At 39.5% G+C, this 57671-nt stretch carries 55 protein-coding genes (1 of these 55 running past the window's edge); 23 read left to right on the top strand and 32 right to left on the bottom strand.

From position 1 onward, the window contains the following. Window positions 1-713 carry the 5' portion of an adenylate/guanylate cyclase domain-containing protein gene (locus tag PL8927_RS08845; RefSeq protein ID WP_083619908.1) on the bottom strand. 1309 nt of this gene lie to the left of the window's left edge, so only the first 713 of its 2022 coding nucleotides appear in the window; it begins with the start codon at window positions 711-713; the stop codon falls past the left edge of the window. A 241-nt stretch (window positions 714-954) separates the two neighbouring features. On the opposite strand from PL8927_RS08845, the gene PL8927_RS08840 reads away from it, so the two are divergent. Continuing rightward, complete coding sequence (locus PL8927_RS08840; RefSeq protein WP_083619905.1) at window positions 955-2181, top strand: peptidoglycan-binding protein; 1227 nt, start codon at window positions 955-957, stop codon at window positions 2179-2181. A gap of 14 nt (window positions 2182-2195) precedes the next feature. After that, window positions 2196-3506: a dicarboxylate/amino acid:cation symporter gene (locus PL8927_RS08835; protein ID WP_083619902.1), complete on the top strand. Its 1311-nt coding sequence runs from the start codon at window positions 2196-2198 to the stop codon at window positions 3504-3506. 54 nt (window positions 3507-3560) lie between these two features. Here PL8927_RS08835 and PL8927_RS08830 read toward each other — a convergent pair whose 3' ends face one another. Continuing rightward, window positions 3561-4334, bottom strand: a complete 774-nt coding sequence (locus PL8927_RS08830; protein WP_083619899.1) for an aspartate/glutamate racemase family protein — start codon at window positions 4332-4334, stop codon at window positions 3561-3563. 165 nt (window positions 4335-4499) lie between these two features. After that, complete coding sequence (gene pckA, locus PL8927_RS08825) at window positions 4500-6227, bottom strand: phosphoenolpyruvate carboxykinase (ATP) (RefSeq protein ID WP_083619896.1); 1728 nt, start codon at window positions 6225-6227, stop codon at window positions 4500-4502. A 592-nt stretch (window positions 6228-6819) separates the two neighbouring features. On the opposite strand from pckA, the gene PL8927_RS08820 reads away from it, so the two are divergent. After that, entirely contained in the window at window positions 6820-8244 is a 1425-nt protein-coding gene (locus tag PL8927_RS08820) for an NADP-dependent isocitrate dehydrogenase (RefSeq protein ID WP_083619893.1), read from the top strand. Between the two features lie 113 nt (window positions 8245-8357). Here PL8927_RS08820 and PL8927_RS08815 read toward each other — a convergent pair whose 3' ends face one another. The 5 genes from PL8927_RS08815 to PL8927_RS08795 form a co-directional block, all read right to left on the bottom strand. After that, window positions 8358-8942: a hypothetical protein gene (locus PL8927_RS08815; RefSeq protein WP_197047359.1), complete on the bottom strand. Its 585-nt coding sequence runs from the start codon at window positions 8940-8942 to the stop codon at window positions 8358-8360. Next, entirely contained in the window at window positions 8911-9780 is an 870-nt protein-coding gene (locus PL8927_RS08810) for a hypothetical protein (RefSeq protein WP_083619888.1), read from the bottom strand. Before PL8927_RS08810 ends, PL8927_RS08815 begins: the two co-directional genes overlap by 32 nt. 7 nt (window positions 9781-9787) lie before the next feature. After that, complete coding sequence (locus PL8927_RS08805; RefSeq protein WP_083619885.1) at window positions 9788-10408, bottom strand: nucleotide-binding protein; 621 nt, start codon at window positions 10406-10408, stop codon at window positions 9788-9790. Window positions 10409-10501: 93 nt separating this feature from the next. Next, window positions 10502-11044: a Uma2 family endonuclease gene (locus tag PL8927_RS08800; RefSeq protein WP_083620066.1), complete on the bottom strand. Its 543-nt coding sequence runs from the start codon at window positions 11042-11044 to the stop codon at window positions 10502-10504. A 77-nt stretch (window positions 11045-11121) separates the two neighbouring features. Continuing rightward, window positions 11122-12789, bottom strand: a complete 1668-nt coding sequence (locus PL8927_RS08795) for an efflux RND transporter periplasmic adaptor subunit (RefSeq protein WP_083619882.1) — start codon at window positions 12787-12789, stop codon at window positions 11122-11124. A gap of 334 nt (window positions 12790-13123) precedes the next feature. Here PL8927_RS08795 and ppc point away from each other — a divergent pair, with 334 nt between their 5' ends. Continuing rightward, window positions 13124-16228 carry a phosphoenolpyruvate carboxylase gene (gene ppc / locus PL8927_RS08790; protein WP_083619876.1) on the top strand — a complete coding sequence of 1035 codons (3105 nt, stop codon included), beginning with the start codon at window positions 13124-13126 and terminating at the stop codon, window positions 16226-16228. A gap of 101 nt (window positions 16229-16329) precedes the next feature. Next, window positions 16330-16692 (top strand): four helix bundle protein, encoded by a 363-nt coding sequence (locus PL8927_RS08785; protein WP_083619873.1) that lies wholly within the window; start codon window positions 16330-16332, stop codon window positions 16690-16692. 91 nt (window positions 16693-16783) lie between these two features. Here the strand turns inward: PL8927_RS08785 and PL8927_RS08780 are convergent, their stop codons facing one another. Continuing rightward, window positions 16784-17233: a hypothetical protein gene (locus PL8927_RS08780; protein WP_083619871.1), complete on the bottom strand. Its 450-nt coding sequence runs from the start codon at window positions 17231-17233 to the stop codon at window positions 16784-16786. 199 nt (window positions 17234-17432) lie between these two features. Here PL8927_RS08780 and PL8927_RS08775 point away from each other — a divergent pair, with 199 nt between their 5' ends. From PL8927_RS08775 to PL8927_RS08765, 3 genes are all read left to right on the top strand, one after another. Beyond that, window positions 17433-18035, top strand: a complete 603-nt coding sequence (locus tag PL8927_RS08775) for a hypothetical protein (protein WP_083619869.1) — start codon at window positions 17433-17435, stop codon at window positions 18033-18035. Between the two features lie 52 nt (window positions 18036-18087). Beyond that, on the top strand, window positions 18088-18594 hold the full coding sequence (locus tag PL8927_RS08770) for a type III secretion system chaperone family protein (RefSeq protein ID WP_083619867.1): 507 nt from the start codon (window positions 18088-18090) through the stop codon (window positions 18592-18594). 291 nt (window positions 18595-18885) lie between these two features. Next, window positions 18886-19572 carry a Uma2 family endonuclease gene (locus tag PL8927_RS08765; RefSeq protein ID WP_083619865.1) on the top strand — a complete coding sequence of 229 codons (687 nt, stop codon included), beginning with the start codon at window positions 18886-18888 and terminating at the stop codon, window positions 19570-19572. Between the two features lie 13 nt (window positions 19573-19585). Here the strand turns inward: PL8927_RS08765 and PL8927_RS08760 are convergent, their stop codons facing one another. Continuing rightward, complete coding sequence (locus PL8927_RS08760) at window positions 19586-21949, bottom strand: putative PEP-binding protein (protein WP_083619863.1); 2364 nt, start codon at window positions 21947-21949, stop codon at window positions 19586-19588. A gap of 22 nt (window positions 21950-21971) precedes the next feature. Here PL8927_RS08760 and PL8927_RS08755 point away from each other — a divergent pair, with 22 nt between their 5' ends. Both PL8927_RS08755 and PL8927_RS08750 read left to right on the top strand, forming a co-directional pair. Beyond that, a complete protein-coding gene (locus tag PL8927_RS08755) occupies window positions 21972-22640 on the top strand; it encodes a ComF family protein (RefSeq protein ID WP_083619860.1) in 669 nt (222 codons plus the stop codon). Between the two features lie 148 nt (window positions 22641-22788). Beyond that, on the top strand, window positions 22789-23496 hold the full coding sequence (locus PL8927_RS08750; RefSeq protein WP_083619858.1) for a calcium-binding protein: 708 nt from the start codon (window positions 22789-22791) through the stop codon (window positions 23494-23496). A gap of 94 nt (window positions 23497-23590) precedes the next feature. Here the strand turns inward: PL8927_RS08750 and PL8927_RS08745 are convergent, their stop codons facing one another. The 7 genes from PL8927_RS08745 to lpdA all read right to left on the bottom strand — a co-directional run bounded on the left by PL8927_RS08745 (window position 23591) and on the right by lpdA (window position 29877). After that, window positions 23591-24097, bottom strand: a complete 507-nt coding sequence (locus tag PL8927_RS08745; RefSeq protein WP_083619855.1) for an ISAs1 family transposase — start codon at window positions 24095-24097, stop codon at window positions 23591-23593. 999 nt (window positions 24098-25096) lie between these two features. Then, the gene (locus PL8927_RS08740) at window positions 25097-25525 is read right to left on the bottom strand and encodes a type II toxin-antitoxin system VapC family toxin (RefSeq protein ID WP_083619852.1); all 429 of its coding nucleotides are present in this window, start codon (window positions 25523-25525) and stop codon (window positions 25097-25099) included. Next, window positions 25518-25766: a hypothetical protein gene (locus PL8927_RS08735; RefSeq protein WP_083619849.1), complete on the bottom strand. Its 249-nt coding sequence runs from the start codon at window positions 25764-25766 to the stop codon at window positions 25518-25520. Before PL8927_RS08735 ends, PL8927_RS08740 begins: the two co-directional genes overlap by 8 nt. 97 nt (window positions 25767-25863) lie before the next feature. Beyond that, window positions 25864-26007, bottom strand: a complete 144-nt coding sequence (locus PL8927_RS28420; protein WP_231505964.1) for a CRISPR-associated endonuclease Cas1 — start codon at window positions 26005-26007, stop codon at window positions 25864-25866. 532 nt (window positions 26008-26539) lie between these two features. Then, on the bottom strand, window positions 26540-27220 hold the full coding sequence (locus PL8927_RS08725) for a Uma2 family endonuclease (protein WP_083619846.1): 681 nt from the start codon (window positions 27218-27220) through the stop codon (window positions 26540-26542). Window positions 27221-27319: 99 nt separating this feature from the next. Continuing rightward, window positions 27320-28300: an FkbM family methyltransferase gene (locus PL8927_RS08720; RefSeq protein WP_083619843.1), complete on the bottom strand. Its 981-nt coding sequence runs from the start codon at window positions 28298-28300 to the stop codon at window positions 27320-27322. 146 nt (window positions 28301-28446) lie between these two features. After that, window positions 28447-29877, bottom strand: a complete 1431-nt coding sequence (lpdA, locus tag PL8927_RS08715; protein ID WP_083619840.1) for a dihydrolipoyl dehydrogenase — start codon at window positions 29875-29877, stop codon at window positions 28447-28449. A gap of 157 nt (window positions 29878-30034) precedes the next feature. Between lpdA and PL8927_RS08710 the strand changes: the two genes are divergently transcribed. The 3 genes from PL8927_RS08710 (at window position 30035) to PL8927_RS08700 (ending at window position 33908) form a co-directional block, all read left to right on the top strand. Then, window positions 30035-30892 (top strand): amino acid ABC transporter substrate-binding protein, encoded by an 858-nt coding sequence (locus PL8927_RS08710; RefSeq protein ID WP_083619837.1) that lies wholly within the window; start codon window positions 30035-30037, stop codon window positions 30890-30892. A gap of 165 nt (window positions 30893-31057) precedes the next feature. Beyond that, complete coding sequence (locus PL8927_RS08705) at window positions 31058-33328, top strand: nSTAND1 domain-containing NTPase (protein ID WP_083619834.1); 2271 nt, start codon at window positions 31058-31060, stop codon at window positions 33326-33328. A 1-nt stretch (window position 33329) separates the two neighbouring features. Further along, entirely contained in the window at window positions 33330-33908 is a 579-nt protein-coding gene (locus PL8927_RS08700; RefSeq protein WP_083620063.1) for a sugar O-acetyltransferase, read from the top strand. Between the two features lie 147 nt (window positions 33909-34055). On the opposite strand, the gene PL8927_RS08695 is transcribed toward PL8927_RS08700, so the two are convergent. The 6 genes from PL8927_RS08695 to PL8927_RS08670 form a co-directional block, all read right to left on the bottom strand. Beyond that, the gene (locus tag PL8927_RS08695) at window positions 34056-35306 is read right to left on the bottom strand and encodes a hypothetical protein (RefSeq protein ID WP_083619831.1); all 1251 of its coding nucleotides are present in this window, start codon (window positions 35304-35306) and stop codon (window positions 34056-34058) included. A 24-nt stretch (window positions 35307-35330) separates the two neighbouring features. Beyond that, window positions 35331-36214, bottom strand: a protein-coding gene (locus tag PL8927_RS08690) for an IS630 family transposase (protein WP_197047317.1) whose coding sequence is annotated in 2 segments (ribosomal slippage) — window positions 35331-35885 and window positions 35888-36214 — 882 coding nt in all. Because the reading frame shifts where the segments join, the coding sequence is not laid out codon by codon here. A gap of 115 nt (window positions 36215-36329) precedes the next feature. Further along, window positions 36330-36758: a hypothetical protein gene (locus PL8927_RS08685; RefSeq protein ID WP_083619828.1), complete on the bottom strand. Its 429-nt coding sequence runs from the start codon at window positions 36756-36758 to the stop codon at window positions 36330-36332. 24 nt (window positions 36759-36782) lie between these two features. Beyond that, on the bottom strand, window positions 36783-38759 hold the full coding sequence (locus PL8927_RS08680) for a hypothetical protein (protein WP_156093141.1): 1977 nt from the start codon (window positions 38757-38759) through the stop codon (window positions 36783-36785). Window position 38760: 1 nt separating this feature from the next. Continuing rightward, a complete protein-coding gene (locus tag PL8927_RS08675; protein WP_083619822.1) occupies window positions 38761-39717 on the bottom strand; it encodes a hypothetical protein in 957 nt (318 codons plus the stop codon). Between the two features lie 6 nt (window positions 39718-39723). Then, complete coding sequence (locus PL8927_RS08670) at window positions 39724-40686, bottom strand: hypothetical protein (protein WP_083619820.1); 963 nt, start codon at window positions 40684-40686, stop codon at window positions 39724-39726. A 131-nt stretch (window positions 40687-40817) separates the two neighbouring features. Between PL8927_RS08670 and PL8927_RS08665 the strand changes: the two genes are divergently transcribed. The 4 genes from PL8927_RS08665 to PL8927_RS08650 all read left to right on the top strand — a co-directional run bounded on the left by PL8927_RS08665 (window position 40818) and on the right by PL8927_RS08650 (window position 43260). Beyond that, complete coding sequence (locus tag PL8927_RS08665; RefSeq protein WP_083619817.1) at window positions 40818-41063, top strand: hypothetical protein; 246 nt, start codon at window positions 40818-40820, stop codon at window positions 41061-41063. Between the two features lie 42 nt (window positions 41064-41105). Further along, window positions 41106-41741, top strand: coding sequence for a hypothetical protein (locus tag PL8927_RS08660; RefSeq protein ID WP_083619814.1), 636 nt, complete (start codon window positions 41106-41108; stop codon window positions 41739-41741). Between the two features lie 625 nt (window positions 41742-42366). Further along, window positions 42367-42729, top strand: a complete 363-nt coding sequence (locus PL8927_RS08655; RefSeq protein WP_083619805.1) for a hypothetical protein — start codon at window positions 42367-42369, stop codon at window positions 42727-42729. Between the two features lie 6 nt (window positions 42730-42735). Beyond that, window positions 42736-43260 carry a hypothetical protein gene (locus PL8927_RS08650; RefSeq protein WP_083619802.1) on the top strand — a complete coding sequence of 175 codons (525 nt, stop codon included), beginning with the start codon at window positions 42736-42738 and terminating at the stop codon, window positions 43258-43260. Window positions 43261-43489: 229 nt separating this feature from the next. Here the strand turns inward: PL8927_RS08650 and PL8927_RS08645 are convergent, their stop codons facing one another. The 8 genes from PL8927_RS08645 to PL8927_RS08610 are packed head-to-tail and all read right to left on the bottom strand — an operon-like array spanning window position 43490 to window position 50671. Beyond that, entirely contained in the window at window positions 43490-44824 is a 1335-nt protein-coding gene (locus PL8927_RS08645; protein ID WP_083619799.1) for a ParB N-terminal domain-containing protein, read from the bottom strand. After that, window positions 44808-46466 carry a hypothetical protein gene (locus PL8927_RS08640; RefSeq protein WP_083619796.1) on the bottom strand — a complete coding sequence of 553 codons (1659 nt, stop codon included), beginning with the start codon at window positions 46464-46466 and terminating at the stop codon, window positions 44808-44810. The genes PL8927_RS08645 and PL8927_RS08640 overlap by 17 nt, the downstream gene beginning before the upstream one ends. After that, window positions 46466-47185, bottom strand: coding sequence for a hypothetical protein (locus tag PL8927_RS08635; protein WP_083619793.1), 720 nt, complete (start codon window positions 47183-47185; stop codon window positions 46466-46468). Before PL8927_RS08635 ends, PL8927_RS08640 begins: the two co-directional genes overlap by 1 nt. A 1-nt stretch (window position 47186) precedes the next feature. After that, the gene (locus PL8927_RS08630) at window positions 47187-47852 is read right to left on the bottom strand and encodes a hypothetical protein (RefSeq protein WP_083619790.1); all 666 of its coding nucleotides are present in this window, start codon (window positions 47850-47852) and stop codon (window positions 47187-47189) included. Continuing rightward, window positions 47840-48106, bottom strand: coding sequence for a hypothetical protein (locus PL8927_RS08625; protein WP_083619787.1), 267 nt, complete (start codon window positions 48104-48106; stop codon window positions 47840-47842). Before PL8927_RS08625 ends, PL8927_RS08630 begins: the two co-directional genes overlap by 13 nt. A 9-nt stretch (window positions 48107-48115) precedes the next feature. Continuing rightward, on the bottom strand, window positions 48116-48604 hold the full coding sequence (locus tag PL8927_RS08620; protein ID WP_083619784.1) for a hypothetical protein: 489 nt from the start codon (window positions 48602-48604) through the stop codon (window positions 48116-48118). A gap of 14 nt (window positions 48605-48618) precedes the next feature. Beyond that, window positions 48619-48834: a hypothetical protein gene (locus PL8927_RS08615; RefSeq protein WP_083619780.1), complete on the bottom strand. Its 216-nt coding sequence runs from the start codon at window positions 48832-48834 to the stop codon at window positions 48619-48621. 19 nt (window positions 48835-48853) lie between these two features. After that, window positions 48854-50671 (bottom strand): DnaJ-like cysteine-rich domain-containing protein, encoded by a 1818-nt coding sequence (locus PL8927_RS08610; RefSeq protein WP_083619776.1) that lies wholly within the window; start codon window positions 50669-50671, stop codon window positions 48854-48856. Window positions 50672-51499: 828 nt separating this feature from the next. Between PL8927_RS08610 and PL8927_RS08605 the strand changes: the two genes are divergently transcribed. From PL8927_RS08605 to PL8927_RS08585, 5 genes are all read left to right on the top strand, one after another. After that, entirely contained in the window at window positions 51500-51754 is a 255-nt protein-coding gene (locus tag PL8927_RS08605) for a helix-turn-helix domain-containing protein (protein WP_083619768.1), read from the top strand. A 65-nt stretch (window positions 51755-51819) separates the two neighbouring features. Continuing rightward, entirely contained in the window at window positions 51820-52395 is a 576-nt protein-coding gene (locus tag PL8927_RS08600) for a hypothetical protein (protein ID WP_083619764.1), read from the top strand. Continuing rightward, on the top strand, window positions 52396-52848 hold the full coding sequence (locus PL8927_RS08595; protein ID WP_083619761.1) for a hypothetical protein: 453 nt from the start codon (window positions 52396-52398) through the stop codon (window positions 52846-52848). A gap of 43 nt (window positions 52849-52891) precedes the next feature. Next, complete coding sequence (locus PL8927_RS08590; RefSeq protein ID WP_083619758.1) at window positions 52892-53164, top strand: hypothetical protein; 273 nt, start codon at window positions 52892-52894, stop codon at window positions 53162-53164. A 241-nt stretch (window positions 53165-53405) separates the two neighbouring features. Beyond that, a complete protein-coding gene (locus PL8927_RS08585) occupies window positions 53406-54467 on the top strand; it encodes a tyrosine-type recombinase/integrase (protein WP_083619755.1) in 1062 nt (353 codons plus the stop codon). A 114-nt stretch (window positions 54468-54581) separates the two neighbouring features. Here PL8927_RS08585 and PL8927_RS08580 read toward each other — a convergent pair whose 3' ends face one another. Beyond that, on the bottom strand, window positions 54582-55697 hold the full coding sequence (locus PL8927_RS08580; RefSeq protein WP_083619752.1) for an ABC transporter ATP-binding protein: 1116 nt from the start codon (window positions 55695-55697) through the stop codon (window positions 54582-54584). Window positions 55698-55943: 246 nt separating this feature from the next. Here PL8927_RS08580 and PL8927_RS08575 point away from each other — a divergent pair, with 246 nt between their 5' ends. Then, the gene (locus PL8927_RS08575) at window positions 55944-57542 is read left to right on the top strand and encodes an ABC transporter permease (RefSeq protein ID WP_083619749.1); all 1599 of its coding nucleotides are present in this window, start codon (window positions 55944-55946) and stop codon (window positions 57540-57542) included. Window positions 57543-57671 lie beyond the last annotated feature (129 nt).

Genomic DNA, 57671 nt, shown 5'->3' with positions numbered 1-57671 from the left:
GAAATTTGTTTCAATTCAAAACCCACACCAATAACTCCTAATAGTTCATCCCCTTGATAGAGGGTAATATTAGAATCAATACCGGGGGTATTGGTAGACCGATAAACATAGACTGTCCAAGCGGCTTTACCCGGTGTTTTCATAGCATCTCGATACCAAGGACGAGCCGGGGTATACCAGTTGGGTTCTTCAATTTGGGTGGTTTTGATCAATTGCAGTTCTTGTCCCAGTAATTGATAAAAATCCGTTGTTTTAAGGGTTAATTTTTGTTCTTCATTCCATTGACGAAAATGCAGATTAAATAGATTGGGGTTGTCAATTGTATTTGTCACCCGTTGGGCTCCAATATAATCCCCATTCGGATAGGCAAACTGAACAAAACTAAAGCTAGGATTAGATTGTAGAAGACTGAGAAAAAAACGATCCCGTTGTTGAGGATCATTAATATCAACTAAATTTCGAGTGACCGCACTACTAATAAAACTTTGGGTAGAGTAAACATCCTGGAATAAATCAAAGAATTCTTTTGAAGTTGATAGGACAATTTCTTCATTAATTTGAGTGACAATTTTGTCAACATTATTTTTAGCCGTAAAAAACCATGAAAGATAAACAATTGCTGTTGTAAAACTGATCGTAAAAACAATAAAACCCGTTAACATTGTTCGTAACGTTATACTGGTCTTAATTCCCTGGTTTTTTATGACTTTCATATTGATCTAGTTATAAAACGCAGTCAGTTTAAAGGTTTTCTTTTTGACCCTGTTTGCACTAAGTTAGTGACAGAGCGAGAGAGATTAGGATATAAGAGTTTTAAAGTAGATGCTTCAGTTGTAGTCGGATTCTCTAAAATAGAGAACCTGATTGATTAATATATATTACCCTGAAAAACTATAAATTTCATGAAGAATAGTACAATCAGAGCAAAATCAAATGTAAAGTGTGGACACTAATATGTCAAATCCTCAAATTAGGAAACGGACAGTCCTCAATTTCATCGGGATTGTTTTTTGTTTAGCAGCTATTGTAGCGACCCTGATAGCAACGGGAGATTCTGCAATTTCAACCCGCAACATTTTATCGAATAAAACCCTAGAAAAAACTGCTGAAATCAAGGCAATACCTGTCACTTTGCAATCGAAACCGGAGCAAGCTGTACTTACTTTTAACAGTCAGGGAAAGGACATTATCGACTTACAAACTCAATTAAAAAAACGAGGATATTATCTCGGTGCATTGGATGGAATTTATGGAGAAGGGACACAAGAGGCTGTTTATAATTTTCAACTCAGTATGGGCTTAGAGACAACGGGGACAGTTGATCCTCAAACCAGAGAATTCCTCCAACTCAATAATAGCACCAGTAGCAATGATCCTATACCCGTTATGGGATTAACAACTGCTGCTGTTGGTTTGTCGCCCGACCTGCAAACCATTGTAGATCGAGGGGAGTTAATTGTTGCGGTTCTCGGAATTGATGTTGCGCCATTTTTTGCTAAAAATCAACAGGGTGATTTAATCGGGTTAGATATTAAAATAGCTCAAGATTTAGCAACGGCTTTAGGCGTTTCTCTTAAATTCAATCGCACTGCTAAAACCTTTAATGATGTAGTAGATATTGTGGATTTGCGAGAAGCCGATTTAGCAATTTCTAAATTAAGTCAAACCTTAGCTAGAGCTAAAAAAGTTTTATTTTCTAGTCCCTATTTAACCTTAAGGCATGGTCTATTAATCAATCGTTTACAATTGGCAAAAGCTTCTAAAGGAAAAGATACTGTTGATTTTTTAAAGAACTTTGAAGGAAAAATTGGGGTAATTAAAGGATCATCCTATGTAGGATTTACCCAAGAAAAATTTCCCCAGGCTCAAATTGTTGAATTCACTACTTGGGAGGATGTGATTTCAGCCGCGATGCGTGGGGATGTTTTAGCCGCTTATCGGGATGAGTTAGAAGTGAAAAAAATTATTTTCAATCAACCTAATGTCGCCTTGAATTTTAAAACTGTTGCTCTAACCGATACTCAAGATCCGATTTCTATTGCCTTTCCTTGGTCAAGTAGACATCTTTTTGAATTTGTTAATCTCTATTTAGGCTTAAACAAAGTTAACTATACTGTGGATAGTCTGATTGAAGAATATTCTGATACTTTTGGAAAACCCCAAAAAACAAAACACCAATAAAGGTCACTCTAAAAATGTTCAAAAAATATTTTAATTGTCGTCACTTATTTAAAATATTGGGTCATCCATTAGCCCTTGTTCCTGCAATTATATTAGGGCTTTACTTTGGGATATTTCAAAAACAAATTTCTGTTTTTTTTACACCCTTTGGGAATTTGTATTTAGCTTTATTAAAAATGTGTGTTTTGCCGATTTTATTTTCAGCAACGACCATGAGTGTTGGTCAGTTAATTAAAAGTCAAGACACGGAGAAATATATTAAACGGATTCTACTGGTTTTTTCGGTTGGCTTGTTAGCCTGTGGCATTATCGGCGTGATTATGGCTGTAATCACCAATCCCGGCGGAAATTTAGATGAATCAACATTGACGGCTTTAGGAGTAATTGTTAATTCATCAGAACTAGATTTAGAAGTTTCCTTGAGTAGTGATACTCCTAAACCGAAAGAAGAGTCTATGCTGATCACATTTTTATTTAACTTGATTCCTGATAATATATTTTCGGCTTTGAGCGAAGGTAATACCTTAAAGGTTTTATTTTTCTCAATTATTTTTGGGGTGGCTTTAGGGTCAGTCAAAGAATCTTCAGCGAGCTTTTTTGTTTTACTGGATACTCTTTATAAAGGTTCAAAAAAATTAATTGATTGGCTGATTATTATCTTACCTTTTGGCTTATTTTGCCTTCTTTCTAGTCAAATCGCTAAAACGGGATTCGGAATTGTTTTGGCTATGGGTAATTTTGTCGCTGTGACAATTTTCACCTATATCTTAATTTATTGCCTGAGTACCCTTGTAATTTCTAAACAAGCGCATACCTCTTTCCAAAATGTTTGTGTAGGCTTACAAGAACCGACCTTATTAGCCTTAGCAACTCGCAGCAGTTTTTCCTGTTTGCCTTCTTGTATTTCCTCCTTAACAACAATCCTAAAGTTTGATATTCATACGGTTGATTTAGTCATTCCCTTAGCAATTACAGTTTGTCGGTTTGGTTCTGTAACCTATTTTGCTATATGTTCTGTTTTTATTGCCCAATTGTACCATACATCGTTAAATTTATCTAGCTTTTTTATTATTATTATAGCCTCTATTTTTGCAGGAATGGCAACAGCAGGAACAACCGGAGTTTTAACCCTAACGTTATTAGATTTAGTCTTAAAACCATTAGGATTACCCTTAGAAGCTGTGTTAGTTCTGTTAATTGCCATTGATCCAATTATTGATCCCTTCCGCACGTTGGGTATTGTTCATACCGCGATCGCCTCAACCGCAGCAATTGCTGATCATCAATCTTCAGTTCCTCAAATGCAGGAATTAGCAGAATTTTAGGGGTGTAATTTGTCTCATTTACAGCATCAAAATAATTGAAATTTGGGCAAAAACTCAAGTATAAATAATTGGAATTTGGCAATATCCCCAGGCTAAATCTAACGTAATTTGAGCAATAATAGTCATCGGGTCAACCCAGATTAAAGGTAAGGATTTTAAATAATTAAAACCTACAGAAAGTTCTGTACATCCAGCAATCACTAATTCTGCACCCTGATCTGCTAACCAATTAGTCGCATCAACTAAAATTTCTAAAGCTTGTGCTGAGACTTCAATTCCTGTGGCTTTAATCCCCCAAATCGGGTGATAAATAGCATTCATGATCTGGTTTTGCAATTCTGAGTCTAAGGAGGGTTCAATTGTCGTTAGTCCTAATCCCATTAAACTTTTACGATAAAGTTGGGATTTGAGTGTTCCTGTAGTTGCTAAAACTCCAATGTTTTGATATTGAGGATAATGGAGTTGAATAAATTGTGTTGTAGACTCCATCAAATGAATCCAAGGAATCTCTAATTGCGATTGAACTTGTTCATAAAACCCATGGGACGTATTACAAGGAATTACTAAAAAATCAGCCCCGGCGGTTTGTAAAATTTTGCCATATTTAACTAACCAGGGAGTACAATTTTCCGCCTCTCCGATAATACTTTGGGTACGATTCGGAATATCAGTAGCATTAATTAAAAACCATACGGGATGATCTTGATCGCAACAAGCACCTCTGGCTTGGTTTAAGTCAATCAGGCGGCGTTCCAATTCAATATGAGCAAGAGGGCCTAACCCGCCAATAATCCCTGGAATTGCTCGTTGTTTGCTCGGTTCTTTCATAAACTGAAATCTTGTCATTTTATTGCTTAAACAGAACCTTAAGGTCACTAAACCGGACAAACTTAATTAGATTTCATATTAATAAAACCCCTAAGACATAAAAACCCCCTATGCGTTAATTGCACGGGGGTAAAATCGGATTAATTTATAAGAATGGAATTTAACTTAATCCAGATTTGGTTGAGCCTCCAGAACACTTTCAGGAACCCCTTCAAATTTCTTGAAGTTGTCTACAAATAACTGGGCTAATTGTTTGGCTTGTTTTTCATAAGCTTGAGGATTTTTCCAGGTTTTCACGGGATCTAAAATTTCCGAGGGAACCCCTGGAATAGTTTCGGGAACTAAGACTTTAAAAATCGGATGGGGATGGAAAATCACGTCATCTAAGGTTCCATTCACCGCCGCCGACACCATTGCACGAGTATAGGCGATCGGAACTCGTTGTCCGACTCCGTAGGCTCCCCCCGACCATCCTGTATTAACTAAATAGACGTTGGTTTCGGGGTGTTCTTCTAAACGTTTACCCAATAATTTCCCATACACCGACGCGGCTAAGGGTAAGAAACATTTGCCAAATCCAGCCGAAAACGTGGCTTCTGGGTCTTTAATTCCTCGTTCTGTTCCGGCGACTTTGCTGGTATAACCCGACATGAAGTGATACATCGCCTGTTCTTTCGTCAGTTTGGCAATCGGAGGTAACACACCAAAGGCATCTGCTGTTAAGAAAATTATCGTCTTCGGATGACGACCAATACCCGGAATCACCGCATTAGGAATATAGTCTACCGGATAGGCAACACGGGTATTTTCCGTTAAACTGCCATCATCATAATCAGGAAAACGGGTGTCATGATCTAAAACCACATTTTCCATTAACGCACCAAAGCGAATCGCATCCCAAATTTGGGGCTCTTGTTCCCGACGCAGTTTAATCGTTTTGGCATAACAACCGCCTTCAAAATTAAACACCCCATGGTCTGACCAGCCATGTTCATCATCTCCAATTAAATAGCGTTGGGGGTCAGCCGAGAGGGTGGTTTTTCCGGTTCCTGATAAGCCAAAAAATAGGGCGGTGTGTCCGTCTGCATCCATATTTGCAGCACAGTGCATCGGTAAAACATCCGCTTTGGTCATGAAGTAATTCATCAGGGAAAATACGGATTTTTTGATTTCTCCGGCGTATTTAGAACCCCCAATAATTACCATTTTTTTGGATAAATTTAGAACGATAAAGGCTTCACTATTAATCCCATCATCTTCAGGATCTGCGTGTAACCCTGGAACCGCAATTACGGTAAAATCAGCGTGATGGGTTTTGAGTTGTTCAGCACTAGGACGAATAAATAGTTGTTGAGCAAATAAACTTTGAGAAGCTCGTTCTGTAATCACTCGAACGCCATATTGATATTGAGGATCAGCACCCACATAACCATCAAAAATATATAAATCCCGTCCTTGAACATAAGACCGCACCCGCCGAAATAATCGATCAAAATTAAATTCCGGGATAGGAACATTCATTTTGCTCCAGTGAATTTCATCCCGGCTTTCGGGTTCATCCACAATATATTTATCATGGGGTGAACGTCCAGTATATTTTCCGGTTTTCACACATAATGCTCCATTGGCGGCGAGAATTCCTTCTGCACGGGCAATGGAATGTTCAACTAAAGTCGGAATCGGTAAGTTACGATAAACGTGACCGAGGTTTCTGAGTCCTAATTCTTCTAATCCATAATGAGGTAATTCTAATAGAAGCGGTCGTTCTGGATATTTTGGGGGCGTATTATTGGTGGGAAAAGCACCTTGCTGATCAGCTAATCGACTATGAATTAAAGTGGAGGAAGACACATCTTGATAGACATTACGATTCACGGCGTCGGTAGTTTCCATAGTTTGAGTCTCCAGTAGATAAGCAGTAGATGTAAAATTTTATGAGATTGACCTTAAGGAAAAAGGGTAAAAAATTGAGACAATATTGAATTGACAAACTCGGTTTGAGTGGAGTTACTATTCTCCAACTGATTCGTCTCATCTCCGGGTTTAGGTTGCTAGTCTAACAATTGAAATACAGCAGAATGGATTGCTGTTATCTGAATATTCAGAAAGAAATAACGAGTTTGATATTTGATCTCTAGTTTAACCCTTTATCGATCTCTAATTCAGATCCGATTGAAAGTTAATTGATTTATATGAACTTTCGCTACTAATCATCATACACAGTTTTGATTTTTTGAATATTAATTTTCTTTAAAGGTTGTTTGTATTTTCTTGTCAGTTGTTTAAGAAATGATGCTAACGTGCAGCTTTTGCATCAAAATCTTATATTTGCTCAAAAATGTCAGGATTTCTTGATATATAGGGGCAAAAAATAACCTGCTTCTCTTGATTTTACCAAAAAAACTAAAATTTTTCAGGAAACAGTGAGGATGAGTGTAAACAATCATGACAGAATAGGGAGCATTGTTATCCGCATCTTAGGAATATGTACCAGAAAATTACTCCACCCACCACAGGCGAGAAAGTTACCTTCAAAAACGGCGAACCCATTGTCCCTAACAATCCGATTATTCCTTTTATCAGGGGAGATGGTACAGGGATTGACCTGTGGCCAGCAACGGAGAAAGTGTTGGACGCGGCTATTGCAGCATCCTACGGAGGTCAGCGTCAAATTAGTTGGTTTAAAGTCTACGCCGGAGACGAAGCCTGCGAACTCTACGGCACTTATCAATATTTACCCGAAGACACCACCACCGCCATCAGGGAATATGGGGTTGCGATTAAAGGGCCGTTAACCACGCCTATTGGGGGCGGAATTCGGTCTTTGAATGTGGCTTTACGACAAATTCATGATCTGTATGCCTGTGTTCGTCCCTGTAAATATTATACCGGAACTCCTTCCCCCCACAAAACTCCTGAAAAATTAGACGTGATTATCTATCGGGAAAATACCGAAGATATTTATTTAGGAATTGAATGGCGTCAGGGAACAGAAATCGCTGAAAAATTAATTCATTTTCTGAATACTGAGTTAATTCCGGCGACTCCTGAACATGGGAAAAAACAAATTCGCCTCGATTCTGGAATTGGGATTAAACCGATTAGTAAAACAGGTTCTCAACGGTTAGTTCGTCGTGCCATTTTTCAAGCTTTGCGTCTGCCTAAAAATAAACAAATGGTGACGCTGGTGCATAAAGGCAATATTATGAAATACACCGAGGGAGCTTTCCGAGATTGGGGTTATGAACTGACAACAACGGAATTCCGCAACGAATGTGTTACCGAACGGGAATCTTGGATTTTAGGGAATAAAGAAAAGAATCCCGATCTTTCTTTAGAAGATAATGCCAAGATGATTGAACCGGGTTATGATTCCCTAACGCCTGAGAAAAAAGCCGAAATTTGTCAAGAAGTGGAAGGGGTTCTCAACGCTATTTGGGAAACTCATGGTGAGGGGAAATGGAAGGAAAAAATTATGGTCAATGACCGGATTGCTGATAGTATTTTCCAACAAATTCAAACTCGTCCTGATGAATATTCTATCCTGGCTACCATGAATTTAAACGGGGATTATTTATCGGATGCTGCTGCTGCTATGGTCGGAGGTTTAGGCATGGGGCCAGGAGCAAATATTGGGGATGAATGTGCGATTTTTGAAGCCACTCATGGGACTGCACCTAAACACGCGGGATTAGACCGAGTTAACCCTGGTTCTCTGATTTTATCGGGGGTGATGATGTTAGAATATATGGGTTGGCAAGAAGCGGCAGACTTAATTAAAAAAGGGTTAAGTGGTGCGATCGCCAATCAAGAAGTCACTTATGATTTAGCCCGATTAATGGAGCCTCCCGTTGCACCGTTGAAATGTTCAGAATTTGCCGATGCTATTATTAAGCATTTTGATGATTAATGAAGGATTAAATCCTTAAGATATCCAATATTGATGGGTGTTGTAAAACTTTTACGCACAGTGTTTTTACAACACCCATTTATGGGTAAAAAAGTATTGCGTTATCAAGTAATTTAGATCTCAGAAGTAATATATTCTCGCAGGCTAACTCGAAGTTTTTCTGCAAGATCACCAACTACAAATTCGATCTCCTGACAGGATATATTTCCACTTAATAAATCTTCTAATAAAATATGGCATAAATCCATATTATTATTATTGTGTCGTTGCAACTCAGATTCAGCATCTGGACAAAGCCCACTTGCAGTAACAATCACACCCGCAAACATTCCTTCACGCCTTAAGTTTTCTACAAAAGCGTTAATGGTATCCCTTTTAAAGCAGTTTCGTTCAATCTTAATATTAAAACCTGCTTGAGCTTCAACCGACTCAAATTCGCTGTTGGCAATGCTGACGGGGAATTGTGAGCCATCAGGTTTCCGTTTCAACTTTTCTGTAATCACACGTTGTCTGATGAGAATTGGAATCCTTCCATCTATGCCTCCGTCAGCAGTACCACGCCGACGAGGTAATCCTGTAGCTTGTGGAGTTGGGTCGCCTCCTAAAGCACGAACAATTCGGTTTCCAATCTCCGTTTTTTGGACTGGCTTACGAGAAATTAAATTTTCAACTAGCTCTCTTTGTAGTTTTCCCATCATTATTACCTAGTGTTTTTTTTAATAAATTAATACACAAACGAAATACTGTGTTAATAGCATCTTCTACAGTAGCCAGAGGCCCTAGAGCATTTTCAGGGTAGATTTTGGAGTATAAAATTTTCACCATCCATTGAGGAATATCAGTCTGTTGCAAATTGTTTTCAGTCTGACTTTGAGATGATTGAGATACTATGTTTAGTAGTTGGCTAATAGGTGTTTGATCGAAGTGATCAATAATGCTTGGCTCAATATTTATGTAATGCCCTGAAGTCATAGCAAATGCAGTTTCAATTAACTTTACTGAGGATTCCGTACATAGATAGCTCCTTAATTGATTTAATAAGTCTTGATCTAATCGTTCAACATAAAATCTTATAGTTACATGAGTTACATTCCCTGAAGATTCTCGAATTTTGTTGTTAAGAGTCTCAGTTATATTTTTGAATATGACGTTAATAGCATCTTCTACAGTCACAAAATTTTGATGATTCGTAGAGTAGATTTCGGTGCTGCCTACAATTAGCACTATCCATCGAGGAACATCAACTTTTTGTAATTTTTTTTCAGTTTCACCTTGAAGTCTCTGAGATATGATATTTTCGAGTTTTTTAGCAGGCTTATATTTGATTTGGCTAATAATGGCTTTATCAATATCCATGTAATACCCACAAGTTAAAGCCAATGCAGTTTCAATTAACTTTTCTGATGCTTTCGTGCATAAATAGATACCTAATTGGTTTAATAAGTCTTGATCTAACTGTTGAGTAGAAAATCGTATAGTTATATTGTCTAAGTGATTTTTTACATTGTTGCTTAGAGTTTCAGTTAGCTTTGACATGATTTTTTTAAATCCCAAGTTCAGAGAGAACAGAATGCAAAGTTTTTGAGAAAACTTCATCAGATGTAAAATCGAACGGAGATAAATTTACAAATGGCAACCATTGATTTGACAAAAATTCATCAATAGCAGCAGCCTCAACTTGTTTATATACTTGCTGGTAAAGTTGTTCATAATTATCATTATGATGGCGATTATTTACTACAATTCTTGCTCTTGGAACCAAGTTAGCTACAAGACCAAAATTTAAAAGGGATGCAGTTTCCTCTACTATATCTTCTACCCCAACCTGATCATCAGGTACAATTGGAATGATCAATCGCCAACTTCGTTGTGTTACAACAGTAGCAGGAACTTCGTAGTAGTCATCAGTATCAGCAACTAGAAAATCGTAATCTGATGCTCCTGAAAAAGAATCGGGTAAAGGCTCTGTTTCTCGAATATCGATTTTATTGGTACTGTTATTGAAGTAACTGGTAGATTGCAAAAACCTTGCCATGCGGCTTCTCCCTGCAAGATCTAAAGCCCAAACACGTTTGTTTTGCTGGGCAAGCAGTAGAGCAATATTCGTTGCTACTGTTGTTTTTCCTACTCCGCCCTTAGTTGCATTGACGACTATCTTGATCACTGTACTTTATTCCTCTGGTAATGTAATCCATTTCTGGATTAGGCTAGTAATAAACGTACCTTAAGTTTGTAAACAATAAATATTATAGCTCAATTAACCGAATAATTGATTAATTTCAAGACTAAATCCTAATAAAATAATTTGTGTATTAATAATATCGCCGGATTTAAACGCTAAGGTTTGATTTTCTGTAATAATTAAAACGCGATGATTCTCTGGAAACACTAACCAAACTTCCTGACAACCGGACTCTAAATATTCACTGGCTTTAGCAAATAAATTCTCCGCCGCATCACTGGGAGACACAATTTCAGCTAGGAGTGGGGGACTTTGGGGTAAGGTGGGAAACGCGCCAAATTCTGTTAATAATTCGGCTGTGAGATAGGACACATCAGGACGTCGCCCTTGTTTTAAGGTGCGACAGGGAAGAGAAGTTAAAATTTCGCCTCCTTGTTGCGATTGATCGATATAATTTCCCCAATAGAAAGATAACCTGGATTGAATTCGACTATGTTTGATTGTGATTCCGGTTGACTCCAGGAGTTGTCCATCCACCCACTCTTGATGATCGGGAGGATTCGCCATAAAATCTTCTAGGGAAAAGGTTTCTGTTTCTGTGACAGTTGCGATCGCCATATTCATTCATTCGCCTTTGCAGGACTGACCAATATAATTATATCAAAATCTGGGTTAAAAACCCAGTTTTTTAACTCCTACTTATTGATTTTACCTTTGAAAATATCCTCTAATTTTTGTCCCTTGGGTAACTCAATAAAAACCCGATCTCCGGTTTGTAATCCTTTTAAAACTTGAATTTGATTCCCGATTTGGGAACCCACAGTAACGGGGTGAAATTCCGGTTTATTGTTTTCATCGGGAAGTAAAACCCCCGCTTGACCTTTATTGGTAACAATAGCAACGGTGGGAACCACTAACGCTTGTTTAAGTTTCTCCCCAATAAAGCGTAAATCCACATTCATTCCCGACTGAAGTTGATCTTTTCCGGTTTCGATGATAATTCGAGCTTGAAATAAGGTGACATCCCGTTCTTTTACTGCTTCTGGTGCAATAATATTAACTCGACCTTTAAATACTTGATCGGGATAAGAATCGGCAATAATTTCAACAGGTTGATTCGGTTTAATTTGTGCAATATCCGCCTCTGGAATTTTAGCTAAAACTTCTAAATCCTTTGCTAAGGCTACAATAGAAGTCGAGGTGGCAGAAGTAGCATCGGAAGCCGAAGTTGCTGGAGTTACAAACGCCCCTTCAACGGCATAACGTTGGGTAATAATTCCTGAAAACGGAGCGCGAACTTTCGTATCTTCCAATTGCACTTGATAAAATTTGACTTGACCTTTGGCTTCATCAACTTCAGCTTTAGCGGCGGCAATTTCCTCAGAACGAGTGCCATTTAATAACTGATTTAATTTACTTTCAGATTCAGCGAGTTCTGCTTCTGAGCGATCAATTTCTTCAGAACGAGGGCCATTTTCTAATTGATTTAAAGCTTGGCGTTCTTGTTCTACATTAGCTCGTAGTTGTTGAATTTGCGATCGCCGACTTTGTTGTAATTGTTCTAAGCGTTTTTCCGTTTCATTTTGTACCGCTTGTAACCGTCGTTCATCGCGTAAATATTCATCTAATTTATCCTGAGAAATTGCCCCTTCTCCTTTTAAATCTTGATAGCGTTGTACTCGTTCTGATGCTAATATTAATTCGGCTTTATTCGCATCAATTCGAGCTTGAGCCTGGGCAATTTCATCATTCAAACTCCCTGACTCAGCATCTTTTAAACGAGCTTGAGCTTCCCTTAAACGAGCTTGACCTTGAGCAATTTCTTCGGGACGAGTTCCGGCTCTCAGTTGAGCTAAATTGGCTTTAACTTGATTTAACCGAGCTTGAGCTTGATCAATTTCTTCCGGTCGAGTTCCGGTTTGCAGTTTCTCTAAATTAGCCTGAGATCGATCTAAACGAGCTTCAGCTTGGATGAGTTGGGCTTCAATTTCAGCACTTTCCATCCGCGCCACAATATCTCCGGCTTGGACAATATCCCCCTGTTCCACATATAATTGCGCTAACCGTCCTTGGGTTTTGGGACTGAGGTTGACCCGACGGACAGGTTGAACTAAGCCACTGGCGGTGATTTTAACCGTTAAATCCTTGGCTTCCACAGGAACCGTGAGGGCGGTGATGGTATCTGGATTGACTTGAGTGCGACTCTTGGCGAAATAAAACGTGGCTGGAAGGGTCAACAATCCTGTAGCCAAGAGTGCGATAATCCAGGGTTTCCATCGCCGTTGGGGCACTTCAGCAAACTGAACGGGATGTTTAACCTCACCATTACGTTGTGCAGTTTCCTCTTTTGGGCTAGTTAACATGACAAATGCGGGTGCGGGTTGATTAACAACAGAATCAGCCGTTAAGTCTCGGACATCGATTCTGTCAGTATATCAATTCTAACTATTCTCGTTAATATTTCTTGACACTTCTCTAACTTTCATCGAATGTAGGGAAAAAATCGGGGGGAGCGTCCTCGCTTCCTTGGCCTTAACCGCCAACCACCAACGGCCAACCACCAACCCCCCTCTATTTATCAATAAATGATTAAATTTACTTAAAACGGTTGTGGATTTGACTGCAAGGTTCCGTGTTTTGGGAGAAATTAAGCCATACAATAAATTCCATATTATCGCAACACAGGAACAGACCATCATGAGTTCACTGCTCCAATCCTCCGAACAGGTTCCAAACACGGTCGTTTCATCAAACCCACCGACTACCACCTCGGATTTGTTTTTGCGGAATCGTCTCAAAATTATCGAGGACGTTTGGGAGTCCGTCCTCCGCCAAGAGTGCGGCCAACAGCTTGTGGACTTACTCCATCAATTAGGAGCCATGACTTCACCCGAAGGACAAGCCGCCGAGTTCCAAGGCTCCGATGCTCTCAAATTAATCGAACAGCTTGATATTAACCAAGCCATTCGTGCGGCGCGGGGGTTTGCGTTATATTTTCAACTGATCAATATCGTTGAGCAGCATTATGAACAACGGGAGCAACAACTGGCTTATACCCACTCTAAAGGTAAAGGTAAGTTATCGACCTCCCCGATTAAGTCAATGTCTACCTTTGAATCTCGGAATCAGCGTTTTTCCGATGAGCAAGAAAGCCCAATTCCTGGCGCGAATGTCACCAATTACACCGAACAGGAGCGGGAGTTAGCCACATTCCATTCCCTGTTTCCGATGTTACGACAGTTGAATGTTCCCGCCCAAAAAATCCAACGGTTATTAAATCAGCTTGATGTTCGCATGGTGTTTACGGCGCACCCGACGGAAATTGTTCGCCACACAATTCGGACAAAACAGCGTCGGATTGCCACTATCCTAGAACAACTCGATCAAGTTGATGAAAGTTTTGGCGGATTGAGAACCGAAGAATTAGGGGAATCTTCGATCATGTCCGAATGGACAGAAGAACTTCATGAAAACTTAACCGAAGAAATTCGTCTCTGGTGGCGTACCGATGAACTGCATCAATTTAAACCCACAGTTCTCGATGAGGTGGATTATTCCCTACACTATTTCCAGGAAGTTATATTTGATACCATTCCTCAACTCTATAAGCGCTTAAAACACGCTCTGCACGTTTCTTTCCCTTACCTAAAATTACCTAAATATGATTTTTGTAAATTTGGATCATGGGTGGGTGCAGACCGAGATGGAAATCCATCGGTGACACCGGATGTAACCTGGAAAACTGCTTGTTATCAGCGTCATGTTGTCATGGAAAAATATATTGAAGCGGTTAAACGCCTCAATCGGTTATTAAGTTTATCCTTACATTGGAGTGATGTTCTTCCCGAATTATTAGAATCTTTAGATCGAGATCAAGGACAATTACCAGAAATCTATGATCAAACGGCAATTCGCTATCGTCAAGAACCCTATCGTTTAAAACTATCTTATGTTCAAAAACGCTTAGAAAATACCCGCGATCGCAATTGGCAAATGTACAATAATGCTGAGTTGTCTCGCATCCGAGAGCGTCTAGTTCCTGACCATGAAGCGAGTAAACTCTACCGATCTGATGAGGATTTCTTAGGGGAGTTAAAACTGATTCAACGCAACCTAGAAGAAACGGGAATGACCTGTCAAGAACTGGAAAATCTCATCTGTCAGGTGGAAGTATTTGGATTTAGTTTGGCTCGGCTGGATATGCGTCAGGAGTCTTCAATTCACTCCAACGCCCTGAACGAAATTGTTAACTATCTGCAACTGTTACCTAAATCTTACAATGATCTTTCTGAAGCAGAAAGATGTGTTTGGTTAGCAACTGAATTACAAACCCGCCGTCCTTTAATTCCCACAGAATTACCCTTTTCTGAAAAAACCTGCGAAACTATCAACACTTTTAGAGTGATGCGGGAGTTACAGCAGGAGTTTGGGCCCCATATTTGCCAAACCTATATTATTAGTATGAGCAATGAAGCCAGTGATGTTCTGGAAGTATTGCTCTTGGCAAAAGAAGCGGGACTCTATGACCCGGCTACAGGGGCAGGTAACGTCATGGTAGTGCCTCTGTTTGAGACGGTTGAAGACCTCAAACGCGCTCCCCGTGTGATGACGACTTTGTTTGAATTACCGCTTTATCGGGCGATGTTAGGGGGGGGTTATGAACAATATCAACTCGTTTGTGATGATCCTGACCAATCTTTACAAGAGATTATGTTAGGGTATTCTGATAGTAATAAAGATTCGGGTTTCTTGAGTAGTAATTGGGAAATTCATAAAGCTCAAAAAGCCTTACAAAAGGTTTCTGAATCTTATAAAATTGGTCTTCGTATCTTTCACGGACGGGGGGGGTCTGTCGGTCGAGGAGGGGGCCCTGCTTACAAGGCGGTTTTAGCTCAACCGGGTAGAAGTATTAACGGGAGGATTAAAATTACTGAACAGGGGGAAGTTCTGGCTTCTAAATATTCTCTCCCACAGTTGGCTTTATTCAATTTAGAAAGTGTGACAACCGCCGCAATTCAAGCCAGTTTACTCCATAATGGTTTTGATGAGATTGACCCCTGGAATCAAATTATGGAAGAATTGGCAATGCGATCGCGCAGCCACTATCGGGAGTTAATATATGAACAATCCGATTTAGCTGAATTTTTCCATCAAGTCACCCCCATTCAAGAAATTAGTCAACTGCAAATTAGTTCTCGTCCCGCCCGTCGCAGTGGGGATAAAAAGAAAGATATTTCGGGTTTAAGGGCAATTCCTTGGGTCTTTAGTTGGACACAAAGCCGCTTTTTACTACCTTCTTGGTATGGGGTGGGAACAGCTTTACAGGAGTTTATTAATGACGAACCCCAGGAGCAGCTAAAACTATTGCGCTATTTCTATTTGAAATGGCCGTTCTTTAAAGTGGTGATTTCTAAGGCGGAAATGACCTTAGCTAAGGTGGATATGGAAATCGCCCATCACTATGTTCGGGAGTTAAGTCATCCCGACGATAAAGAACGGTTTGAGGTTTTATTCCAACAAATTGCTCAGGAATATTATCTCACCGTGCAGTTAGTCCAACAAATTACCGGACATCAACGATTATTAGAAGATGATCCGGTTTTACAGCGTTCGGTGCAGTTACGCAATGCCACAATTATTCCTTTAGGTTTATTACAAGTTGCCTTGTTAAAACGGTTACGTCAACACGGAAAATCCGTTGCTTCTGGTGTTGTTCATTCCCGTTATAGCAAAGGAGAATTACTCCGAGGGGCGCTATTAACCATTAATGGAATTGCCGCTGGAATGCGAAATACGGGTTGATTTTTGTTAACGGTTGACGGTTAATTGTTAACCGTTGACCGTTGACCGTTGACCGTTGACCGTTGACTGTTTAAAAATAACAGTTTTTTTTTAGATTATAAATGGAGAGTTTTCAGAAGTTACAGGTGTATCAGTTATCTGAAAAAATTGCTAATGAGGTTTGGTTTATTGTTCAGAATTGGGATCTGTTTTCTAAAGATACAGTGGGGAAGCAATTAGTGAGATCTGCTGATAGTATTGGAGCGAATATTGCTGAAGGTCATGGTCGTTATAATTCTCAAGATAATCAACGTTTTGTTAAAATAGCGAGAGGGTCATTAAATGAAACAAGGCATTGGTTAAGGTTAGCTTGCGCTCGTCATCTATTAACAGCAGAACAAGTTGATAAATTACAACCCTTACTTGATGAATTATCCCCCAAACTCAATGCTTATCTCAATTCACTAAAAAAACTTAAGGGTTGATTGTTTGCGGTTTTTAACAGTCAACAGTCAACAGTCAACAGTCAACCGTCAACCGTCAACAGTCAACCGTCAACCGTCAACCGTCAACAAATTAGAATGAATAAACTCTCCCCCGTTCATCAATATAAATAGTGCGTTCTTGGTGGGGGTTATCCGCACGGGTAGAAGTGATTTCAATAGTTAATATGTTTTTGGGGATGACGCGGAAATTGTAAATTAACGGGTAAGTATATTCCGGTGTGTTAATTAAAATTGTGCTGGTTTCTCCGGGTTGACGTCCCACTCTAACTAAAAATTCCCCTGTTTTACCCGGTGCTAACCGTTGAGAATTATCATTGGCTAGGGCATAAACCAGGGTTTGGTCAGTTTTGTTCCGCAGTCTCACCGTGATCAATTGATTGGGATCAACCGTTGCTTCTACATCCCAGTCCGAAGGTGACACGGTATAGTCAGAAAACCATTCAGCTTGACCGGAAGAGGTTAACCCTAAACTTAGGATAGTTACTAGGGTCGCCAAGGTTAAAATACGATATTTAAACATAAAGTTACTGCAACGCAATCACACTTCCATTGATCCGCGTCTCAACCTTCGATCCGGAAAAGCGGCGCTGGCTTTGAGGCTGCAATTCAGGGAAAAACATGATATTGATCAGAAGTTGCATTATAATTCCACCAGAAGTAAGCTAAAAGCAACAGCAACTGCTGCTGACGTTGATTCTTGATCCAGTCAATCCTAATTTATGCACTCAAAACTTGTTCCTCTGAATATTCCCGGTGGTTGGGCTATTACTCATAATGCTTTTGGTGATGAAGATCCTTTTATTCGAGATGGTCGAATTGTCAACGAGCAGTTCTATAATGAAAACTTGCTGATGATTGAACCGATTGAGTTTAATGGAACAGACTGGATTATTAATCAGAATCGTTATAAATTGAAACTAGGCTGGTATCCCCACGCCAACCCCGATGGCTGTTATCGGTTACAATTATTAGCCGGAAATTCTGAGCAAGAGGAGCTAGAATTTAAAGCGAAAGAACGGGGAAAAATTCGTCAAATGATTGAACGATGTTTTTATTTAATCGGTCAAGGGGTGGAGGTCAAAGAAATTAAATGGGAGATTGAACGCAGCGATAAAACCTTTGAAAAAAATCCTCACTTATCATCAGGAATTAGGAAAAAAATTCAAGCGGTCAATCGATATCGAAATCGATTTTATCAGGGTCAACTTTACTCTCTTTATCCCCCGATTTATTATGAATTAACTAATATTGTTTACCGGAGCGCAAAAGAGAATAAAATTGCGTATAATACGCCAAACCAAGACAACTCCCATCGAGGGTAATTGTTGAAGCCACTATTGTTATGTAATTTTTGTAAATATAGGACAATAAAGGATGTTTACTGTGTCAGAACAAAACCCCGAATTAATGCCTCAAGAATACCCCTCGGATCGGGCTGTATTTGATGTTTTAATTGATTTTATGAACCTTGATGGTTGGGTTTATAAAGAAATTGAACATCGTCGTGTCTTGGCTTTGGGAGTAGAAGGCAAAAATGGCCGATTTGATTGTTATACAGTAGTTCGGGAAGCAGAGCGACAAATTGCGGTTTATTCTGTTTGTCCGGTCAAGGTTCCTGACTATAAACGCTATAATATGGCTACGTTTATTACCTTGATCAATTATGGAACAGTGGTTGGCAATTTTGAATTGAATTTCCAAGATGGTGAAGTTCGATATAAAACCAGTTTAGATGCGGAAGAAGCGGCTTTAACCCCGGCATTTATTAAACATTTAATCTATACCAGTGTGACGACAATGGATGACTATTTACCGGGAATTTTATCGGTGATTTACGGTAATATTTCACCGGAAGAAGCTTTCCAACGGACTCAGTATTAATGTTTGTTGGCTGTTGACTGTTGACGTGTAGGGGCGGGGTAACCCAAAGCGTGTCAACTTAACCCACGTTAGCCCTGAACTAAAGTTCGGGCTAAGAGCTAAAGTTATCTAAAGATGACTAAGATCATTCTTCATTAACCCGTTTTAACGGGTTTTAGCTTTGAGCCTGAAATTGATTTCAAGGCTTTTGGCGTTAAGTTGACACGGATGGGGGTTACCCCGCCCCTACGACTGCTGATGAGTAAATTAAACTACTATTCCCTTTTCCCCCTATAACTAAAAATAAAAATTATGATATCTAGTAATACAATTTCTCCGGTTTTAAACCTTCCTCCTTTAGAAAATGGAGATCAACTAACCCTTGCTGAATTTGAGCGTCGCTATCAAGCAATTCCTAATCTAAAAAAAGCCGAATTAATTGAAGGAATCGTTTATATGGCATCTCCGGTACGAATCACACAACATGGCGAACCCCACGCTAATATGATGTTGTGGTTAGGTCTTTACAAAGCCTTTACTCCTAACCTACAATTAGGGGATAATTGCACAGTTAGATTAGACCTCGATAACGAACCGCAACCGGATGCTTTATTAAGAATGGAAGTAGGAGGACAATCTACAATTAGTCAAGATGGCTATGTCGAAGGTGCACCAGAATTAATTGCTGAAATTGCAGCGAGTACCGTTTCCATTGATTTACATCAGAAATTAAAAGTTTATCTCCGCCATCAAGTCCAAGAATACCTAGTTTGGCGAGTTTATGATCAAGAATTGGATTGGTTTAGATTCAATAACGGAGAATATATTCAACTTGAAGCGAATAGCGAGGGTCTATTTTATTCGCAAGTATTTCCGGGTTTATGGTTAGATAAAACAGCGTTATTAACGGGAAATTTAGCCCAAGTTTTAGGAATTTTACAACAGGGTTTAAACAGTCAAGAACATCAAGACTTTGTGCAAGGAAAGAGGGAATATTAGATATCCCTTTTTTTTAAAGCTGTTGACGAGCGACTTCTAGGAGGATGCGTTTTTCCGATCTAGCGATCGCTTTGTATGTGGATTCAACGGCATCCAAACTAACAGAAATAGATGTAATTCCCCACCGAACTAAATCTTCAATCAGTTCAGGATATAAAGCCGGAGCATCCCCACAAATTGAACAAGGAATATTAGCTTGTTTTGCCATTATAATTAACTGTTGGATGGCTTTTTTCAATGCGGGATGACGTTCATATTCCCCAGGAAATATCTGCATTTGATTTCGATCAATTCCAAATAATAATTGAGTCAGATCATTGGTTCCAATCGAAATTCCTTGAACCCCGGCTTTAACATAATCGGGTAATAAAAATAAAATCGAGGGGACTTCCGCCATAATCCAAACTTGAAACTGGGGATAACGCATTAATCCTGATGCTTCAATCCGATCACGATACATTAAAAAGTCTTCAACGGAACGAATAAAAGGCAAAATCAGATAAATATTTTGATCACCTGACTCATACAATTGTAATAAAATTTTGAGTTCTAAATCCAATAAAGCCAGACGTTCCAAAGATCGGGAATCTGAAACCGGGAAACGACCTTCCTCCCTTCCCACCTCTCGTAAATCTAAGGCTCGATAATAGATAGGTCGAGGAGATAAAAGACCAGCGAGTTGATGTAGCGGTTCCGCCATCCGTTGAATAAACTGCGGTTGTTGTTCCGGTTCAATCCAATAACTAAAATTATAGTGATTGCGATCAACTCCCTGAGAAACCCAAGAATTTAGAGTCGGATTTTGAGGATTTTCTAAGACTTCAATTGCCATTAATTCTGAACGCAGTAAACCTACTCCATCAATGGGTAAAAAAGGAAGTCGCTGCATAGAAATGGATTGACTAATATTAACCATTAGGGGTGTAGCGTTCGGTATGAAGTCGGTTTCAAGGAGATGTTGTTGTTGAAAACTCCGTTTTGCCAACCGTTCATTGACTGGGTGCTCTTGTTCCATGAAATAAACTTCTCCGCGATTGCCATCCACAAAAACGGATTCACCCATTTTGATTTGTGCTGTTGCATTCACAATACCACAGACGGCAGGAATTCCCAGTTCTCGCGCCACAATTGCACCATGACTGGTCATTCCCCCCCGTTCAGCCACAATAGCGACAGTTTGCTTCAATAGGGGTAAATAATCCAAAGTAATCGCAGGAACAACTAACACCGTATTATCAGGTAATTGTGACGGTATGGGTGCGGTTGCATTCAGGATATATGCTGTTCCTCCCCCTTGTCCAGAAGCTACGGCTAATCCTTGAAAATGCTGTTGACGAGGGGTAGAGCTTGAATTAACGGGATTAGAGGAAACAGGGGATTCGGTCGATCCGGCTCCGATCAGATAAAATTGAGGTTCTTCCTCCGGTCTGGGTTGACACAGACGCCAATCGAATCGTGTCGTTTGAGGACTAGAGGATACAACCTGTTGAATAATCTGAATTAACGGTTGTAATTGTTCCGGTGTTAGGGAAAATCCCTGTTGGGGTTCAGGAATTAAACTGGCATAAATTGGAAGTTGGGAAAGAGTTGTTCCAAATTGCTTTTGGGGAATGGGATATTTTGTGGGTTGATCAACAGAAGATTTTAAATCATAGATAATGGTTTTAGCGCCTAAATGCTGTTGTTTAACCCTTCCGGTTTGGGGTTGAATGGAATAGATATCAGGATGGTTTTCTCCCCAGAGTAGCGAGAATTCTAAACCCCAAGTAGAGTGAATTTCCCAACAGTTTCGCTGAATTTTTACAAAACCCGAAGCACTGGCAGACTGAAGCGGTTGAACTAACACCGCAGGCTGTAAATCTTGTAATCGCACACCAGATCGTTGCCAATATAATAAACCCCTAGCCCGAAAAAATTCAGCATAAGCTTGTTTTAATCCGTCGGACGCGGTTTGATGATCCCCCCAACAGATCACCGCGTCTAAAAGTCCTGATGTTTGTAGATGATGGGGAAGACTTAGACTCGGATAAAATATCAATGCTGGGGTATTTAATTCGTCAATGTTGGCTTGAATTTGATCACTCCAGAATTCGGATAACTGGGTATCGATGAGTTGCTGACAAAGGCGTTGAGCGATCGCTTGTAATTGACGGGGTTGATTGACATCGAAGTAAAGGGACGATTGGGGGAAATCAACAAATAAGGGTTCTAACCAGTCAATCGTTTGTAAAAATTCCCAGAATAATTTAGCCGTAACAACGAAACCCGGTAACACGGGACAACCTTGACGGAGTAAATGACTTAAATAGAACGCTCGCTCCCCTACAACTTCTCGATCAGAAAGTTGAATTTGGTGGAGCCAATAAAAATTATTCACACCTTAAACTGAGTTCATTATCATGATCAAAACACTTTTAAACTTATTTCTCAAACCAAACTGTCCATTGTGTAACCGACCTGCTCATACAGAACTTTGTGATTATTGTGAACGACAGTTACTTCGCTGTCGGTTTCCTCAAAACGTTAAATTTGCCACCGAGGTGCCGCTTTGTGTCTGGGGACAGTACAAAGATGTTCTCAAACGGGCGATCGCAGCCTTGAAGTATGATCATCATACCGAACTTGCTAAACCTTTGGGCTATGGATTAGCAGAAACTTGGTTATCTACACCTCAGTCCCAGATCTCATCTCTAACCGTTGTACCCATTCCCCTACACGCGGCTAAATTAAAACAACGGGGATTTAATCAAGCCGAACTCTTAGCTAAAAGTTTTTGTGAACTCACGGGTTTATCCCTATCGGCTCAGGGTTTAGAACGAATTAAAGAGACAGAAGCACTGCATCAACTTTCCGCCGAACAACGGTTAAAAGAAATGCAAAATGTGTTTAATTTAGGTCAAGATTTCCGTCGTCGCCGTCCTCAAGGTTCAGTCTTAATTTTAGATGATATTTATACAACAGGTGCAACGGTAAAAGCAGCAATTTCTCAATTACAACAGGCGGGAATTCCTGTGGCGGGTGTTGTTGCGATCGCCACAACTCAAAAATCAGTAATCAGTAATCAGTGAATCAAACAAATCCAGTGAATGAAGCAAAAAAAGATTTCCGGTAGTTGACAACAAACAACAACTGCTTTATAACTAATGACTGATTACTTATAGAGACGCGCCCTGGCACGTCTCTATACTGATAACTGATAACTGATAACTGATTAAAATGACTTTAATTTTAGGAACTGCATTGGCAGATAATCTGTCTGGACTGATCGAAAATGATGAAATCTATGGTTTAGAAGGAGATGATACAGTCCAAGGTCTTGAGGGGGATGATACGATTAATGGGAATCAAGGATTAGATCTTGTTTATGGCAACCCCGGAAATGATTTTCTATTTGGAGGTCAAGGGGATGATAAAGTGTTTGGCGGATCAGGTAATAATCAACTATTTGGTAATTTAGGCTCAGATGCCTTATTTGGAGGGGTCAATAGTGATTCTTTATTTGGCGGTCAAGATCTCGATCTCCTAGCAGGTGGAGGAGGAAATGATTATGTTTCCGGTGATTTAGGGGATGATTTTGTAGCGGGAGTTGATGTTAATTCAGCGAATCCCGGATCGGGTGAAATTGATACCTTAGTCGGTGGAGCCGGATTAGATGCGTTTTACTTAGGTAGTTCTGATTCTACTAGCTATTATTCTACAGGTGGTGCAGCAGATTTTGCTTTTATTAGTGATTTTACAGTAGGTGAAGATTACTTTGTTTATAAAACAAATGATGTAATTACATTCAACGATTTAACATTACCCGGTTATGGAACAGGAGCGGGGATTTTTGTTAACAAATCTGGGTTAGAAGAATTGATTGCATTTTTACCCGGAGTTCAAGCTAGTCAACTTAATATTACCAATGATTTTACACCGATATAATGTTGGCTACACATTCGCCCCTGTAGAGACGTTGCATGCAACGTCTCTACAGGGCGGGTTCCGAGACGAGCTTTAATAATCAGTAATTATCTCCCTAAACCCGCCCTTTCTTCTGAGCAGCGATCGCATTGAAGAGGNCTGATCCTTTTTTGTTCTCCAACTTTTTCAGGTTTAATACACATCCTGTTCTTTGACTAAATAGTGAAACAATCATCACAAAATTTTGGGAGTTATCTCCAAAATCTTTCAAAGTGCTTCTGAGGCTTTTTCCATCTACTGCTAACCAATCTAGTTCTTCTTGATGCGGATAATTCAAAGCCGCCCATTGATTAAATATCTCGATTAAATTTGACCATTCTACCCCTTGTATTACTCTTCTTATTGTTGAGTATGATGGCAGTTTTTCTAGCTTGATTTTTAAAACTTGGCTGAGTTCTTTTCGATTAATTTTAGCAAAATTTTCCAGTTCTCTGTACCCTAAATTTCTCGACATTAGCCCCAAGATGACTATTAATAATACTAGCCATATGGGATGCCTTGTCCCCTGGGCTTTCCGGTAATCCTTGACTTTTTTCAGTTTTTCTATTAGAGTTGTTAGCATCTTTATTTTTGTAAAAAATAAGCGACCGCTCTTGATTTTATCAGGTAGCGATCGCTCTTTCTTTACTCTTTTCCCCCCGACTTTGAAACAGCCCTGCCTTGTTAAGGGGGGTTAGGGGGGATCTAGGACGCTTAAAAAAAATCAAAGAACTTTCGGTAACAAGCCTACTTTTAGCGCGATTGTTGACGGACTTTGGGCGTGCCTTGCCCCTACAAAGACACGGGGTATTTTTTAGGATTAATAATCTTGATTATTATGAGTGTACAATCTATTTGGGACTGCTATAGTGGTTTTCAAGTGAGGATTAAAAACCCAGTTTCTTTGAGAAACTTAATTTTTGAGTAGAAATTTTGCCCTAACTAATCGCAATCTTGCCATACTACATTAGTTAAACTGTTTGGAACCAAAATTTCAACCTGGGGCGTTATTAAAATGGTTTTCTAAGAATAAAAAATATCAAGATGATTATTTGAGAGATCAAGTGATGCACAATCTTTAAGGGATGGAAAAATAGGAGGTAATTGAATATATTTTAGGGGAGCAATATACTTTTGTTTTTGATTGAGTCAACTGATTTTTATATAAATTATTAAACAGGATGGGATGATTTTTCCTATCCTGTTTTTTGTTAATTTTACTTCCAAGAAGTATTTTTACAATTAATAGTGCTACAAGAATATAGCAATATTAATTAGTTTGGTTTCCATTAATTCCACTTCTAAGAATAGAAGCGACGCAGTTTGCGAGGCAGGGAAAAACCGTTGGCTGAAACAACATTTTGCTCCTGCCTCAGAACCCTAGAACCCATACCCAGAGGGATAGTGACGCTCCCGACAACAGAATCAGCATTATAGCGATTTTGCCTAAGCCTCGCAAAAACCATCAAATCATCAGTTAAAGTGTTTTGAGCTATTAGCGATCGCCCTAATTTAAAGCTACTTAAAATAACATTAGATCAGGATTTGCTTTAACCTTACACCTGGATTAAGCACGAAAACGCTATAATCCCAACTGATGAACATAAGCAGGACAGGGTGAAAGTTGTCTTAATAGGGCTTCATCTGCTGTCCAATATTCGGCTGATTTATGTTCAGCACAGGCTAAAAAAACAGCATCATACAGGGTTGACATACTGTATTGTTGGGCTAAATTCCATGCCCGTAGTTGGATATTTTTTGAATCTAAATAATTAATAGGAAGATTGCTATAAGCTAAGTAGAGTTGTTCGGATTGAGTAGATGTAAGTAAGTTAAGACGCACTTTTTTTCGTAATACAGAACCAATTTCTGCCCAGCCAAAACCAGGAGCAATCAATGTTATATTCCGTGTTAGGGCATCAGTCACCAAATCAGTAGCAGCTTGTGATTGTTCATCAGGACAGAGATATTTAATCCAAACGCTAGTATCTAAACAAATGCTTTCAGTCACGTCTACCTTCTCCTTCTCGCAATTGGTGAATCAAAGGTATTGAACTAGGGTGAACTCCTGTTTTCTGTTTTACTTCTTCACGGATTTTAATAATAGTTTGGTGAGCCTCCCAAGCCCGTCTCAACTTAATTTCCTTAGATAAAGCTTCCGTAACTAGAGCGTCAAGAGATTCTTTTTCAATTTCTCTAGCTTGCTGAAGTAAATCACTGGGAATCTGGATAGTGATTGTTGTAAAATCCATACAAAAGCCTCTTGATACAAGTTTTTATGTTATCGCATATTAGCAAAGATTTTCTGTATTCGTAGGCTTCTAATTTGCCTGAGCCTCGCAAAAAACATCAAACAATCAGTGAACTGGGATACTCCGTAATCTTTGGCCCCTGACCCCAAGTTTCCACACTTCCCCAGGTATGGTGAGAAAGGGGATAACCAAAGCTCAATATCGCATTGACCGGATTTCCTGGGGGACGACGCGATCGCACGGTAAACACAAACTTAGCAAAGACACAAAGAAGTTGTAAATTAACCTACTCATTGCTATAACTCTTTTAATTTCTGAAAGTGTCAATCAGGAGCGATCGCCCAATTTCAAGAAACCGGGTTTCTAATTAACATGGGTCGCATCAAATCAAGCTCTGTTGAGAAACCCGGTTTCTGACCCATTAATCTCTTGCTCAATTAAAGATAATAGCGATCGCAAATTTATATAAATTGAAATCCGTTATAAAAATGTATTAAAATCCAATTACATTGTAGGGTTGAGGTATGCCTTATTGGTGTCAATTTAAGCTGAAAAGCCTTGAAATAAATTTCAGGCGTAGGGGCGGGTTCAGTGGGGTTGCGGTTAATCAGGAAAGATCTTGCACCAAGCCGCCCCTACAAACCCGTTAAAACGGGTTAATGAAATACTTAACTTTTTAGTTATCTTTAGATAACGTAGAGACGTTGCATACAACGTCTCTACAGCCCGAACTTTAGTTCAGGGTACAGAGAACTTAACTGTTTAACTTGATTCTAACTTTCGGGTAACTCCCCAAATTGTTCTCGATATTTTGCTAATAAAGTTTCGGCTTCTGTTGCTACTTCTTCGGGAGTGGGGAGGAGTTGACCATCTGAGGTAAAAAAACGCAATTGAGAGTTATTAACTCCTAAAAATAATTCTAATTGTTGACTCCATAACCATCCTTGGGGGTTGGGTTCAAGGGGTTGATATTTGCCATCAACTAAATGAAATCCTGCTAATTCTAAGGTTTCGGGATCAAACCAAAAATAATCAAAGGTGCGGAATGTATCTTGATACAGTTGTTTCTTCAAACCTTTATCAATTTCTGCGGTGGATGGAGATAATAGTTCAATAATAATATTAGGGTATTTTCCTTCTTCCCAAATCATCCAACTCCGTCTAGGTTTACGTTCTGTGTTCAAAACCACAAAGAAATCTGGCCCTCTAAAATCCTGCGATTTTTTTTGATTCTGGTTAAAATAGATGGTTAAATTTCCAGAAACATAAAAATCTTGACGGTTTCGCCACCACCACTCTAAAAGACGAATTAGGAGATCCATTTGTTGACGATGTAAATCACTTTCCAAGGGAGGTTCCTCACTCCATAAATCGTTAGGTGGAAATATAATATCATCAAATTCCTCTTGTTCTGATGCTAGAAAGAGGGAAGGTTCGTTATAAATAATAGACATAAACTGTTTAACCGACTCACGATAGATATAGTTTAACTTAAAATTAGTCTAATAGCGTTATTTAAAAAAAAAATTAGTCCCTCAGACTCATCAAATTCATCAAGAGGGATGACTCTTTTTCAGTAATTTAGAAATAAAAGGAATCGATTCTATATTAAGATTTTTTAGTTCTGGATGCTCTTGAATACTGTTAATGATTACATCCGTTAAATTATATTGATGGTTATCTCCATAATTTAAAGTTAAATATCCCAATAATTCTAAAGCATAATCATAAAACATAAAAATATCAGCGATACAAGCTAATTTTAGAATATTATCAGGAGTTTTAAAGCCTAAATTTTGATCCGGTCGAATTAAATCTCGAACATAAAACCCATCTGTCCATACTAATTGTCCGGGGTGTTGACGAGACATCAAGGTAATTCCCTGGCGGCGACCATTCCATCGGTTTCCAAAGTCCAGGAGGGTAAAACCTTGATTTCTGAGATAAATATCAACATCTGCAAATAAGGGTTGATTTTTATAGAGTTCTATAAATGAAACTTCTACTAATACCATTAAAATTTGATTGTCTAAGAGTTGAGAACCACCTTGTAAAACGTTTAATTCTCCTCCTTGTACATCCAACTGAAGAAAATCAATAGAAGTGAGTTTATCTTGAAAAAACTCATCTAAAGTTGTTGTTTGTACAGAAGTTGTAGATATTAATTTATGGCGTTCTGCATATTCTTCTAAACGATTAATGACTAACTCATTGGGAGGATATAAGGAACTACATTCTGGGTGTTTGGTGCAATATAAAGTTTGAGTTCCTGATGTATTCCAAACGGCTAGAGGAATATGGGTTTCTGTCCAGTTAACCTTGTTTTGGGTTAATTGTTGATTGCGTTCTTGACAAGCTTTCGGGTCAGCATCAAAGCCATAAATCGTTAAACCTGGGGCAAAAATTTCCCACCCTTGCTGAGAATAATCAGTATCAATAAATTCTTGAACTTGACGGGAACCCACAATACATAAAGTTAGATCAATATTATCTAAATAACCCTGGTTTTTTAAATGTTTAACAAAGATAGACATAAAATAAATAATAAATAATTTGTGTTCAAAACCTGTAGGGGTGGCGTCCCTCCCAACCCTGTTTTCACCTGTTTAAATTTGGGCAGGGAGACCCTGCCCCTACGGGTTTATTGGGCAGGGAAACGGGGTTTAATCGGATAAATTAATTAATGACCCCCAACCCCAATAACAGCCCGTTTATAGGCTTCATCTAACACTTCTGAAAGGGTTGGATGGGTATGAACGGAGAAGACTAAATCATGAACAGATTGCCGTTGATACATGGCATTTGCGGCTTCTTGAATTAAATCAGAAGCATGAAGTCCGAAGATGTGAACCCCTAACAGTTCTCCGGTATCTTTGCGATAAATTACTTTAGCCATTCCTTCGGTTTCTCCTTCAGCAATAGCTTTAGAATTCCCTTTAAAATAGGTTTTTACTGATGTAATTTCAAACCCTTCTTTTTCTCCTAATTCTTTGGCGGCGGGTTCAGTTAAACCGACATAACTAATTTCTGGATGGGTAAAAGCTGCTGCTGGAATACTGCGATAATCCACTTGACGAGAACGCCCACAAATCGTTTCGACAACGGCAATTCCTTGGGCAGATGCAGTATGGGCTAACATCATTTTACCTGTAACATCTCCAATTGCCCATAAATGGGGAATAGGTTCGCCACCGGATAAGACTTCTAAGTGATCATTTGTGGGAATAAAACCGCCCCGAATGGGTTCAACATTAACAGATTCTAAGCCTAAATTTTTACTGACCGGAATACGACCTGTGGCGACTAAACAGGCATCTACTTCTAAGACTTCTTCAACTTCTTTGGTTTTAGTATCTGCTAACTCAATAATAACTGGAGAACCGGGAGTAACTTTTAACGCTAATTTCCCAACTTTGGTTTCAATATCACGAGGCGTAATTAAAACCCGTTGGGCTAATTTAGCAATATCAGGATCAAAAGTGGGCATTAATTGATCCAAAGCTTCTATCATTGTCACTTCACAGCCTAAAGCCGTATAAATATCAGAAAATTCTAAGCCAATATAACCACTTCCAATAATAGCAATCCATTGGGGTAGAGATTCTAATTTGATCGCATCATCACTGGTGAAAACTGTTTGATGATCAATCGTAATTCCAGGGGGAACAAAGGGAACAGAACCGGGTGCTAAAATAATATCTTTAGCGGTTATTATTTTTTCTCCATTGCTAGTTTCAATGGTAACTTTATTAGCACCTGAAATTTTCCCCCAACCTTGAATAACATCAATACCTAAGCGTTTTAAACTATTGGTCATGTCACCGCGAATTTTAGTAACAATATTATCGGCATGGTTAGCAATTTGTTGACGATCAAAACTGACTTGTCCTAACTGAATGCCTAAGTTTTTTAAGTGATGGGTGTTATGTAATTCTCGGACTCGTCCAGAAGCTGCTAATAAGGCTTTAGAGGGAATACACCCTCGGTTAACGCAGGTTCCCCCCATTTCAGCTACTTCAACAATTGCGGTTTTTAAGCCACAACCGACGGCATGGATGGCAGCCCCATGTCCTCCAACTCCGGCACCAATAATCACTAAATCGTAATCCATATTCTGTTACTACTCTCTTGGGATTAAAAAATATTACCGTTTTCCTTGTACCTTGCCAACTCAATCCCGTTTACAACGGCTAGATCAGTTCCGGCTGACTGATCCTTTTTGCGGTAAGCTAGATTCGATTACTGTGTTTGTAGGGATCTATCATAACATGAAAACCAAACTAGCCACTGTTACATTAAGTCTAATTTTATCAGTTATTTTTCCTGTATCGAGTTTAGCAGGAACCGTTTTAGAAGAAATCAAAAGAACAGGAGTTTTAAAAGCAGGAGTCCGACAAGATGCACCCCCTTTAGGATTTGTTTCTACTGAGGGAAAATGGGAAGGATATTGTATTGAATTAATGGATTTGTTGGCAAAACGATTAGAAGATCAGTTAAAACTGACTCAACCTGTAAAGGTGGAATTAATTCCCTCAACCTTAGAAAATCGGGAACAACTGGTAACGGAGGGAAAAGTTCATTTAGAATGTGGCCCCAATACTATTAGTCGTACCCCTAAACCGGGAATTGTTTATTCAGATCGGTTTTTGGCAACGGGAGTTCATTTATTAGTTCGACCGGATAATGAAGCCTTGATTCAACCATCAGGAGCATTAGAAAATATTTCTATTGGGGTTCTACCTGCCTCTTTAACTCAACAGTTTATTAGCAGTCGTTATTCTTTAGCTAAAGTTGAAGAATATCCAGGAGTTGACGGTCGAAAAAATGCAGTAGAAGATGTTGTTCAAGGTCGTCTGAATGCTTTTGCTAGTGATGGATTATTATTAATTGGGGAAGTTTTAAGAAATCCGGCAATTTCCACTCAAGATTATGCCTTAGTTCCCAAGGAACCTTTGACTTGTGAATTTTATGGCATGATTCTTCCAGCAGGAGATCTATCTTGGCTCAATACGGTGAATTCTTTGATATTAGTCGAAGAAACGGTTAATATTTTAACGGGGCTTTATGGCAAGGATTCAGAGTATGTAAAAACCTTGGAAGCGGCTCATAATAAATGCTTATTTTAGGTCGATAAAATTGCTAGGGGAGACGATTCAAACGCCTAATCTTTAAAGGGGTATCCTTCCGAACAGCCAGGGATACCCTGATTCTTCTCGAAATAGTTGTTTTTTAATCCAAAAAATGTCACACTATTAATAATTCTAGGATCACTCCGAGTTTGAGGCAATACCATGAGCGACATTAACCCCCCCAAACCTGTTCTCGGTAATACGCCCTCTTCATCCATTCTATTTCTCAATCGCTGTGTTGAGCAGATCTTTGTCGAGATTTTAGATCCCAATACGGCTCTATTTGAACCTAATGCGATGATTTTGGGAGACTCTTATCCTGAATTTAAAACGATTCTTCAGCAAGTTCGACAAAGTAACTATCAGCACTTATTACCTACATTAATCGCTGGATTACAATTTACCTTGGGTCGAGAAGCTTATGAGAATCATGACCTAGAATCGGCTCTCTATCATTATCGGCGCAGTTTAGAATATTGGCCGTCGGCTTTAGCCCAAGGCAATTTAGATATGCTATCCATGGCTAACCGAGAAACCCTTCTCCCGAATCAGTTTATTGAACAAATGGGTGCAGTTTTGTTTCATCTAGGGTTATGTTTTATGACCTTAGCCCAGTCTAATACAATAGCAAAAGACAACGAAAATTGGCAAGAAGCTAAAAAATATTTTGAGCAAAGTTTAGAAATTTTTGAAAAAGTCAGTCGCCCTGATTTAGTCTCTAAATATATTGCAGAATTAGGGGATGTTTTAAGACATTTAGAAGCCTGGGAAGACCTACAAAAAGTTGCCCAAAAAGCGATTCAGTTACATATTTCTTATGGCTCAGAAACCCAATTAGCCAAAGATTATGGCTTCTTGGCTGAAGCCGCTTTACATGAGTCAAAGTGGGCGCACGCGAATCAATTAGCGGAGTTAGCATTAGCAATTCAAGGCCAGTCCACCTATGCTGATCCGATGAGTACAGCCGGGGTATCTAATAATTCCTATTTTTATTTACTAGCAGAATCGAAACAGGAATTACAACAATGGAAAACCACTGTTAACCAACTGGAAGAGGCCCTGCGAAGAACAAATGTTGAACAAGATCCCCAAGGTTATTTAAAAATTCTAACAACCTTACATAAACTTTATTTTGATCAAGATTTATATACTGAAGCCTCGCGTTTAAAAGAACAAAAAATTTCTATTGAATATCAGTATGGGTTACGCGCATTTATTGGGGTGCGATCTTTACAAGCGCAATCTACACTGAATGAGGAGCAACGTTCTATCGCTCTGGAAATTCAAAATTCTGATCGGTTAAAGGATGTTCAAGTTTTATTTGAACGAATTCAAAATCCCGAAAATAAACTGATTATTCTTCATGGAGAATCAGGTGTTGGTAAAAGTTCATTACTGAATGCGGGAATCGTACCTATGCTGTTAGAAAAGCGTTCCCGTGACTATCAGATTGCTCGACCTATTTTACTCCGAATTTATACCGATTGGTTGCGCGAACCAAACCCAAAAACCTGGAACTTAAGTTCCGTTGTAAATTTACTCAAACAGAATGATCAAAATCAAATTCCAACGGTTTTAATTTTTGATCAGTTTGAAGAATTTTTTGTCGTTTGTCAGGAATTAGAACAAAGATTACCCTTTTATGAATTTTTAAAAGAAAGTTTGCTGCTGACTTCCATTACGGTTTTACTCTGTTTAAGAACAGATGCTTTACATCATTTATTAGAATGCGATCGCCGCACTTGTTTAGAAGATGTGATTCATTCTGAAATTCTTTCAAAACAAGTGATCTATGGATTAGAAAACTTTACCCTAAATCAAGCTAAAACACTAATTAACAACCAAATTGAACGGGCTAAATTTGCGATGGAACCTGATTTAATTAATCTAGTGCTTCAGGATTTAACTATTAATATTGATCAGGTGCGACCCATTGAATTACAACTCATTGGGACTCAATTACAAACCCATGAAATTCACACCCTAGAGCAATATGGACAGCTTGGAGAACACCCAAAACAAAAGCTGTTAGAGCATTTCTTAGATGAAATTATTCGAGATTGTAGTTCCAAAAATGAACGAATGGCGATTAAAATTTTATATGCTTTAACCAATGAACAAGAACATCGTCCTCTGAAAACAAGCAAAGAACTGGCGGAAGAATTAGATGTAGAATTTAATAAAATAGAACCTCTATTAGAAGTCTTGGTTGAAGAAGGGTTAATCTTACATCTCCCTGATATTCCTGATGATCGGTATCAACTGACTCATGATTATTTAGTGGCGTTGATTCGTCAGCAAAAAGGAGAACGATTAATTGCTGAGTTAGAATTAGAACGAGATAAAGCACAACGCAAAATTATTGAAGAGAAACCGAATAGTTTTGTCAATCGTGCGCTCGCCTCTGTTTTACGTTGGATTAATGCGGATTAAAATGGAAAATACACCCCAAACAGAACAACAAAAAATGCTGGCGGGAGAGTTGTATCTCGCCAGTGACCCTGATTTAATTCAGGGGCGTCAACGCGCTTCTAAACTGACTCGTTTATACAATAATACAACGGAAGAACAGTTAGAAGATCGTCAAAAAATTCTATTAGAATTATTCAATAAAATTGGGGATAATTTATATATTACTCCTCCTTTTTATTGCGATTATGGTTGTTATATTAAACTCGGAAATAATGTTTATATGAATTCTAATTGTATCATTTTAGATTGCAATTGGGTTGAAATTGGGGATAATGTTTTATTAGCGCCGAATGTTCAAATTTATGCGGCTTATCATCCGATTGATCCTGAATTACGCCTGAGCGGGCAAGAATTAGCAGCACCGATTAAAATTGGGAATAATGTTTGGATTGGAGGCGGTGCAATTATTTGTCCAGGGGTAGAAATTGGCGACAATACTACTATTGGTGCAGGGAGTGTTGTTGTTAATAATATTCCTGAACGAGTTGTTGCTGTGGGGAATCCTTGTCGCGTGATTCGGACGTTATCCCTCAGCCCGTAACTAATTTTTCCGACTCGGAAATAAGACAAAAGACGAAACCCCTTACAGAGTAGGGAGTACGGAATATTCAAAAAAAATTTTCTACAACCCATTCTACAGATCGACTATTTTCCTGGGATTTGACGGGGGATTGTAAATTTTTATAACTTACTTATTATTCAGGGAATCACGCAACACCTCCCGAATGTTCTCGTCAACAAAGGATGGCTTGTTATCGTAATACAGTGGAATTTTTTTAATCAACTTTTTGGGGTCTGGAACTGAAGCGGCACCGCCTAACCGTTTCAATTCTTCATACTTAGTAAGCTTGTTCCAATTCCGAATGACAGCATAAGCTAAATACATTTTAGTAACATCCCGTTCTTTCCCCCCTTTTTGCCCTGAACGAGATCCTTTCCGATGTGTCAGGCGAATTGGGTAGATAATCTTCGCTTCGCAAATACTAGCCAACGCATCTAAGACCTTTTCCCCCTCTGCCTCACTATCAACATAAACTTTGATTTTACGCCCATTTGACAAATCAGCTTCGGCAAACCAATTGCCTTTCGTAAAAGCAACCTTACCACTGCCAAATAAACTTTTTAATCGTTCAAAACTAATAATAGACCGTTTGCAGTTGGGAATTGTAATTTCAGATTTTACTAAATCTTTTCGCCGTTCCTTCGTCCAATAAGGCGGTTTTTCATAATTATATAAAATCAAAGTAATTTCAATCCCATTAGATTCAGTTATAGGGATATCATCATAAAGAACATTGATTCCCGTGCCAATATCACGATTTTCTAATAATTGATAAGTTGCTGTCGTTGACTGAATTAAATGTTGTACACTTTGAGTTCCTCCTCTTAATCTTACAGTTTCCGATTCATTAAGCTCAACGTCTACGCTGCGTGGTTCCCCTCCCATATTTGTTAATAACATTGCTTGCTCCGAAATAAAACTATCAAAGCCTTGAGCTACTGCATATAAAGCCTCCCAAAAAGCATCCTGGAATTCATCTATAAATTCATCAGCCATATCCTGCAACCATTCAACTCCCCCTCCTAATGTATCTTTCCATTCATTAAACTTTTTACGAAAACTCCACTCATCTCCACTTCCCCAAGAATCATAATAATTTTTCCCTGTTTGTTGATCAACGGGAACAGCACCCCTGGACATTAAAATTCCTTTTTGTGTCTCACCAAATCTTTTTGCAGACCATCGCACAACGCCTCTAATCCCTCCATAAGCACCAAGGAGAGCCGTCGTTAACAATGCCCTTCCTAGGGTGCTCAGAAAACCAGAAAACTCGCTCAACATATCCTCTAAGGCTTCTTCTCCAACCTCTTTTAAGACATAAATTGCTAGAGGTTCGTTGAAGACAGCAACGGCACTACCTGGAATTACGCCACCCACTAGCCACCCAGTAGCTCTATAGCGCTACGCGCATACGTTAGGACAATTTCTAAATGCAGCATCCACGCATTCTCTGACGGTTTGAAATTCGTTTAATCTCTGTTTCATCCATGTCTTTAAAACAGCCCACCAGTTTTCAATCTTGTTCAAGTCGGGAGAATATGGGGGCAAATACCAAATTTTACATCCGGCTTCTTCGACGAGTTCTTTGATATATTCCCCTTGATGAAAGCTGGCATTATCAATAATAATAATGTCTCCTGGTTCTAGCACTGGCAGCAAACAATTCTTTAACCAGGTTTCAAATAAATCTTTATTACATGACCCCTCAAAGGTTAAAGGAGCCAATAATTTACCTTCTTTCAATGCTGATAGCCAACTGACTCTTTCTCTTCTTTTACCGGACTTGAGTGCATAACATCTTTCCCCTATCGGGCTGTAGCCATACGGGTAATCCTCTCTATTATCAAATCCCGCTTCATCTACATAAACTTTTCTGCTCCTTTCTATTCCCTCTAGTTTTTGAAGAAATTCTCGTCTTTTTTCTTCATCTCTTTCTCGATACCCATAAGTTTTTTTTTTCGACTTATACCCAGTTTTCGACAAGCATAACTAATATTCTGTTGCGTCGCCTCACACCCCCATAATTGGGCCATTTGTTTTTGAGTCTTGTCACTATTTTTTTTCACGAATTCTTTAAATTTTTCTAACTCCTGAATTTTCGGTTGAGTTCCTACTCCTACCTGTCGGCTAGCCTGATAGTCTCCTGTTTCTCTTTCTTTTTTCAGCCACAGATCTAATGTGTTGCGACTTATTTTAAAGAAACGACTTACCTCTATTTTCTTTTCTCCTCTTTTCACGGCTGCGATCGCCTTGGAGCGTAAATCGTAACTATAAGGTGCCGGCATAACTATTTTCCGATATTGAGGTATTACTGCATCTTATCATACTTTTGTCCTAACCATAGCGCGTAGCGCTNGCCGGCATAACTATTTTCCGATATTGAGGTATTACTGCATCTTATCATACTTTTGTCCTAACCATAGCGCGTAGCGCTATACCAGCTAAACCCGCAAATCGTACACCAACATTAGCCCACTGATTCCCAATTGTATTTAAAATCTGTTTTTGGGAAATATTCCAATTAAAATTCCAGATTGCATCAAAAGTCCCCCTTACTATATTAAATAAACCACCAAATGTGAATGAGAGACATTTCATCGAAAATTTGACTAAGGAAACAATAAATCCCCCTAGTCCTTGAAGGAAGCCCAAAATACCACCGGGGTTTGGCTGTTGTCCTCCTTGGCCAGGTGGAGCATTAGGGTCTCTCGGTGTAATATCTTCTAGCCATCCAGCAGCTTCCCAGACCCGTAAAATTTTTCCACCGGTGGAATTAGATCTGATTTGCCGGGAACCTAGCTGAATAGCGGTTCTAGTTAGTTGCCCCATAAAGTCAAAATCCCCTAAATCAATCTATTCATCATCTTTAACATCTTTAATCTCAATTTCAGAATCATCGCCAAGATCAGATTTGAATTTTTCTTTAAAATCTTCCCAGTCTTCCTCAGTTTCTTTCCTGATAATTCGTTCGTTTTTTTCCATGTCTTTTACATTTTTTCTTATTTGATTTTTAATTGTTGTAGGGTCAGAACCTCCCTCTAAACGTTTGGCAAACACCCCTTTTATAATGTTCGCAGCAATTGCTAATTCTTTTAAAGCAGTTTTCAAAGTAATTCCGTTTGCGTAATCAAATTCAAAAACTTTAATAGGAGCTTTTTCAGGAGCATCCCCAAGAATTTCATCTAATTTATCAGCATTCGGGTCAAAACTATGCTGTATAAGTTCTTCCCTCTCAATAATATCTATCCCCATATAATCAATAATCGTTTCTATAGCTCTAAAAGCCTTGATTGCAGCTTGCCGCGTCAACCCAGTTTCTGAAAGTGTCCGAGATTCAAAGTTTAAGGCTACTGTGGTATTAATATTCTGTTGGAGCACTAGCCCATATATTTCGGCGATTGCCTCTGCCAAATTAGGGAGAGTAATCGTTTGTTCCTGATCGCCTGGAGTTAAAGGATCTGAATCTTTAACCTTGATGTCTACAGTCCATTGACCCATTAATTTGTCAAATTGGTCAATATACCACCCAAATAATTCTGCATAATCTGGGATATCAATTTGTCCTTCTTCAATAACGTTTCCACTAGAATTTGTTTTAGCTAAAAGACTCTTAGGCAGAGAGGCGGGAAACTTATCAACAGCCATTATTTTAGCTAATCGTCTTACAATTCTACAACAATCTTCATCCATTTTTTTTACAGGGAAAGGGGGATTTTTTGTCGGTTGGTTAACTTGATCATCAATATAAATAATTCCTTGAACTCGATGAATTTCTGTATATTTTGTACTCGAAAAAGAAGGTGGAGCGGAATTTGCTCCAGTTGGAGCCTCCCACCCGTAAGAATCGGTTTTAAACCCAGCATCACTTCTGTTTCGATCATAAATTTTTGTATTTCTTGAATAACTACTTGTCCCTCCTGGCCCGTAGCTCGTGGAGCGAGTCCAAGAATGCTGATAATTAAGGCAATCAGCAAAATTTTCGATCATTTTTTCAGATCCATGAACCAAGAGAACAGTTGACCGGGCAAATCCTCCTATATAATAAAATCTTACAAAGGAATTTACCGATTCCACATAAAAAGAATCTGATTCATAAGAGCGATGTGTTCCGCTTGCATCAATAATATAATAAAAATTAGCCAACCTTGACCAGTTATAACCTCCTCCCGTTTCAGCTACATTTAATGAAATTGTAGCCTGGCTTTTTTCTGCATCAATATTGTTTACATTGAATTTAGACCTGTATTTATAAGTATTGTTTCCTTCACTTGAAGTATCTTCTCTTACAATACTTCGATCTATAATAATTAAAGCTCTTGTAGAGGAATCACTACCTGGCTTTGGTTCAGGGGGCCATTCATCATCATTTATAGGATCAAGTGGCTCCGGGTCTGCACCTGGCTCTGGCTCTGGCTCTGGCTCTGGCTCCGGCTCTTTGCACTCCTCAGAATCTACTTTTTGAATATCAGAATATAAATATTGACCAGCGAAATAGAAACGTTGGACATAAAAACATTTTATTCTAACAGTTTCGATTCTTATTAAATTGACAATATCAACAGAACCGCCGCCAGTAGAATCAATTTCAACTCCTAATCCTGGAATCTTTAATCCTACTCTTAATCCAGAATTTGATAGATCATTAATATCAATCCGTGCCCCGACTCCAACTCCGGGTTTTAGTTCAGCCGTTCCTTCCCCTGAATCTTTAGCTTTTTTGGCAGCTTCAGCTTTTAATCTTTCCACTTCTTCTCTCTCAATTCCTAATCGCTTAGAAATCGAATCATTATCATAGGCATAATCGCTCCATTCTGGTTTTTTGTCTGGCATATTAAAATCCCAAAAAGGTAAAAGTTCCCCCTTCATAAGGATCAATCGTATTCCTTGAATAATCTGAAATTATTGTATCCGTGTACCCTGGGGTTGCAGGATTTCCCCCATCAAATGCAAGCAGATATCGAGTGCGAGTTGGTTTTAAACTAAAACTTTGAGATTCACCCAAATCAATTTCTGAATAAAAGGATCGAGATTTTACCCATCCGATTAAATCAGAAGCAATGGCAAATTGATCCAATTCCGCATTATCGGAAGCATCAAAAGAAGCCAAGCATTTTAAAATATCTTCAACTTTCACTAATAAAATTCTTAATGGAATTACTGCGTTAAGAATTCCATTAGGATTAACTTGGAAATTATAAATTTTCCCATCTTGGAAGCTATCAATAGCCCATGCTTTAGTCCCTGAAATTAATCCATTGTTGCTATCAATGACTTTCCTTAAATTTGCTTCTCCTATTACGGTAGGAGCTAATGGGGGCATACTGTAAAGCGTCCCTGTTTGAATAATTGGTCTTATTATTAATTCTACAGGCATTTCATCTCCTAAATTATGGTTTCCTATTGTATATGCAATCTCTGAATCTTGCCGAATAGTAATTTCAACAATAGCTGATTCGGAGCATTCTGCTATTAAAGCAATCCCTCCATCCGATGTGTCTAAATATCCTCCGTTAATCTCGATTGTTTTAGGGTGCTGATTCTTACTTCCAAAGTATAGGCTTAAACGATTCGTATTGTTTGGGTTTAGTTCCTCCTTGTAATTAATATAAACTTCCCGATTAACCTTAGAAGAAGTAGCGGGAACAATTATTGAAGGCTGATCTGGATTTAGTTTATAGAATCCCTCTTTAAAATATCGGTAGCTGGTATTCAAACCGGAAATCCCAGTCAAATCAATATTATTGCTAGATACAGTTTGGGATTTTATAAAATTATTAGAAACTGGCATTGGCTATCAAACTCCCTTTATAAATTGTATCCAAGCAATAGAATTTTTTGGGGTGTTTTTTCCTTCAAAAGTTTTCCCTTCACAATAAACCCACATTTCATCTAGTATCAGAAATTCACTTTGGGGAACTAAGAATTGCTTCCCATTCCCTGACCAAGTAAACGTCCCGGATTCATAAGATAGCGTTTCACCAGGCAACAAAAATGGGCTTGTATCAGGATTACAGAAATTTTCATCAAAATTAAAGAAAATTATTGATAATCCTGTATTTTGAAAATATAATATTTTCCGTCTGTTTTCAGAAGATAAAACTCTGTATTTTGTGTTAGTTGGTAAGGGATTGACACTGTTACTGTATTTATTTAGAGTTGTTGCTAATTCTGATTGTTGCTCATAAGTGATGATTCCCGAATAAGCCCCCCTAATCCTAATATAATTATTGACTTCATTAACTGTTTGATTTGATGGCTTTTGAGTGATGGCAATTCCTAGACAATAAGTCGAGTCACCAATATCTGATGCCTTTTTACTATTCAGAAATGGATTTATTAAATCAAGATAGTATTCTATCTGTTGATTATAAAGCCATTTTCTGGCTATAGCTTGCCAAGAACTATTATTGAATTTTTCAAACAGAGATAACTCAATTGCGTTTCCGGTTGACGGGTTAAATTCTGCCATCCACGCAAGGTCTTCCGCTTGTTGTTTTATCAGAGGGGTTAAATCTTCGTCGTACTCTGGCAATCGGTAAGGTCGATACAAGCCGGGTAGGTAGCTAATTAATTGCAATTGTTCAAGGGCAACAGAAAGGCTTATGTTGATAGCGGTACTAGGTTTTACCCTGTTAAGTACATCTGCATAATCAATTACCGTTATAACCTGATTTACAGGGGTATCGTTATCAAGGGTTATAAGCGGTATTCGTCCAGTGAACGCCCGCTCTATATTTTTTATGCTGTCTACTGGCATTTGGTTTTGGAAATGTCAATATGAATAAAATGCTACAGCCTATATTGTAGCATTTTATATGAGGGGTCTGACCCCTTGCATCTTTCAGGGATGATGTTGTAGCTTGAGAGTAGTTTATCTAGGTATCAATTATGGCTAGTCCTGCAACCCTTAACGCTGACACACTAGAACAACAGTTGGTTGAAATTATTAAACGTGTTCGCATTAAACAATTAGACACGGCAAAAAACCCTGATGGTGTCAGCATGATTACTGCAATGACCCGAAACGAAGTAAGCGGTTTGGTGACGGTCTCACTGTCTATTCCCACAATCGAAGCAATTGACGTAACAGATGGGAGTATTGATTACAGTGCCCTTGCTCCTTATTTAGACTAAATATTACGGTCTAAATAAACATTAAGGAGGTTTTAAAAAAAAATGGCAGAAAAAGTAATACCGGGTAAATCTGGTAGTCAGCTTGAAGTAACTCAGGGTTTGCCAAACGAGTCTCAAGCGCAGGCGGCAGCTGCTTTAGATGATTTAAAGGCGAACGATACGCAAGAAACGGGCGGGAAAATAAATTCATTAATGCGGGTGAAAGTGCCTGTATGCAATGATTATTTTACCTATACTTTTTTACCAGAATTATTTCTTGAGCAATTTGATGTCGATCTAAAAAACGGTGTCCCTGATGGTTGGAAGCAAATAAAAATTGGGAAAAGCGCGAAGGATGGATCGACAGCACCAAAAGGAAACGATAGAAATCCACTCCCACCAGGGATTTCAAAATTTAAACGTCGGGTTATTGGAAAAAAGGTAATTATCCCCCTGCCGAAGGATCATTTTATCAAGCAAACATTAGTTGGTAAGCCAAATAAGGATAAAATCATCAAAAGGTTATTTCTAAGATTTCCATCTGTTTGCTCACATATCGCTATTGCCGTTTGGCTTTCAAAAGTTATTCCGGCAGCAAAAATGCCTGCAACTTTAAAAATTGAACAGCTATCTTTTCCAATGCCAGTAGAACGCGAATACACAACGTTGATTGTGCCTAAATGGATAAAATCGGCTTAAAATGTGGGACTTAATTTTTGACCAACGCTATGAAGATTTAACTAACCCTATACAACCTTTTCTTCTCCCTCAAGAATTTAGTTCATATTTGGTTAAATGTCAGTTCATTGCCGAGGAAGTTCCTAAAAATTGGAAATTAGGGGGATATTTAGATCATTTAATCGAAGACCCCCCTGACCAATTCACTTTTTACAAAAATTACGCTATTTATTTAGATGAACCTAGATTATGCAATTTAGATCCTTTGACTGATAAATTTAGAATTCGGTTTAGACCACTAAAGCGATATTTTTGGTTCACTCTAAAAGTTTGGATTTTTCAAGGGTAAATCTACTAAGCTAAGTATTTTTCTTGACAATAAAATGAATACAAACTTAGTAGTGATTTCATTATTTTTCATTCAGTGCCTTTCAACAATGTGTTTCTGTATTTATTTCACCCATCAACTCGCAAACACAAAACGTGACATTACTGAAATAAAAAATGATGTCAATAACTTAGGGGCGCTTATTCGACAAAATCGGGCATCAATCGAGGGGAAACTGGTTAGATTTATTACGGAAACAGCTACCCGATTTAGACAATTAAATGCAGATACAAATTTCACCTACCCAAATGAGGACAAATGAGTTTTATTATTTACAGACAACCTACAGTTTCTTCTGAACAATTAGTTCTGGGTGACTGGACACAATTGTTAATCGATTCCGTCCCGCTTTATGGAGCAACAACGCCCCATGAAATTACGGATTTGATTCCGGCTGACCTTACTGCAATCTACGGGCGAAAAGCCTTGATTACTGTTGAAGATGCAGAAATTGTAATCGCTTTTGGGCGGGATGTTACGGATACAGATAAATTGTTTATTCCGCCCAATGGAAATATCGAAATTGAAGTGGGTAAACAGAAAGTTTCCGCTACAGTTTTAACAGGTGAGGTAATTGCCTCTGTTCAGGTTTGGGTAGCTAAATATAGTAAGGTTTTGTAAAACAATATGAAATATTGGGGGAGAACACAGACAGCAGCACCACAAATTTGGAACGATATTCAAAGTAAACCGGAATTTCTGGCTGACAACCAGATTGAGTATGATGAAATAACAAATAAGCCAATTGTTGAATCGGGAACTTTTGCTCCTAAAATGTATGGAATGGTGATCAAAAGTTTTCATCATTACAAAAACACGGGAAAGTATATCAGGATTAATAATGCTTATTTTTTCTCAATTTATTTAGAGGTAGCTCTAAGTAATCAGAATGGATCTGAAATATTAGAGATTCGGGATCTCCCGTTTACATTTCCAAGCCCAAACTATACTCCTGTCTGGATACCAGGAACATACTACGGTATTACGAATAACTATGTTCCTTATCTATACGGTATGGGCGGATTTAGTATAATTAGAATCGGGTATACTTATGGAACCACTTTCACTACCTCTTACAACCACCTTACAGCTAATATGCTTAGGACTTCTGGTACTTTTTGCTTGGCGTGTAACGGCAGCTTTTTTGTTTAATTTTAATAAAAACTTGGGACTGCAATGGTTGAATGTGAGTAACTTTAGCGATCGCAATCCCCACAAATCCGATTCCTTATTCAGCAGGATTTGTGGAAGATAAAAATGGGTTTGCAAGAATCGTCTAATTGTTTCAATTGAGTTGAAAACTACCTGGCCGCGACTCAAAAATTGAAACATCCCCCAAATAACGCCGTCTGATTTCATCAGGAGATGTGTCACACCAGTTTTACAGATTGTTATTGAAAGATTTATCTATTAGAAGAATCAAAAATCGTTCTTTATCTCGTTGCTCCAAATTGCCAATTTCTCCCCAGTATTTCTCAACTAAATCATCAAGTTGATCCGAAACACCAGGATCTAAACACTGCTTAAGTTTTAAGGAGATTTTTCGGAATAAATCACTAAGTTGATCATTTGAAGCCGTCTCTAATTGCTTCTCTGTTAGTAATGGTTCAAGGGTTAACTCTGCTGTAACTTCTGATGCCTTGTTACTCGATGACAGGTGTTCGCCTGTTTGTTGAGTGGTAACTGATGACTGATGACTAACGCCTGAAGGCTGACTGTTATCTGTTGACTGCTGACCAGGGGGAGCAGGAGACTGGTGATCAGTATTGGGTTCAACAAACACCTCTTGAGTCTTGACAAGACTTTCTGGGGGTAGGAAGATAAAGACATCAGTTGTTTGACCTTTATCAAAAATTACAATTACTCCCTGTGATAAATCTAGCCGGGTAATCTGTCCAACGAAACCGTTGTATTTGCTATTGGGGTCAATACATTTAATCCGATCTCCAGGTTGAAAATTCTGTTCTTCAAAAGCCTTTTTGTTTAAGAATTGGTTGTGAACAATGCTGACCGTCGAGTTGGAACACCCCAACAATCTAGAGATGTGGCGATCGCTCCATTTTTTTCGGGAATCGCCATCGGGCAACGAATCCAATACCGAAAAAATTCGCCAAATTGACCTGGAGATATCAGCCTTCCTAACCCCTAATCCATTTTTCAAATTGATGGTGCACGACTGCAGCAGGGCATCGGGTTCGGTAGATTCGATAATTTCACAGGGCGCGGTTGTTCTGCCGTCGGCTTGCAACGCCGCATATCGGTGAAAGCCATCAACCAAATAAAAGTTCCCATCCGGTAAACGATGAACAATTAACGGCGGGGGGTCTTTGGGGCTACCATCGTCTTCTTTTAAGAGTAATTCCTGGTATCTCTCAACAATTGAAGGGTCAAGATAGGGTTCACCTTTATCGTCAAATAGGTTGTAGAGGTCTGAACGCTGCTGAAAACGCCGCTCAACTTTAATCTGATCTAAGGGAAGATTGGTTATGGTTGCACTAAGGGCTTTTGCCGGGTTGGGTTCTACTGTTCCATTTTCAGGAGTTGAATCGATAGGACGCCACTTAGAAAGCTTAGTGATTGTATTTTTCTCACTATCAAGCCCCTGAAAGCTATTTGCGAAAACTTTCTTAACTTGAACCTTGATTTCTTGGCGATGATTGGGGGAGAAAGCCCAAACTTTATCACCAACCTGGGGAAGTTTAGCTAATTTCGTCATGACAAAGATCCTCAAATTTTTGTATATCAGCCCAGAGAGAAGAGGCGATCGCCTCCGCGATATTGCGCGGAACGTTAGATACAAATTCGAGCGAAAGCTCCGAGGACAAAAATTCTAAATATCCGCGATCTAGTACAGAATCCGTACCCGTGATGTCTTGGTCTATCGGTGAGTTCTTTTGCGAATCTGATGAAGTGTGCGAATCGCACAGTCCTAATTTTTCCCGAAACTTGCGAACACGTTCATCTACAAGGGCTTTAGCTTTTTCGATACGGTTAGCTACCCTCGGAACGTTGGTATTATCCTCAAACCCCCCTCCGACTCCCCCCGTTTTTTGTAAAATTTTAGGGTTCACAAAACCTTCATTAAGGGGGGGTGTGAAACGGCCTAATTCTTCGTTATTTTCGGTTTCTAAACTATCTTCGATAATTGCCGTATCTAGCTCTACGTCGGCTGTTTCATACCCTTCCCAGATATCTCTGTGTTTATAGAGGGTTGCGGTACTCGGAGCCGTCCCAAACAACTCAAGAGACTTTTCCTTAAGAGCCGTAATAAAACCCCGGACAGTGGTGATCGCCTGTCCTGCGATCGCTTTCGCGCACAGAGAAATCCGGTTTCGGGCTTCCTGCCTTAACCTTTCGTTAGCATCGAGGACGAAAACCTCCTCGTGAGGAACAACCCTTTGAGGGCGAGAACAGTAGGCTTTGTAATATTGGTGAGAGTCATTACAGCTAACCCACTCGCGGCACCGCTTGATCAAGTCGTTCTGATGGTCGCACCATTTTTTAAATCCTGGCAAGGATTCGGACGTGGCAACCATCCAGTTAACCAAATTTTCCCCGACTAGGTGGTGAAAGACGGCTCCAATCTTAAGGAGATTTTTTAGGATCTCGTTGGTCTGGCCGTCTCCTGTCCACCCCCTTTCCAAAGAAGATTCTAAATCCTGCCGCCATTTCGCGGCATTGGCTGACAATGAATCTGGCCGTTGATGGCGGGAGAGTTTTGCATTATTGATGAAATCTTGAATGACAGGAAAATCTTGACCCGCCGCGCCCCAATCCATCAACTTAAGGAAGAAATCAAGGTTAAATCCGTTGGAAGATGGGAATAAATTATCTGGATCTAAAACACAGCTTCCTGATTGAGGTTGAAGTGGGAGGCGGTGCCCGTTGTAGTCAGTGATTTTGTCGAATGAGTATGCTTTGACATTAGGAAATATTTCCAAGTGTGCGGATCGCACAGTAAACCCGTTATTGGTCAGGAAATTTTTCAGGGCAACTGCCAGTTTGAACGTCGGGACGGGTGCGGGTAGAGGTAAGTAGATATGTAACCCATAAGAATCAGACGACTGGATCAGAATGTGGCGGTGAAAACCCATAAATTCCAGGGTATTCAACAGGCCCGGAATGTCACCGCCATTTTTGGGGTGATAGGGGCTTCCCTTATCAATATCGAGCATTGCATAGCGAGTTAATTTTCCAAATCGCACCCCAACAATTTCAAGGGGATTTTCCCATTTTTTGATGAGAACCCCATCAGAAATCGGGTATTTTGTCTCGGTAGTCCATCTTCCCCACGCAGGCTTATAAATCCAGTGGAATCTATGGGGAAACCATTCTAAAAATCGGGTGAAGGTATCCATTAATAAAATTCCTCGTATTTCGTAGGCTTAGATTCAAAAGGGATGGGGTCATTGTCATCAGAATTAACCCGGATATAATCCTCATGACACGGGAAATTTTCGGGGGTTATGCCTTTAGGAAATAATGTTTGAAGCGTGTTTAATCCAACTTCTGCAAAAGCTTTTCGTTGTGAGTGGGTTAAACATCGGTCTGTGTTCGAGCAAATCTTTAAAATCTGAATACAAGTTAACGCTTGTACAGATAAATCTCTAACTTGCTTTCTTAAGTATTTCTCGTTATGTTCAAGAATTTTAAGTTTGTCTTTTTGTTCGTCAGCAACGTAAGTTAATTGCCGATTATCGTTAACAAGTTCCTGGTGTAACTCAAAAAGTTCCTGATTCTCTTTCTGCAACTGTTCAACTAACGCATCTAACCCACTATTCGCCCCTTCTAACTCAATTAATTTTTCTTGTAACTTGTTAAGTTGAATTGGTGCGTATTCTTGAATCAAATGATTAACGAAAGAGACTTCTGTTAAACCAAACAGACAACAGCGTTCCTCTTCTTCTGTATAAGCTGACAATACTTCTGATGTTTCCCCATTGGCAGAAACTTCTGCTTTAACGAAATCAAGAAGAACATCTAATTGCTGTTTGGGTAATGCAGGAAGCCAGACTAATAATTTAGCAATTGATTCTCCGTAATCACTTAAGCCTAGGTTCATTTGCTCGGTATCCATTTCAATCCTCCGATAGTTCTAATTCATCTTTAATTTCCGACAAAATTGCCTTACCCTCCTTGTATCGATAATTTTTAAATCCCATAACGTCTTTTATGATTTGGCTATCGCTCAAACCGTCTTCCAATGCTTCTAAAACAGGTTCAAAATATTCTTGTGCGAGTTTGCTTAGTTCAGGTTTCTGAACCGATGAACGATTTAGTTCACCCCGTTCTGAACGGTTCTGAACTAAAGGCTCATTATCGCTGTAATCTTCATGAACACTATCGTTCAGGAGTTCAGAATTAGGTGAACTCAATGAACTACTCCGTTCAGCCACTAGAAACTGCGCGATCGCTGTATTGGTACTTTGAGCAAGGTACAAATCACTTGCGAGCGAGTGTTTAAATTCAGCTTGTTCCCGTTTGTTTAGGGCATCAATTTTAGGCTTAAGTTTGCCTAATTGATTGGAAAGATAGAGAGATGTGCTACTTGCAGAAATGGCATAAATAATAGAGGCAAACCGAAAAACTCTATGCCAGTTGTTGGCAGTGTCACGGGTTAAAAAGGGAGTGAAGAACCAACAGGGTAAAGAGGTGCTTAACAGAATGATATTGAGAATATGGTAAGTTTTCCAATTCTGCTTAATCGCCTCACTTTGGGCATTGGGATTAATTACTGAACCCATTGGATTGCACCCCCCACGAATAGGGCTATACCTAAGCCAATGATGAACAATAACCCTAAAAGCCACTCTTTATCATCATCGGTTTTCCGGTAAAAAGTAACCGCTCCTGTAGCACCTAAACCAATGGAACAGAGAATGATTAGGAGAAAGAAAGGTTCTCTCAATTGATCAACTAATAAGGCAAGCAACGCGAAGAAACTGGCAACACCAGCAATCAAGAGAAAGAACCCGATAACGCGGTAAAATTGGATCATTATTTAAGGCTAAAGTTGAGCGGCTAACTGACTAATTGCTTGGTCGGCGGCTTGAGCGGCTTTCTCCAATCCTTGACCTAATTTGGCGTATTCAGGACGCAAGCCATGGAGATATTTTGCACTGGTATTTTTATACCCTTGCATCCGTCGTTCATTCCGTGCTTCATTACGGCGGTATTTCTCGTGATGACGATTAATAACTGTGCCGTGATTGCTGATTTTTTCTAACTTTTCATAAGCCTTCTTACTGGCTTTCCGTTTCATCCGTTCCTGTTTTTCTACTTCGGTTAAAGCGTCAGCTTCTTCCTCCGTAAAGGCCCGTGCTTCTGTAACAACAGGGACGGCGCGATAACTTTTCCAACTGCCCGGACTATCGGGAGTAATCGCATTTTGAGCGGACTTTTGATGAACTGAATTCGCGTCTAAATTATTAGATTGGCCCTGAACTGGAGCAACGCTACCCCCGTTAAAATCGTCTCCTTTGAAATATCCAAGCATTTTTTTTCTCCGTGTTAGAATTGCAATTCTTCAATGCTGATTACTGTCTCAATCTCGGTCAAAAAATCGGTTAACTGTTGTCGATTCAAACTACTAACCGTTGATTTCTTAAACCGAGTGTTTAATAGTTCAGCCATTTGAGATTGGGTAATGTTCAACCGATAGCGGTGATACCCAATCTTGGCTAAAATGGCTTGAACGATAGACTCGCCGTCATCTGATTGAGTCATTAGACGGCCCTGTTTGTAATTACGCCAGGGGTGAGTTTTCATGGGTTAACGGGAATGGTGATAAGTCAACCAATGAGAGGGAAACTTGTTCTTTGAACTTTTCTAAAGCGAAAAGGTAGCCGTTACCCATCAGTTCAACAACAGGATCATCCGGGCTGAGAAATTCGGCTTCTTTTTGAGTCAGAATTTCTTCTTTCACCCACTGAGGCGCACTGATTCGCCAGCCGTCAGGGGTGCAGAAACAATTAATTTCACCGGGTCGCCGCAATTGGAATTGATAGGCAATTTTTGCCTTTGCTTCTGTAACGGTTTTCCAGTTCAACAGAAGTTTATCTGTGCGATTCGCACACTGTTCGCGCTCTAAATTGATGTCGTTAATCCAATCAACGAGGTACAACCGCAGAGCGATTTCAGCCGATTTTTTGTAATGTTCGGCATAACCGAGAACGATCGCAGCGTCCATTTTTGTTAATGGTTGCCGACGAACTTCCTCTAGTTCCTCTGGGGTAGAACCTTCTTCGCGGTAAAACGCGATCACGGTTTCCTTCTCAAAGTCGCTGGCATAAAGAGAGGTATCAACAGGCGGCGTAATAGGGGTATTAGAGGCAATGCGATCAATCGTTGCCGACTGAACGAATGGCAAGGATTGACACTGTTCTTTGAAATTGCTGGCAAAAGAGTATGAACCAAAAGACCAATTTTCCTCATAATTGCCGGGTGAATATCCTGAAAACCAGCAATTACCGTCAAAGCTTTTAGCGATCGCCTCCACCCGTCGAGAATATTCAGCATCCAGGGAAACAAAGTTGACGAGAACATTAACATTGACATCGGGTTGGCTCAGTTTTGGCTCAGTTTTTGGCTCAGGTTCTGAACACGTCGGACATGGCTCGTTATCTTCACCGGAAAAATCCAGAATTTCACCCGTGCCGTCGCAATCGGGACAATCCCCTGAGTCGGAGGGGATTGTCCCGATAATTTCCTCAATAGTCGGAAGGTCGCTGGGACTAGGAACGGGTTCTAAAAATCCTTTCCCGTCACATTTTGGACAAGTTTCCCAGTCAATTAAATGGTCTGCGACACCTGCAAAAATATTCCCCGCACCGCCACAGGCAGGACAGCAATTTTCTGGTTTTTTGAAGAATATGGATGACTTCAAACCCTTGATTAATAGAACCAGACGATCTCGCTCGTACAAATCAGGGACAAATTCATGCAATTTTAGAGAAAAAGATTGTTCAGGAGGAAAGCGATCATAGTCCAACAATTCCATCGCATAAGCGACAGGTTGCAAATCCTGGTGAGCTAACAGAACCCCATAGTGAAATGCGATGAGTTGGTAATAGTTGAATGTGGGAAGAGCAAGAATGATGTCAGAACAAATCGGGCTAACGTGTTTTATCGTTATTGCTGCAAGTTCTTCCTCATCAACATCATCATCATCATCATCATCATCATCATCTTCGTCTTCGTTAGGGTCTGGTGCCGCTAATTCGGGAACGGCAACTTGAACCGATGAAAGATGCAATTCTTTATCCATAGTTTCCTCTTTTTGGGTTATAGTGTTAGGCGTTGTACCCCCTGGTTCAACACCCTCAGTGTGGTCGTCTCCATCTCCGTGTGAGATGATCGCACTCTCCCCTAATTCATCAAACAACTGGGCGATTTTTTCTCCAATAGCATTAATCCAAGTCTGTTTTAGGGTAAGTGTTCCGAAAGTTTTGACATCATCAGAAGAGAGTCCTAACTCCGCCGCGTCTTGTTTTAGATCGGCGAGTTTTTTTTGTCCAATGGAGTCTTTTAGTAATCGGATTTTGGCAATAGAGGAGCTGTTCATAGGTTCTCCTGTTTGTTGTTAGTGAATGTGTAACTAAAGACTAAAAAGAGCCAAGGCTCGTAGAAATTAACCCGATTTTCTTCTCGGAGTTTATACATGGCATACCAAAAGGTTGAGGGGGAAAAACCCAATTCTTCTTGCAATTCCTTGGGGGAAAAGTGAAGATAAACCGCTTTTGGTGGTGCGTTTGCGATAAGCCATTTCTCAAGGATTGAGACGGCAGCGTCAAGGGTTGATATTGTCATTTGGGAATTAACAATTGGGATAAATTAGACTCCTGAAAATACTCGGAAAACTGCATTTTCAGGATTTGGTTCTATCTGCCACTTCCCCGATTAAAGGCAATCTTTAATATCAGCAAAGCAGCAATAACTAACGAAACGGCAACACCAACAAGGGTTAATGATCGACAGGTGCAAATAGTCATAGGCACAACTGAGGGGTTAGACCCCCAGGGGGTTAAGGTCTTCTGGTATGAGATGCCCCGTTTTGGTAGGGTGAGTGCAAAGAAATTTTTGGTAGCCTGGGGATTTTCACCCCAGGTTTTGCTGTCGATACCAGCAAAATTCATCCAGTTATTCCGAAAGAAGCTTTTTGACTTACATAGGCACATCCTCAACGCAACGGTACAGGGTAGGAGAGGAAGGACTCCGCAAAACTGCCGAAACAAAAGACTTTTAGCTGTGTTTTGCATTGGCCTTAGAATCAACACAGAAGCTAAATCCGCTCAGGAAACCCCTAACTGCAATAGGGGAAGCTTTGTTGTTGTTTCCTACATCTCAATATAGCACGTTATCTTGACTTGTCAAATTGAGATGTTATTATGATATGATAGAAGAAGAAAACAATCAAGAGGTTAGAAGAACCACATTGAGTCGCCAACTGAGAGAGAAAGCAGGATTAACCAGAGAGCAGCTAGCTGCAATCATTGGTGATATTGCCGTTTCTACTTTGGCGCGATGGGAAAACAATGGTGTTGAACCGTCTATGACGCGACAACAATGGCACAACTTCTGTCGTGCTGTAGGGGTAAACTTTGAAGATTTGCCAATGGTTCTGTCAGAGAAAGTTTTAGTTGCTTAGTCGTAGGAGGTGAGGAGAGTTAGTGGGTATGGGAGAATTGAGATATCACATTCAGTTCTCCCACTATGTTGTTACCCACTTTGATTTTAATTCGTCGAATGATGTTTCTGTCCATTGGAATCTATTTTTTCGTACAAACCGGAAACCCGGAATTGTCCGCATTGATCATTTCTGTGCTATTAACCGTAACCTTTCTAAACTTTTTCTGGCGAAAAGTTTTCAGGAAAGAGCCTACAAAGTTCTGGCATTTTTCTAATATTGCGGAAGGAATAATGGCTGTATTTGTTGCGATTCTTGCAATATCCATCGTTTATCTGCCATTCTACCTAACCCGTACAATATTATCGTCACCAGTAGGAGCAAAACGGATACTCATTCTTGTCTTTATCCTGGCTACTATCTTATACGGTCTAATTGGATATTTAGAAACCATTCTTCCTATTCCATTTCAATTCCGAAAAGCCACAAAATCCAAACAACCTAAAACATTATCAACTCCCCCTAACGAGGCATCACTAACAAAATCTCAGTCACCATCTGTTGATGATGAGATTAGTCGATTAAAACAGAAAGTCCAAAATGAAGACGGTTACTTATCTCAAAGTAAACCTGAACCCAAAGATAAAAAAAGGAGAACCTAAATGTTAACAGACAGACAATTTGTTGCACTTCAGCTATTTGCAAATATTACTTCTAAATGGCCTGAAGTGCTTTTTGTTGAGAGAATTAAAGATAGAATTAAAGATTCTGAAAGTATAAAAAGAATTGCTGACAGTTCATTCGTCTATGCTGATATATTCTTAGAACAGTCGGGCGGCGGAAATATAGATGGAAATATAGATATAGAAACCATAGAAACCATTGAAAAAGAATTTAAAGATATAGGAGACAAACTTGAAAAAATGCACGAATCGAGCCAGAAAATGAACGAATTGAACCAGGAATTAGTTCAAATTAATAAAGCTTTATTCGATTTAGTGACTAATGATGTTGAGTATGTTGAGGAGGAAGTTGAGGAACAAAAGACATCTTTTATTACGTTAGGCGCAATAGCCTGGGTTGATGGAGAACCCGTTTATGTAGAAGCGGAGTAATTAAAAATCTATCAGTGTAACACTCATTCAACAAGAGGTTTAAATGCTAACTGACAGACAATTCATCGCCCTAACTTTTTTAGCGAACACCATCAACAACGAAGCGGATTTAGTGTTTTTGGTACGGGGGTCTGGAAAAATATTTGATTTTGTCCTAAAAGCTGCCGATATGTTTCTTGAGAAGACTAAATCATCTTCTAGTAGTAGTGAGAATCCAACGCATCTAATAGAGCAATTAGAGGGCAACAACAACAGACTAGAAAAAATAATTGCAGAATTAGATGTTCAGTATTTAGAGTCAACGTCAGGGGATTAACACAATGAAAAAACCTATAGGATTAACAGATTATCTAGCCCCTTGGTTCATTCCATTATTCCTGTTCTTCGCTGGCTTCTTCATTTCGCAAGTCGTTCAAATCAAAGTAGAAATAGGTAGCGATAGACAGGTGTATACCAATCGGTAGACAGTGTAAATCAATCAACAAAAACCCTCTAAATCACTTCAGCCGGATTAGAGGGTTTTTAAATCATCCAGTAACATTTCTACATTCTAGCTTATGGGCATTTCAAGTGACAAAGGACGAATAACAATTCGATTCAAAGACCCCAATGGAAACCGTGTTACACTTTATCCGGGGTTGTCAACATTAGACATTGATGATCAACTGAAGGCTAAAGAATTTGAAATAAAAATTCAACAGGATATTAGAGCCGGAACATTCGATTGGTCACATGAACGGTATAAAGTTGCAGAAAATTTAACCACAGCGAATTTAACAACGGCTGAAGCATTTAACTTATTCGTAGCGACAAAATCCTTAGACCCCCAAACAAGAGGATTATATAATTCAGTCGTCTTTACTCTCAAAGCTTGCAACCTTGATAAAATCAATATTAGGCAATTTTCGGAACAGCAAGCCTTTCAATTTTTAACCCATTGCCAACAGAAAAATTTAAAAAGTAGCACAATCCAAGCCAAAATTAAACGGCTAAAGGCTGCGTGGGAATGGTTCATACAGAGAGGATTAGTAGCTAATAACCCTTGGACTTCCCCACGCAAAAGCATCAAGACAGAAAAGCCACTTATTCAACCCTTTGAGCGAGAAGAGATTCAATTAATCATTCAGGGATTTAACGGTTCTAGTTATCAACCGATGGTTCGCTTCCTGTTCGGCAGTGGTGTTCGGATTGGGGAAGCGATCGGGTTGCGTTGGCAGGATTTATCTCCCGACTGTGCAACCTGCACAATCTCATCTCAGATTAGCCAAGGAAAACGCAAGCCGCCAAAAAATGGAAGTGTTCGTTCATTTGGTTTGACAGATAATCTGCAAAAGATGCTGTCAAACCAACCCAAACAAGCAGAAAGCGTGTTTCTTAATCATGCTGCCCTGCCGATTAAGCCATCCACTTTTAGGGTCAAATGGAAAGACGTACTAGCAAACTGTGGGATTGAATACCGGAAACCATACTCATGCCGCCACACATTTATTAGCCACGCTCTACAGTCAGGAGTTCCCGCCGTAACAATAGCCAGAATCACAGGACACGATTTAGAAACTCTGTTCACCTATTACGCAGGGTTTCTCAAAACAGACGTTCAACTGCCAACCCTTTACTAACTGTGCGAATCGCACACTTGATTTCTACCAAAATTTCTACCAGCTTCAAACCCAGACAGAGGGGCAGAGGGTCTGACCCCTCACCCCTAAAGTCCGATTTTTTCTAGGATTATTTCACAGAATAACGCCACTTTTAGAACCCCCTTGAATCCGACTCGGAAATACTCGCAAAGCATTTTCGGGGACGGAGATTTTAACGCGCATTCCCACAGGTAAAGCCGTTGTCGCACTGGTTCTGGCGATGAGTTCCCCACCTGAAGGAACTTGCAAACTATAGTGATTTTCTCGTCCGAGAAATTGGCGATCGCGGATCACAACAGGCGCGTTATCATCGGGTTTAAGAATAAAATCCTCTTGTCGTACCATTAATTCTACCCGGTCTAATTTATCCCAATCTGAGGTAAGTTGATCTACAAGATAGGGGTTAATTGCAAAACAACCCACTTCCGTTTCCCAAAAATCTCCTCGACGTTTCGCCGGAATAAAATTCGCTTGAGTCACAAATTCTGCTACAAATCGAGAGGCGGGTTGCTGATAAATGGTTTCCGGTGTGCCCAACTGTTCTAACCGTCCAGCGCGCATCACCGCCACCCAATCAGAAATTGATAGGGCTTCTTCTTGGTCATGGGTAACAAAAATTGCGGTAGTTCCTGCTACTTTTAAAATATCGCGTAATTCCTGCCGCAATCTTAACCGCACCTGTACATCTAAATTACTTAAAGGTTCATCTAATAATACTAAAGCCGGATGGGGCGCTAAAGCACGGGCTAAGGCGACCCGTTGTTGCTGTCCTCCCGATATTTCGTGAGGATAACGTTTTTCATAACCCGATAATCCCACTAATTCTAAAACTTCGGCGACCCGTCTGTGAATCGCTAAACTAGATTTTTTCTTACTATTTTTTAAGCCAAAGGCAATATTTTTTTCAACGGTTAAATGGGGAAATAAGGCATAATCTTGAAACACCATCCCCACATCTCGCTGTTCTGGCGGTATCCAACAATCTAAGCCAGCTACTTCTCGCCCAGCGAGAGTAATGGTTCCCGTGTCCGGCTGTTCAAATCCGGCAATCATTCGCAATAATGTGGTTTTACCACATCCAGAAGGGCCTAATAATCCCAAAATATCCCCTTCATGTAACTTAACGCTAACGCCTTGAACGGCTGCCGTCTGGCTTCGAGAAAACTGTTTACCGACGTTCTCTAAATACAGAATTACAGATTGAATCATAGCAAATCAAATAGGCTTACAGTTCAGCTTGGGTGTCGGGTGTCAGCCAACAGTTAACAGCCAACAGTCAACACCTAAATTGAAATTATATTCACAAACTTGATTAAGTATACTCCCTTTTTAGGATATATTCTCACTAAGACGGGATTAAATTTTTGGGAGTGTTTTTAGGTGCGGTTATTCCCCTTTGAGTCTTTGCTAAAAGCCTTTCGCAGCTTGAGTCTGGACGTTTGGACTGTGTTTGTCATGGCGATCGCAATTTTAATCGCTACTCCGGTATTATTTGTATTAACCAGTATTTTCACCAATTCGGCTACGGTCTGGAACCATTTAGCCTCAACGGTTCTCCCCGGTTATATTCTCAATTCCTTATTGCTAATCTTTGGCGTTGGCAGTGGGGTATTATTGCTAGGAGTCAGTAGTGCTTGGTTAGTGACGATGTGTCGATTTCCGGGTAGTCGCCTGTTTCAATGGGGATTATTACTCCCCTTAGCTGCACCCGCTTATATTCTCGCCTATGTGTACACCGAATGGCTAGATTTTTATGGCCCGGTGCAAACCGTCCTACGGAATGCCTTCGGATGGAGTAGTATTGATGACTATTGGTTTCCTAATATTCGTTCGGTTTGGGGAGCAATTTTTTTATTATCTTTAACGTTATATCCCTACGTTTATTTATTAACTAGAGTTGCCTTTTTAGAACAATCAACTTGTACCTTGGAGGCGAGTCGTTCCCTCGGTTGTGGCCCCTGGAAAAGCTTCTATGCGATTGCTTTACCCTTAGCTCGTCCGTCTATTATTGCGGGATTAGCCTTAGCATTAATGGAAACCCTCAATGATTTTGGGACGGTTCAATATTTCGGAGTTGATACGTTTACAACGGGAATTTATCGAACTTGGTTTGGCATGGGAGAACGAATCGCAGCCTCTCAATTAGCTGCGGTTTTAATGTTATTTATTTTAGGCTTAATTTTAATCGAGCTTTGGTCACGTCGCCAAGCTCAATATTATCAAACTGGAAATCGATTTCAATCCTTAAACCAATTTAAACTCAAAGGATTTCGAGGAATTTTAGCAGTTTTTATCTGTTTATTTCCGATTATTTTAGGGTTTTTAATTCCCAGTGGTATTTTATTACAAATGACCGTAGAAAATTTAGAAACCGTTTTCAATGCTGAATTTTGGAATTATGCCTTACATAGTTTAATTTTAGCCACAATTAGCGGACTTTTAGCGGTTTTTATTGCTTTAATTATGGCCTATGGTGTGCGGTTAAATTATAATTTTATGATGCGATTATCCACCCGAATTGCAGCTATGGGTTATGCGGTTCCGGGTTCTGTAATTGCGGTGGGAATTTTAATTCCTATTGGTCGCTTAGATAATAGCATTGATGCGTTGATGCGGTCTACCTTTGGCATCAGTACAGGATTGTTATTCAGTGGAACAATTATCGCTTTAATTTATGCTTATTTAGTGCGATTTTTAGCGGTTTCTTTTGGGGCGGTGGAATCAAGTTTAAGTAAAATTAAACCCAATTTAGATGAAGCAGCCCGGAGTTTAGGATATGGTGCAACTCGGACTTTAATTAAAGTTCATACCCCGATGATGTGGAGTGGGTTATTAACCGCCGGAATGTTAACCTTTGTAGATGTGATGAAAGAATTATCCGCTACCTTAGTAATTCGTCCATTTAATTTTGATACCCTAGCGATTCGCGTCTATAATTTAGCTTCCGATGAACGATTAGCCGAAGCAGCAGCCCCCGCATTAGCTATTGTTGTGGTGGGGATTATTCCGGTTATTTTCTTAAGTTTAAAAATAGCTCAATCCCACCGTTCATAACCCGTAGGGTGCGTAAGCAAAGCGCACGCACCATCTATCTATAGCGCTACGCGCAAGGGAACAGGGAACAGGGAACAGGGAACAGTAAGAAGTGAAAGGGTTTCAGGATTTAAAAATGTCCTAACCGTA

The organism is Planktothrix serta PCC 8927, from assembly GCF_900010725.2.
Lineage (GTDB): Bacteria > Cyanobacteriota > Cyanobacteriia > Cyanobacteriales > Microcoleaceae > Planktothrix > Planktothrix serta.
The sequence above is the reverse complement of the archived record's forward strand: the minus strand, read 5'-3'. Positions and strand labels throughout refer to the sequence as shown.

Coding starts and splice junctions, on each gene's coding strand:
- PL8927_RS08660 (WP_083619814.1), top strand. CDS start 41,106: ATGGCAGAAAAAGTAATACCGGGTAAATCTGGTAGTCAGCTTGAAGTA.
- PL8927_RS08685 (WP_083619828.1), bottom strand. CDS start 36,758: ATGGGGCAACTAACTAGAACCGCTATTCAGCTAGGTTCCCGGCAAATC.
- PL8927_RS08820 (WP_083619893.1), top strand. CDS start 6,820: ATGTACCAGAAAATTACTCCACCCACCACAGGCGAGAAAGTTACCTTC.
- PL8927_RS08780 (WP_083619871.1), bottom strand. CDS start 17,233: ATGTTTAAATATCGTATTTTAACCTTGGCGACCCTAGTAACTATCCTA.
- PL8927_RS08585 (WP_083619755.1), top strand. CDS start 53,406: ATGGGCATTTCAAGTGACAAAGGACGAATAACAATTCGATTCAAAGAC.
- PL8927_RS08735 (WP_083619849.1), bottom strand. CDS start 25,766: ATGGATTTTACAACAATCACTATCCAGATTCCCAGTGATTTACTTCAG.
- PL8927_RS08700 (WP_083620063.1), top strand. CDS start 33,330: ATGGAAAATACACCCCAAACAGAACAACAAAAAATGCTGGCGGGAGAG.
- pckA (WP_083619896.1), bottom strand. CDS start 6,227: ATGGAAACTACCGACGCCGTGAATCGTAATGTCTATCAAGATGTGTCT.
- PL8927_RS08775 (WP_083619869.1), top strand. CDS start 17,433: ATGCACTCAAAACTTGTTCCTCTGAATATTCCCGGTGGTTGGGCTATT.
- PL8927_RS08680 (WP_156093141.1), bottom strand. CDS start 38,759: ATGCCAGACAAAAAACCAGAATGGAGCGATTATGCCTATGATAATGAT.
- PL8927_RS08800 (WP_083620066.1), bottom strand. CDS start 11,044: ATGGCGATCGCAACTGTCACAGAAACAGAAACCTTTTCCCTAGAAGAT.
- PL8927_RS08795 (WP_083619882.1), bottom strand. CDS start 12,789: ATGTTAACTAGCCCAAAAGAGGAAACTGCACAACGTAATGGTGAGGTT.
- PL8927_RS08705 (WP_083619834.1), top strand. CDS start 31,058: ATGAGCGACATTAACCCCCCCAAACCTGTTCTCGGTAATACGCCCTCT.
- PL8927_RS08600 (WP_083619764.1), top strand. CDS start 51,820: ATGTTGTTACCCACTTTGATTTTAATTCGTCGAATGATGTTTCTGTCC.
- PL8927_RS08655 (WP_083619805.1), top strand. CDS start 42,367: ATGAGTTTTATTATTTACAGACAACCTACAGTTTCTTCTGAACAATTA.
- PL8927_RS08610 (WP_083619776.1), bottom strand. CDS start 50,671: ATGAACAGCTCCTCTATTGCCAAAATCCGATTACTAAAAGACTCCATT.
- PL8927_RS08635 (WP_083619793.1), bottom strand. CDS start 47,185: ATGGATACCGAGCAAATGAACCTAGGCTTAAGTGATTACGGAGAATCA.
- PL8927_RS08785 (WP_083619873.1), top strand. CDS start 16,330: ATGGAGAGTTTTCAGAAGTTACAGGTGTATCAGTTATCTGAAAAAATT.
- PL8927_RS08590 (WP_083619758.1), top strand. CDS start 52,892: ATGCTAACTGACAGACAATTCATCGCCCTAACTTTTTTAGCGAACACC.
- PL8927_RS08810 (WP_083619888.1), bottom strand. CDS start 9,780: ATGTCAAAGCTAACTGAAACTCTAAGCAACAATGTAAAAAATCACTTA.
- PL8927_RS08615 (WP_083619780.1), bottom strand. CDS start 48,834: ATGACTCAATCAGATGACGGCGAGTCTATCGTTCAAGCCATTTTAGCC.
- ppc (WP_083619876.1), top strand. CDS start 13,124: ATGAGTTCACTGCTCCAATCCTCCGAACAGGTTCCAAACACGGTCGTT.
- PL8927_RS08835 (WP_083619902.1), top strand. CDS start 2,196: ATGTTCAAAAAATATTTTAATTGTCGTCACTTATTTAAAATATTGGGT.
- PL8927_RS08770 (WP_083619867.1), top strand. CDS start 18,088: ATGTTTACTGTGTCAGAACAAAACCCCGAATTAATGCCTCAAGAATAC.
- PL8927_RS08675 (WP_083619822.1), bottom strand. CDS start 39,717: ATGCCAGTTTCTAATAATTTTATAAAATCCCAAACTGTATCTAGCAAT.
- PL8927_RS08755 (WP_083619860.1), top strand. CDS start 21,972: ATGATCAAAACACTTTTAAACTTATTTCTCAAACCAAACTGTCCATTG.
- PL8927_RS08595 (WP_083619761.1), top strand. CDS start 52,396: ATGTTAACAGACAGACAATTTGTTGCACTTCAGCTATTTGCAAATATT.
- PL8927_RS08840 (WP_083619905.1), top strand. CDS start 955: ATGTCAAATCCTCAAATTAGGAAACGGACAGTCCTCAATTTCATCGGG.
- PL8927_RS08815 (WP_197047359.1), bottom strand. CDS start 8,942: ATGATGGGAAAACTACAAAGAGAGCTAGTTGAAAATTTAATTTCTCGT.
- PL8927_RS08640 (WP_083619796.1), bottom strand. CDS start 46,466: ATGGATACCTTCACCCGATTTTTAGAATGGTTTCCCCATAGATTCCAC.
- PL8927_RS08725 (WP_083619846.1), bottom strand. CDS start 27,220: ATGTCTATTATTTATAACGAACCTTCCCTCTTTCTAGCATCAGAACAA.
- PL8927_RS08625 (WP_083619787.1), bottom strand. CDS start 48,106: ATGATCCAATTTTACCGCGTTATCGGGTTCTTTCTCTTGATTGCTGGT.
- PL8927_RS08580 (WP_083619752.1), bottom strand. CDS start 55,697: ATGATTCAATCTGTAATTCTGTATTTAGAGAACGTCGGTAAACAGTTT.
- PL8927_RS08630 (WP_083619790.1), bottom strand. CDS start 47,852: ATGGGTTCAGTAATTAATCCCAATGCCCAAAGTGAGGCGATTAAGCAG.
- PL8927_RS08620 (WP_083619784.1), bottom strand. CDS start 48,604: ATGCTTGGATATTTCAAAGGAGACGATTTTAACGGGGGTAGCGTTGCT.
- PL8927_RS08750 (WP_083619858.1), top strand. CDS start 22,789: ATGACTTTAATTTTAGGAACTGCATTGGCAGATAATCTGTCTGGACTG.
- lpdA (WP_083619840.1), bottom strand. CDS start 29,877: ATGGATTACGATTTAGTGATTATTGGTGCCGGAGTTGGAGGACATGGG.
- PL8927_RS08710 (WP_083619837.1), top strand. CDS start 30,035: ATGAAAACCAAACTAGCCACTGTTACATTAAGTCTAATTTTATCAGTT.
- PL8927_RS08830 (WP_083619899.1), bottom strand. CDS start 4,334: ATGAAAGAACCGAGCAAACAACGAGCAATTCCAGGGATTATTGGCGGG.
- PL8927_RS08650 (WP_083619802.1), top strand. CDS start 42,736: ATGAAATATTGGGGGAGAACACAGACAGCAGCACCACAAATTTGGAAC.
- PL8927_RS08605 (WP_083619768.1), top strand. CDS start 51,500: ATGATAGAAGAAGAAAACAATCAAGAGGTTAGAAGAACCACATTGAGT.
- PL8927_RS08665 (WP_083619817.1), top strand. CDS start 40,818: ATGGCTAGTCCTGCAACCCTTAACGCTGACACACTAGAACAACAGTTG.
- PL8927_RS08645 (WP_083619799.1), bottom strand. CDS start 44,824: ATGACGAAATTAGCTAAACTTCCCCAGGTTGGTGATAAAGTTTGGGCT.
- PL8927_RS08720 (WP_083619843.1), bottom strand. CDS start 28,300: ATGTCTATCTTTGTTAAACATTTAAAAAACCAGGGTTATTTAGATAAT.
- PL8927_RS08765 (WP_083619865.1), top strand. CDS start 18,886: ATGATATCTAGTAATACAATTTCTCCGGTTTTAAACCTTCCTCCTTTA.
- PL8927_RS08575 (WP_083619749.1), top strand. CDS start 55,944: ATGGCGATCGCAATTTTAATCGCTACTCCGGTATTATTTGTATTAACC.
- PL8927_RS08670 (WP_083619820.1), bottom strand. CDS start 40,686: ATGCCAGTAGACAGCATAAAAAATATAGAGCGGGCGTTCACTGGACGA.